This window comes from Methylophaga sp. F-2 (assembly GCF_056859315.1).
Window position 1 is genome coordinate 689,791 of the sequence record NZ_JBSXOF010000019.1, and the last position, 57,671, is coordinate 747,461.

General features: G+C 42.9%; 45 protein-coding genes, 3 tRNA genes and 2 riboswitches (2 of these 50 only partly in view). Of the genes, 12 read left to right on the forward strand and 36 right to left on the reverse strand.

Annotation, left to right across the window (positions count from 1 at the left end; genetic code table 11):
• From AC13DA_RS12615 to AC13DA_RS12635, 5 genes are all read left to right on the forward strand, one after another.
• Nucleotides 1-1,197, forward strand: the 3' portion of a protein-coding gene (locus tag AC13DA_RS12615) for an aspartate kinase (RefSeq protein WP_417542721.1). It extends 27 nt beyond the left edge of the window; the window shows 1,197 of its 1,224 coding nt (coding positions 28-1,224); the start codon falls outside the window, past its left edge; the stop codon is at nt 1,195-1,197.
• Nucleotides 1,198-1,436: 239 nt separating this feature from the next.
• Nucleotides 1,437-1,622, forward strand: a complete 186-nt coding sequence (csrA, locus tag AC13DA_RS12620) for a carbon storage regulator CsrA (RefSeq protein WP_007145409.1) — start codon at nt 1,437-1,439, stop codon at nt 1,620-1,622.
• Between the two features lie 56 nt (nt 1,623-1,678).
• A tRNA-Ser gene (locus AC13DA_RS12625) sits at nt 1,679-1,768 on the forward strand.
• Nucleotides 1,769-1,817: 49 nt separating this feature from the next.
• A tRNA-Arg gene (locus AC13DA_RS12630) sits at nt 1,818-1,894 on the forward strand.
• 76 nt (nt 1,895-1,970) lie between these two features.
• Nucleotides 1,971-2,047: transfer RNA gene (locus AC13DA_RS12635), tRNA-Arg, on the forward strand.
• A gap of 281 nt (nt 2,048-2,328) precedes the next feature.
• Here AC13DA_RS12635 and AC13DA_RS12640 read toward each other — a convergent pair.
• Nucleotides 2,329-2,904, reverse strand: coding sequence for a DUF2726 domain-containing protein (locus AC13DA_RS12640; protein WP_482945956.1), 576 nt, complete (start codon nt 2,902-2,904; stop codon nt 2,329-2,331).
• A 216-nt stretch (nt 2,905-3,120) separates the two neighbouring features.
• Entirely contained in the window at nt 3,121-4,821 is a 1,701-nt protein-coding gene (locus AC13DA_RS12645) for a methyl-accepting chemotaxis protein (RefSeq protein ID WP_273181737.1), read from the reverse strand.
• Between the two features lie 265 nt (nt 4,822-5,086).
• Here AC13DA_RS12645 and AC13DA_RS12650 point away from each other — a divergent pair, with 265 nt between their 5' ends.
• On the forward strand, nt 5,087-7,126 hold the full coding sequence (locus AC13DA_RS12650; protein WP_482945957.1) for an LTA synthase family protein: 2,040 nt from the start codon (nt 5,087-5,089) through the stop codon (nt 7,124-7,126).
• Nucleotides 7,127-7,191: 65 nt separating this feature from the next.
• Entirely contained in the window at nt 7,192-7,491 is a 300-nt protein-coding gene (locus AC13DA_RS12655; protein ID WP_007145415.1) for a YMGG-like glycine zipper-containing protein, read from the forward strand.
• A gap of 44 nt (nt 7,492-7,535) precedes the next feature.
• Here the strand turns inward: AC13DA_RS12655 and atzF are convergent, their stop codons facing one another.
• From atzF to AC13DA_RS12695, 8 genes are all read right to left on the reverse strand, one after another.
• Nucleotides 7,536-9,335 (reverse strand): allophanate hydrolase, encoded by a 1,800-nt coding sequence (gene atzF / locus AC13DA_RS12660; protein WP_473797347.1) that lies wholly within the window; start codon nt 9,333-9,335, stop codon nt 7,536-7,538.
• Nucleotides 9,335-12,925 carry an urea carboxylase gene (gene uca, locus AC13DA_RS12665; protein WP_284722461.1) on the reverse strand — a complete coding sequence of 1,197 codons (3,591 nt, stop codon included), beginning with the start codon at nt 12,923-12,925 and terminating at the stop codon, nt 9,335-9,337. Before uca ends, atzF begins: the two co-directional genes overlap by 1 nt.
• 72 nt (nt 12,926-12,997) lie before the next feature.
• Complete coding sequence (locus AC13DA_RS12670) at nt 12,998-13,636, reverse strand: urea amidolyase associated protein UAAP2 (protein ID WP_007145418.1); 639 nt, start codon at nt 13,634-13,636, stop codon at nt 12,998-13,000.
• A gap of 18 nt (nt 13,637-13,654) precedes the next feature.
• The gene (locus tag AC13DA_RS12675) at nt 13,655-14,392 is read right to left on the reverse strand and encodes an urea amidolyase associated protein UAAP1 (RefSeq protein WP_007145419.1); all 738 of its coding nucleotides are present in this window, start codon (nt 14,390-14,392) and stop codon (nt 13,655-13,657) included.
• Nucleotides 14,389-15,168, reverse strand: coding sequence for an ABC transporter ATP-binding protein (locus tag AC13DA_RS12680; RefSeq protein ID WP_482945958.1), 780 nt, complete (start codon nt 15,166-15,168; stop codon nt 14,389-14,391). The genes AC13DA_RS12675 and AC13DA_RS12680 overlap by 4 nt, the downstream gene beginning before the upstream one ends.
• Entirely contained in the window at nt 15,165-15,989 is an 825-nt protein-coding gene (locus tag AC13DA_RS12685; RefSeq protein WP_007145421.1) for an ABC transporter permease, read from the reverse strand. The genes AC13DA_RS12680 and AC13DA_RS12685 overlap by 4 nt, the downstream gene beginning before the upstream one ends.
• Before the next feature lie 23 nt (nt 15,990-16,012).
• Nucleotides 16,013-17,080, reverse strand: coding sequence for a putative urea ABC transporter substrate-binding protein (locus tag AC13DA_RS12690; RefSeq protein WP_473797344.1), 1,068 nt, complete (start codon nt 17,078-17,080; stop codon nt 16,013-16,015).
• Between the two features lie 56 nt (nt 17,081-17,136).
• Nucleotides 17,137-17,235: riboswitch (guanidine-I (ykkC/yxkD leader) on the reverse strand.
• Nucleotides 17,236-17,440: 205 nt separating this feature from the next.
• A complete protein-coding gene (locus AC13DA_RS12695) occupies nt 17,441-19,027 on the reverse strand; it encodes a methyl-accepting chemotaxis protein (protein WP_482945959.1) in 1,587 nt (528 codons plus the stop codon).
• A 217-nt stretch (nt 19,028-19,244) separates the two neighbouring features.
• On the opposite strand from AC13DA_RS12695, the gene rimO reads away from it, so the two are divergent.
• On the forward strand, nt 19,245-20,555 hold the full coding sequence (rimO, locus tag AC13DA_RS12700) for a 30S ribosomal protein S12 methylthiotransferase RimO (RefSeq protein ID WP_473797339.1): 1,311 nt from the start codon (nt 19,245-19,247) through the stop codon (nt 20,553-20,555).
• Here rimO and AC13DA_RS12705 read toward each other — a convergent pair.
• From AC13DA_RS12705 to AC13DA_RS12735, 7 genes are all read right to left on the reverse strand, one after another.
• The gene (locus tag AC13DA_RS12705) at nt 20,552-21,316 is read right to left on the reverse strand and encodes a TIGR01458 family HAD-type hydrolase (RefSeq protein ID WP_482945960.1); all 765 of its coding nucleotides are present in this window, start codon (nt 21,314-21,316) and stop codon (nt 20,552-20,554) included. The two genes, rimO and AC13DA_RS12705, sit on opposite strands and share 4 nt — an antisense overlap.
• Before the next feature lie 90 nt (nt 21,317-21,406).
• Nucleotides 21,407-22,732, reverse strand: a complete 1,326-nt coding sequence (locus AC13DA_RS12710) for a DASH family cryptochrome (protein WP_273181761.1) — start codon at nt 22,730-22,732, stop codon at nt 21,407-21,409.
• Nucleotides 22,733-22,824: 92 nt separating this feature from the next.
• Complete coding sequence (locus tag AC13DA_RS12715) at nt 22,825-24,780, reverse strand: alpha-amylase family glycosyl hydrolase (protein WP_007145427.1); 1,956 nt, start codon at nt 24,778-24,780, stop codon at nt 22,825-22,827.
• A 33-nt stretch (nt 24,781-24,813) separates the two neighbouring features.
• The gene (locus AC13DA_RS12720) at nt 24,814-25,677 is read right to left on the reverse strand and encodes a carbohydrate kinase family protein (RefSeq protein ID WP_482945961.1); all 864 of its coding nucleotides are present in this window, start codon (nt 25,675-25,677) and stop codon (nt 24,814-24,816) included.
• Nucleotides 25,674-26,534, reverse strand: a complete 861-nt coding sequence (locus AC13DA_RS12725) for an HAD-IIB family hydrolase (RefSeq protein WP_330111157.1) — start codon at nt 26,532-26,534, stop codon at nt 25,674-25,676. The genes AC13DA_RS12720 and AC13DA_RS12725 overlap by 4 nt, the downstream gene beginning before the upstream one ends.
• Nucleotides 26,531-28,681 (reverse strand): HAD-IIB family hydrolase, encoded by a 2,151-nt coding sequence (locus AC13DA_RS12730; protein ID WP_417542733.1) that lies wholly within the window; start codon nt 28,679-28,681, stop codon nt 26,531-26,533. The genes AC13DA_RS12725 and AC13DA_RS12730 overlap by 4 nt, the downstream gene beginning before the upstream one ends.
• A gap of 156 nt (nt 28,682-28,837) precedes the next feature.
• Nucleotides 28,838-29,467: a 2OG-Fe(II) oxygenase gene (locus tag AC13DA_RS12735; protein WP_482945962.1), complete on the reverse strand. Its 630-nt coding sequence runs from the start codon at nt 29,465-29,467 to the stop codon at nt 28,838-28,840.
• Nucleotides 29,468-29,736: 269 nt separating this feature from the next.
• On the opposite strand from AC13DA_RS12735, the gene AC13DA_RS12740 reads away from it, so the two are divergent.
• A complete protein-coding gene (locus AC13DA_RS12740; RefSeq protein ID WP_482945963.1) occupies nt 29,737-31,644 on the forward strand; it encodes a cytochrome c/FTR1 family iron permease in 1,908 nt (635 codons plus the stop codon).
• Nucleotides 31,645-31,693: 49 nt separating this feature from the next.
• Here the strand turns inward: AC13DA_RS12740 and AC13DA_RS12745 are convergent, their stop codons facing one another.
• Nucleotides 31,694-33,817 carry a molybdopterin-containing oxidoreductase family protein gene (locus AC13DA_RS12745; RefSeq protein WP_482945964.1) on the reverse strand — a complete coding sequence of 708 codons (2,124 nt, stop codon included), beginning with the start codon at nt 33,815-33,817 and terminating at the stop codon, nt 31,694-31,696.
• Between the two features lie 224 nt (nt 33,818-34,041).
• A riboswitch (cyclic di-GMP riboswitch) is annotated at nt 34,042-34,120 on the forward strand.
• Nucleotides 34,121-34,154: 34 nt separating this feature from the next.
• Here AC13DA_RS12745 and AC13DA_RS12750 point away from each other — a divergent pair.
• A complete protein-coding gene (locus AC13DA_RS12750; protein ID WP_474567993.1) occupies nt 34,155-34,655 on the forward strand; it encodes a hypothetical protein in 501 nt (166 codons plus the stop codon).
• A gap of 129 nt (nt 34,656-34,784) precedes the next feature.
• Entirely contained in the window at nt 34,785-35,225 is a 441-nt protein-coding gene (locus AC13DA_RS12755) for a YqaA family protein (RefSeq protein WP_007145435.1), read from the forward strand.
• Nucleotides 35,226-35,277: 52 nt separating this feature from the next.
• Here AC13DA_RS12755 and AC13DA_RS12760 read toward each other — a convergent pair whose 3' ends face one another.
• From AC13DA_RS12760 to gspE, 13 genes are all read right to left on the reverse strand, one after another.
• The gene (locus AC13DA_RS12760) at nt 35,278-36,003 is read right to left on the reverse strand and encodes a hypothetical protein (protein ID WP_482945965.1); all 726 of its coding nucleotides are present in this window, start codon (nt 36,001-36,003) and stop codon (nt 35,278-35,280) included.
• A gap of 81 nt (nt 36,004-36,084) precedes the next feature.
• Entirely contained in the window at nt 36,085-37,701 is a 1,617-nt protein-coding gene (locus tag AC13DA_RS12765) for an alkaline phosphatase (RefSeq protein WP_482945966.1), read from the reverse strand.
• Between the two features lie 140 nt (nt 37,702-37,841).
• Entirely contained in the window at nt 37,842-39,938 is a 2,097-nt protein-coding gene (gene gspD, locus AC13DA_RS12770; RefSeq protein WP_482945967.1) for a type II secretion system secretin GspD, read from the reverse strand.
• 60 nt (nt 39,939-39,998) lie between these two features.
• Nucleotides 39,999-40,577, reverse strand: a complete 579-nt coding sequence (locus tag AC13DA_RS12775) for a hypothetical protein (protein ID WP_482945968.1) — start codon at nt 40,575-40,577, stop codon at nt 39,999-40,001.
• Nucleotides 40,574-41,143 (reverse strand): type II secretion system protein GspM, encoded by a 570-nt coding sequence (gene gspM, locus AC13DA_RS12780; protein ID WP_482945969.1) that lies wholly within the window; start codon nt 41,141-41,143, stop codon nt 40,574-40,576. Before gspM ends, AC13DA_RS12775 begins: the two co-directional genes overlap by 4 nt.
• A complete protein-coding gene (locus tag AC13DA_RS12785) occupies nt 41,133-42,173 on the reverse strand; it encodes a PilN domain-containing protein (RefSeq protein WP_482945970.1) in 1,041 nt (346 codons plus the stop codon). The genes gspM and AC13DA_RS12785 overlap by 11 nt, the downstream gene beginning before the upstream one ends.
• Nucleotides 42,173-42,991 carry a type II secretion system minor pseudopilin gene (locus tag AC13DA_RS12790; RefSeq protein WP_482945971.1) on the reverse strand — a complete coding sequence of 273 codons (819 nt, stop codon included), beginning with the start codon at nt 42,989-42,991 and terminating at the stop codon, nt 42,173-42,175. Before AC13DA_RS12790 ends, AC13DA_RS12785 begins: the two co-directional genes overlap by 1 nt.
• Nucleotides 42,988-43,614, reverse strand: a complete 627-nt coding sequence (locus AC13DA_RS12795; RefSeq protein WP_482945972.1) for a prepilin-type N-terminal cleavage/methylation domain-containing protein — start codon at nt 43,612-43,614, stop codon at nt 42,988-42,990. Before AC13DA_RS12795 ends, AC13DA_RS12790 begins: the two co-directional genes overlap by 4 nt.
• The gene (locus AC13DA_RS12800) at nt 43,611-43,982 is read right to left on the reverse strand and encodes a type IV pilus modification PilV family protein (RefSeq protein WP_482945986.1); all 372 of its coding nucleotides are present in this window, start codon (nt 43,980-43,982) and stop codon (nt 43,611-43,613) included. Before AC13DA_RS12800 ends, AC13DA_RS12795 begins: the two co-directional genes overlap by 4 nt.
• Nucleotides 43,982-44,434: a GspH/FimT family pseudopilin gene (locus AC13DA_RS12805; RefSeq protein WP_482945973.1), complete on the reverse strand. Its 453-nt coding sequence runs from the start codon at nt 44,432-44,434 to the stop codon at nt 43,982-43,984. The genes AC13DA_RS12800 and AC13DA_RS12805 overlap by 1 nt, the downstream gene beginning before the upstream one ends.
• A 5-nt stretch (nt 44,435-44,439) precedes the next feature.
• Nucleotides 44,440-44,859 (reverse strand): type II secretion system major pseudopilin GspG, encoded by a 420-nt coding sequence (gene gspG, locus AC13DA_RS12810; RefSeq protein WP_482945974.1) that lies wholly within the window; start codon nt 44,857-44,859, stop codon nt 44,440-44,442.
• Nucleotides 44,860-44,902: 43 nt separating this feature from the next.
• Complete coding sequence (locus tag AC13DA_RS12815) at nt 44,903-46,120, reverse strand: type II secretion system F family protein (RefSeq protein WP_482945975.1); 1,218 nt, start codon at nt 46,118-46,120, stop codon at nt 44,903-44,905.
• Complete coding sequence (gene gspE / locus AC13DA_RS12820) at nt 46,113-47,825, reverse strand: type II secretion system ATPase GspE (RefSeq protein ID WP_482945976.1); 1,713 nt, start codon at nt 47,823-47,825, stop codon at nt 46,113-46,115. Before gspE ends, AC13DA_RS12815 begins: the two co-directional genes overlap by 8 nt.
• 189 nt (nt 47,826-48,014) lie before the next feature.
• On the opposite strand from gspE, the gene AC13DA_RS12825 reads away from it, so the two are divergent.
• Nucleotides 48,015-48,197 carry a hypothetical protein gene (locus AC13DA_RS12825; protein WP_007145450.1) on the forward strand — a complete coding sequence of 61 codons (183 nt, stop codon included), beginning with the start codon at nt 48,015-48,017 and terminating at the stop codon, nt 48,195-48,197.
• 28 nt (nt 48,198-48,225) lie between these two features.
• On the opposite strand, the gene AC13DA_RS12830 is transcribed toward AC13DA_RS12825, so the two are convergent.
• The 5 genes from AC13DA_RS12830 to AC13DA_RS12850 form a co-directional block, all read right to left on the reverse strand.
• Entirely contained in the window at nt 48,226-48,780 is a 555-nt protein-coding gene (locus AC13DA_RS12830; RefSeq protein ID WP_482945977.1) for a hypothetical protein, read from the reverse strand.
• The gene (locus AC13DA_RS12835; protein ID WP_284452035.1) at nt 48,755-52,501 is read right to left on the reverse strand and encodes an EAL domain-containing protein; all 3,747 of its coding nucleotides are present in this window, start codon (nt 52,499-52,501) and stop codon (nt 48,755-48,757) included. Before AC13DA_RS12835 ends, AC13DA_RS12830 begins: the two co-directional genes overlap by 26 nt.
• Nucleotides 52,502-52,891: 390 nt before the next feature.
• On the reverse strand, nt 52,892-53,188 hold the full coding sequence (locus tag AC13DA_RS12840) for a hypothetical protein (protein WP_007145453.1): 297 nt from the start codon (nt 53,186-53,188) through the stop codon (nt 52,892-52,894).
• 444 nt (nt 53,189-53,632) lie between these two features.
• Entirely contained in the window at nt 53,633-57,322 is a 3,690-nt protein-coding gene (locus AC13DA_RS12845; RefSeq protein ID WP_482945978.1) for a YobI family P-loop NTPase, read from the reverse strand.
• A 192-nt stretch (nt 57,323-57,514) separates the two neighbouring features.
• Nucleotides 57,515-57,671, reverse strand: the end of a protein-coding gene (locus AC13DA_RS12850; protein ID WP_482945979.1) for an LAGLIDADG family homing endonuclease. It continues 296 nt past the right edge of the window; the window shows 157 of its 453 coding nt (coding positions 297-453); its start codon lies off the right edge, out of view; the stop codon is at nt 57,515-57,517.

Here is a 57,671-nt window from a genome sequence, read left to right on the forward strand (position 1 = left end):
GGAACATCCGTCGGCTCTGCTGATCGCATTCGCGAAGTAGCGAAAAAGATCATTGATTATCGTAATCAAGGCCATGATTTAGTGGTCGTTGTCTCAGCAATGAGTGGCGAGACTAATCGCCTAATCGATTTGGCTAAACAATTAACCGACAACCCGCGTGGTCGTGAGTTAGATGTTTTACTGTCAACGGGTGAACAAGTCACGATTGCCCTGCTCAGTATGACGCTAGCTCAAATGGGTATGTCTGCCGTTTCCTACACTGGAAGTCAGGTCCGTATATTGACGGACAATGCACATAACAAAGCCAGGATTATGGAGATTGATGACAACAAAATTCGTCATGATCTTAGCCAAGGCAAAGTTGTAGTCGTAGCTGGTTTTCAAGGCTGTGATGAGAATGGCAACATTACCACACTAGGTCGTGGTGGCAGTGATACAACGGCAGTAGCTCTGGCTGCGGCACTAAAAGCCGATGAATGCCAAATCTATACCGATGTCGACGGCGTTTATACAACCGATCCCCGTGTTGTACCTGAAGCACGTCGCTTAGATTCTATTACCTTCGAAGAAATGCTGGAAATGGCCAGCTTAGGTGCAAAAGTATTGCAAATTCGCTCTGTTGAGTTTGCAAGTAAATATAACGTCCCATTACGTGTCCTCTCCTCGTTTACAGAAGGTGGTGGCACATTAATAGCGGCTGAGGACCCATCAATGGAACAAGCTTTAATTTCAGGTATTGCGTTTAATCGTGATGAAGCCAAACTGACTATTCTCGGTGTACCTGATCACCCAGGCATTGCTTCACAAATTCTCGGACCTATAGCGGCAGAGAATATTGAAGTTGACATGATCATCCAAAACACTGGTCATGACTCAACCACAGACTTTACATTTACCGTTCATCGCAACGACTATCAAGCAGCCTTGGCGATTCTCAAGAAAACAGCAGAAGAGCTCGGTGCAAGAGAAGTTAACGGCGACGAAAAAATTGCAAAAATCTCGGTCGTCGGTGTCGGTATGCGTTCTCACGCAGGAATTGCAAGCACGATGTTTGGATCTCTGGCAAAAGAGAACATCAACATCAGTATGATTTCTACTTCTGAAATTAAAATTTCAGTGGTTATTGATGAAAAATACCTGGAGCTTGGTGTCAGAACCCTGCACAAAGCATTTAATCTGGAGCAATCCCCCTCTTAAAATCTAAATGCTTGAGCCATTTCATTTTTTTGTCATCATTTTATCGCGATCAACTTATGTTCCTGATAAAATATTCGTTGGACGAGGGATAAATATCGTTTTTTTATAGTCCATGAATAAAGGGGCAAAAAGACCCCCAAGCTGAATAGGACAAAAGGCACGAGGCCTACTCAATTGAAAGGAGTCATGATAATTCTCCTAGTAACCTCGGCCAATTTTTGAGAGTAAAGGGGAAAAAAATGTTAATACTCACACGTCGTGTAGGCGAATCACTCATCATCGGTGACGATGTTGTTGTAAACGTACTTGGTGTTAAAGGTAATCAGGTAAGAATTGGTGTCGACGCTCCTAAAGACGTCACAGTGCACCGTGAAGAAATTTATGATCGCATTCAGGCTGAAAAAGATCAGCCAAATGTGGGTTAAATTTACAATTATCACTAGCCAAATCGTTATCTTCTGATATACTAGGCGGCTTTGATGGAGAGCTGGCCGAGAGGCTGAAGGCGCGCCCCTGCTAAGGGCGTATAGGTTTACCCCTATCGAGGGTTCGAATCCCTCGCTCTCCGCCATAAATTTTATTGATGGCATCATTGGATGCTTGTATAATAAGCGGCTTTAGCGCCCGTAGCTCAGCTGGATAGAGTACCTGGCTACGAACCAGGCGGTCGCACGTTCGAATCGTGCCGGGCGCGCCATTTAAAGTACATAATCAAGCAGTCACCGAGAAATCGGGACTGCTTTTTTATTTCAATAATAGATTTCAGATAGATAGCGCCCGTAGCTCAGCTGGATAGAGTACCTGGCTACGAACCAGGCGGTCGCACGTTCGAATCGTGCCGGGCGCGCCATCTGTCTCTCCACTCCCCCTTCCCCACAATCATCAACCATAATCATTCATGATGGCTTGTTTCAGTCATCTGTTCTGAAAAACTCTCTTCTGATGAGATTCACTCTATTAATAAGCGTGAGTTAGAAATATCATTTTTTTAACTCACAGAAATAATCAACCGATAAAAATAGAGGTATTTCTGCTAACTATAGCCTAGGCACCTCTATTATTTGACTATCGAATGGTGAGCCGATCAGATGAAGCTATCGAGCTATCTTGACGCAACCTGCACGACAAGAATTATCTATCCGGATTGATCAGGATTTTTATGTCATCCATCACGACATCAGATGAAAATTGAGTAGCAAATTCAGGATGAATCGCATTTTTTATTTTCTCGGCTATCAATTGTGACTGGTAACTTTGCTCTACTGTGAAACGTATTAAAGGCACTCTGGCAACTCGCAAGACATTGTCTAGAAAATCATCACGCAGTCGTCTCGCAGGCTTTTCATGTGAACTATCGTCAAGTTCTATCGCACATAAAATATCGGCTGTTTTCGTGTCAGTCAGAACAAAATCAACGTGCTTGGACTGAATTTTATTAAAGGCTTTTTGCCACTCAGATTTAGACTTCGTTTGCTTTACGGTCACGATATCAGCCAGTCGCACTTTAGAAGAAATATCATACTGTCCATCGACGGCAAGTTTCAGGCTATGTTGGAATGAGAGTTCTGCCGGAGTGAGTAATGATGGTTGTTTACTGTAGGGATATTCTGTTGTCTTTTCTGTTTTATCCTTGTCATCCTTCATCAAGGCGAGAAGCAGAACAGCCACTAATATGACAATAAACAATCCAATAAAAACAAATGACATCTTAATATTCCAGCTGAAAAGCTGATCTTAGAATAGATGCTCATCGCTCAGCAATGAATAAAGACATTATTCTACGATTATTTAATAACCATTTGTTTTAAATAAGAATAATTAACTGATGACGTTAATATCCATATCCGGATATTAACGTCTTATTCCAAGCCGCGACAGCAATTCAATGCATGTGTATACAAAGTCGCTATCAAAAATACTCTTTTACGATACTTTAAACTGCCTGACCATACTGGTGAGCTTTTCACTTAATTGCGCAATTTCCTGGCTCGCCTGTGATACCTGCTCAGATCCTTCGGCTGTGTTTTCTGACACCTGTTGAATATTATGCACATTGCTATTAATTTCGTTGACCACATGACTTTGCTGCTCGGCTGCGGTCGCAATCAAGGTATTCATCTCAGTGATTGAGCTAACCGAATTGGTAATTTCTTTTAATGAATTGGTGGCATCTACCGCTTTTGACACAAGCCCTTCAATACTCTTCTGATTCAGTGCCATCGAGTTAACAGCATTATCTGATCCTTGCTGCAAAGTAAGGATCAGGTCTTCAATCTCTTTGGTTGAGTCTTGTGTTTTTTGTGCTAAGGAACGCACTTCATCAGCCACAACAGCAAAACCTCGTCCCTGATCGCCTGCACGAGCGGCCTCAATAGCTGCATTTAAAGCAAGTAAGTTTGTTTGTTCAGCAATGCTTTTAATTACATCAAGTACGGTACCGATGTTTTCACTATCTGATTTCAGAGTTTTAATGACAGAGGTTGAAGTATTAATTTCTGCTGCAAGGTTATTAATTGAGGCAACAATTTCCTCAACAACTTTACGACCAGACTCCGAGTCTTTATCGCCTTTAATAGCCGCTTCAGAGGCCTTTTCAGCACTAATGGCAACTTCTTGTACGGTTGCTGTCATCTCGGTGATAGCTGATGCGACGTGCACCGTTTCATTTTTTTGTTTAGCAATATTCTTATTGGTTGAAATACTCACCACTGAGGTTTCTTCCGCTGCAGTCGATAATTGCTCTGATGCTTGAGTAATACTGATGACCAAACTCTGAAGTTTTTCGACAAAACGATTAAATGTTTTCCCCATCGCACCTACTTCATCAGCGCTGTCAAAATTCATCCGTTTTGTTAAATCATTATCCTGAGCCATTGCGGTAAGAACAGCCATCACGCCTTTAATGGGTGTAACGATATTACTAATAATAATTTTTGAGATGAAAATACCAATTATTAGTGAAGCCACTGCCATTGCAATCAGGCTAAATAAACTGGAGCGCTGCACATTCTGAACATTTTTTACTGACCGGTTTGTAATATTATCGATGCTCGCTTGCATGGCTTGTAAGCTTTCAAATAATTTTGCTTCGATATCCTGTAGCTGTGCCTGCTCATCCTTTGATAGATAACCACCGCCCGACATACTTCCACCGCGTTTGATAATCTGAATCGCACTATCAACGTATTTCTGATAATTAGCCTGCTGCTCAACTACTTTAGCTGTATTTTCGTCCAGACTAAGCACATCCGCGTGTAAATCAGCATCAAGTACCTTGCCTTTCGATTTATCCAGGATAGTGACGATGTCTTGCATCGCTTGATTGGTTTGTGCAGTGATATTTTCTATGCTGGTGAAATGCTCTTTGATGATGTTTCTTCTCGCCCCTGATTTGGCATCAATCATCAACTGCTGTAATTCAGCCGCTTTTTTTAATTGAAGCTGACTCGCTTCAGACACATTTTTTTCAAGTGGCAGTGACATCTCATGAATAACAGAAAATTCCTCTGAAATATTATTCATTTTGAAGATAGCAAAAGCAGAGATGATCACTTGGGTTATGCCAAGAATAATAACCACACTGAAAATCTTTTTCCCGATAGGAAGGTTCTTAATAAACTGCATTCCAGCTCCAGCCTCAGTCAAATTTAATCGTTAATTATGTCAACCATGAATATTTCATAGTCTATGCAGAGAGTATATCGGCTGAATTTTTTGATAATTAAAATTTTTAATTGCCAACCGCTGATAAACAGGAACATAGCGGTCAATATACTGAAGGCTTCACCTTAAGTTTTTCTTAACGAAATCGATGCAAACTGGCGTTCACCGATCATTTCACTGCATCTACTAGCGATGAGTGATTCTGCTGATAACTGATGGACGCTCCATGCAAAAAAACGATAACAACAGCCTTTTTTCTGATCTTTATTTTATTTTTAGTTCAGCATTTATTTTGATGCTATTACAGACGCTATTGAGAGCAATTCTGTTGTGGCGAAACAATGATCTCAGTGCCGCCATTCCCAACCATGATCTCATTCAAGCTTTTATCACCGGGCTCCGCTTTGACTTAATCGTCACTGTTTATGTACTGCTACCCTTAATCATTGGTTTGCTATTTAAAAAAGGGTTAAACAACCGCAAAGTCTACACGCTCTGGCTTACCTTTGTGTCCAGTGTGATGATCTTTCTCGCCATTGTTGAGCTCGACTTCTATCATGAATTTCATACACGACTAAACAGCCTGGTATTTGAATATATGAAGGAAGATCCGGCAACGGTGTTAAGCATGATTTGGTATGGCTTTCCTGTTGTCACTTATCTCATCATCATTGGTTTACTTATCACAGCATTGTTTTTTATCTTTACGCTAAACAGCCGAATTAACCAAACTAAATCTACAGATAAAACTCGATATAGCTTAAGAATGACAGCATTCTTTGTGGTCTTGCTGATATCTGTTGTTGCTGCGCGTGGCACATTACGTCAGGGACCACCGCTTCGTTGGGGGGATGCCTTCCAGAGTCATTATCTTTTTGCCAATCATTTAGGTTTAAACGGCGTTTATACATTAGCTAAAGCGGTCATTGGTACTAAAAAAGGTGACAACAAATGGCTCAAGAAAATGCCAATAGCTGAAGCCGACAATACTGTGGAACAGATGGTTTTAACGCCATCGGATACACTACTAGACCCAGACTACTCGCCTGTCTTACGTACTTACCATGCCCGTACAGGTGAAAGCAAAAAGCCATTAAATGTTGTGTTCATTCTGATGGAAAGTTTTAGTGGTGAATATGTTGGTGCCTTGGGCCATGACGAAGGTATTACTCCAGAGTTCGACAAACTCGCCAAACAAGGCCTGTTATTTAATCGCTTTTTTTCTAATGGCACACATACTCACCAGGGCATGTTTGCTTCATTAGCCTGTTTTCCTAACCTGCCGCACTATGAGTATTTGATGCAACAACCTGAAGGCAGTAACCATTTTTCAGGTTTGATACAAATGACCGCCGACCGAGACTATCAAAGTATGTATGTTTATAACGGTGATTTTGCCTGGGATAACCAAAAAGGCTTTTTTGGTGCCCAGGGTATGCAACGTTTTATTGGCAGACATGACTTTGTGAATCCTGTTTTCTCCGATCCTACTTGGGGTGTATCGGATCAGGATATGTTCGATCGGGCTGCCGAAGAGTTACAAAAAATGCCTAACGATAAGCCGTTTTTTGCCTTTTTACAGACTTTATCCAATCATACGCCATATGCGTTACCTACCCCACTGCCTGTTGCAAAAGTCACTGGACATGGTGAATTGAATGAGCATCTAACAGCGATGCGTTATGCCGACTGGGCATTAGGTCAGTTTTTTAAAAAAGTGGCCAAATCAGATTATTTTGACAACACATTATTTGTTTTAGTGGGTGATCATGGCTTTAGCACCCCCAATCAAGTCACCGATATTGATATGCTCAAATTCCATGTGCCGCTATTAGTGATTGGTCCAAATGTTGTTAAAAACTATGGACACAGTAATTCAACAGTTGGTGCTCAAGTGGATATCGCACCGACTGTAGCTGGTTTACTGGGTGGAGATACTACTTATAGCTGCTGGGGCCGTGATTTACTGAATATTCATGACGCCGGATTTGCCGTGATCAAACCATCTGGTTCAGATCCGACTACAGCCATCATTGATGATAATAAAGTACTGGTTAAATCAACCGATAATTCCGCCTCGTTGTATCAATATCAGCTATTACCTATAGCATCAGCTAGTGAAATACATGACACGGCAGATACGGAAAAACTGGATCACCGTTTAGACGCCTATATTGAGTCTGCCACATCGACTTTATTACAAGGTAAAGCTGGAGTAAAAACACCAAATAAGGGCGTGGCACTGAATGACCAATCCAGCGAATAATTGCCAATTTCCTTATATTTAGTTATGTTGTGCGCTAGTTATTTGCAAAAAGGCTCAATCATAATATGAACATAAGATTCCTGATTATCCCATTGTTGGTGACAACATTTGCAGCTCATGCTGATAGTTCTACATTAGATGCAGCGGTAGGTGGCGGTATTGGTGGCGCTGTAGGCGCTGCCGTTGGCAATGAAGTCGGTGGACGTGAAGGAGCAATGATAGGTGGTGCCATTGGTGCAGCCACGGGTGTAGCCGTCAATACTGATGAATCAGCAGGTCACGGTGAACATCATGAAAAACATTATCATGATGATCATAAAGGTCATTTCTGTCCTCCTGGTCAGGCCAAAAAAGGCAACTGTTAGCTCCCTCAAAAAAGCCGTCATTTCTGACGGCTTTTTTATATGCCTTATTTATTTAGCAAATACTCACGCCATGACCCGAAAGCGGTAATATCCGTCGCATCATCTAAACCATAAGATTCACAAATAAAGCCTGTAACCCAACGGCCGTCTGTCACTTCCAACTTACCTAAGCCCAAAGGCGCGGCAATACCTGCCAGAAATGAGCCCAGCGTTGCCGTTGGTATCGACCAGAGCTCAATCTCAATAGCTGTTCCCTGTTTATCTCTTACTAAGCCAGGCCGCATTGGCGGGCCGCCAGCTAGGGCATAAAGCTTATAGGCATTGGCCGTCACCGTTTTCTCTAGAAAGACGCCGCCACGTTCTGTTAATTGATAATTCAGCGGCTGGCCTTGTAAATGCGCACCACACACCGCCAGCGTAATACGATCACCAGTGCCAGCTATTGATGCAGAAGAATCTGGGCATTCAAGCTCTATTGCGCCCAGTGGTAATCGCAGTGATTGCTGCATCAAATTGGCAAAGGTTAATAATCTGGCATCACTGAACGCACGGGAAAACAAGGTCACACCAAAGGGTAAGCCCGAAGTAATGAACCCGGTCGGAACCGCTATCGCACTGCAATCAAGCAAGTTCATAAAGTTGGTGTAATGACCCAGATTACTATTGAGTTTTATGGGATCAGCCTGAACTTGTTCAATGGTATAGGTTGTTCCGGCAGTAGGCGTGAGAATAAAGTCGTAACACGCAAGCACATCCCTCACCTGCTGTCGGCAAGCTTGTAACTTATATTCGGCTTTAAACAGATCATCTGCACGTGCCTCTTCCTGCGTCGCCAGGATATCCTGAATCACCTGCAACATAGCGTGTCTGTCGACACCTTCTGTTGCCACACGCCGTTCAGCTACCCAAGGGCCTTCATAAAGCAGTCTGGCTGCCGTGAAGAATGGTTCGAAATCGATAATATGTTTCTTACCACCCAAGTTTTCCAGGTGTTTGACCGCTTTCTCAAACTGCTCGGCGTATTCAGCATTACCAAAAAAGTTAAGTTGCTCTGCCTGTGGGACCGCAAAATTAAAGGTGATATTGTCTAACTTGCCGTAATTGCCTTTATTGGTATCGACGTTAGGTCTAGCAAACGCATCATTTTGATCAAATTTCGCAGCCACATTAAACACCGTATTGGCATCATCAGTAGTCAGGCTAAAAATAGACACACAATCCAGGCTGCGACAGGCGGGTACAACACCATCAGTACTCAATAAGCCTTTGGTCGGTTTTAACCCGATCAAATTATTAAATGCGGCTGGTACCCGACCTGAACCAGCGGTATCAGTACCTAATGAGAAACTGACTAAACCTAATGCCACTGCTACTGCGGAACCCGAGCTGGAGCCACCTGAAATATAGTCTTTATCAAAACTGTTATGGCAAGGCCCCCACTTTTCAGGTGAACGCACGCCGACTAAGCCAGTGGCAAATTGATCCAGATTGGTTTTACCCAGTGGAATGGCACCGGCATCAATTAATTGCTGAACAACAAAGGCAGATTTGTCCGGTGTATACGCATACGCCTCGCAACCTGCCGTCACAGGAAATCCCGCTAATTCGATATTATCTTTGATGGCAAAAGGAATCCCATATAACGGCTTATCTACCATATTGCTGTCATCTAAGGCATCCAGATAAGGCTGAAGCTGTTCGAGACTAAATAATTCAATCCAGATATTGTGATCAAGGTATTGCTCACAACGCTCCAGAGCATCTTTAATCACTTGTTTGGGTGTCAGCGTGCCGTCTTTATAAGCTTGTTGTAGCGCGGCAATCGTCATATTTTGTTCTGACATTATTCAACCTCCAGTACTAATAAACGATCGCCCATCCCTACCTGTGAGCCGGGTTTTCTGGAGAGAGAACTGACTTTGCCGGCTTGTGGTGCGGTCACCAGGATTTCCATTTTCATCGCTTCTAAAATCATTAAGGTGTCGCCTTCTTTCACGTCTTGCCCCTCTTCCACTTCAATCTTCCAGATACTGCAATTTAATGGACTATCCACCGAAATAGCATTGTCAGCCAATGGCAATAAGGCTTCATCGACCTCCGCTTGCTGATCACCGCTATCAAAATGTAATAAACCATCACGCTTCCAGCGTTCTAATTCTTCGTTGAACGCCTGCTGGCGTGTCGCGGTAAAGGCATCAATTTCAGCCTGATGTTTTTCGATAAACGCGTTGTAGTCTTTTAAATTGAAACGGGTTTCTTCAATCTTTAATTCATAGTTACCATGAATAAAATCACGACGAATCTGCATTAACTCATCATGGCTGACTTCATAAAAGCGAATTTGGTCAAAAAAGCGTAATAACCAGGGCTGCGTGAACTCTTTGGTTTTCTCGTAACGATTCCACATTTGCAGAGTCCGTCCGATAAACTGATAGCCCCCGGGTCCTTCCATGCCATACACACACAAATAGGAGCCACCGATACCGACCGAGTTTTCTGCTGTCCAGGTTCTGGCCGGGTTATATTTCGTCGTCACCAGACGGTGTCTTGGATCCATCGGCGTCGCTACGGGGGCCCCCAGATAGACATCGCCCAACCCCATCACCAGATAACTGGCATCAAACACGATTTTTTTGACGTCATCAACGGAATCAAGCCCATTGATTCTGCGGATAAACTCAATATTGTCAGGACACCAAGGCGCATTTTGTCTGACCGACTGCATATACTTTTCACTGGCCAGACGACAAGCTTCGTCATCCCAGGAGATCGGAATATGCACAATCCGGGTAGGCAAATCTAAGTCATCCACATGCTGGATATCTTTTTCTGCTTGCTTTAACACGGCCATCAGCTCATCCAGTGATAACACCATGCTGTCATAGTGAACCTGTAGCGAACGGATACCTGGCGTCAGTTCTAAAATGCCCGTCACCGCCTGTTCCTGTAACCACAGCATTAAGGCATGCACTTTAAACCGAAGATTGATATCTAAAGTTTGCTCACCAAACTCCACCAATAGATAATGATCGCCTGCCAGTCGATAAGTGATATCCATACCGGTTGACGCATCTTTGCTGATAGCATGCACAGGTGTATCGATAACCGCAGTATCTACTGACACAACTTGTTGACTGAGGCCATCAATCGCCTGGTTTTGTGCACGTTCTAAGGCGTTCGCTGTTTCAATCGATACCGGCACAAAGCGCACCGTATCACCGGCTTTTAACTGCCCTACCTTCCATAAATCTGCCGTGATAACAGTTGCCGGACAGACAAAACCACCCAGCGAGGGGCCATCTGGGCCCAGAATAATCGGCATATCCCCAGTAAAATCAATAGACCCGACCGCGTAAGCGTTATCGTGAATATTAGAAGGATGTAAGCCAGCTTCACCGCCATCGGTTCTCGCCCACTCCGGTCTTGGGCCAATCAAACGCACACCGGTACGACTGGAGTTGTAGTGTATTTTCCAGTCCGTATTAAAGAACATCTCAATATCACTATCAGTGAAAAAATCCGGTGCGCCATGCGGCCCATACACCACATGAATGTCCCAGTGATGTTGAATTTCAGGCTGACAATCCTGGGCTAGTGTGGCTGTATCAGAAACCGGTTGTTCAGGCAGGATATGTAATACATCACCCGTTTTCAGCGTCCGCCCTACATGACCACCAAATTGGCCTAAAGTGAACGTAGAACGTGAACCTAAATATTCCGGACATTGAATACCACCAGCCACTAATAGATAGGCTCTGGCGCCAGCACCTTTGACCTGTCCTAATTTCAGCTTGTCACCGGCTTTTACTGAAATAACTTGCCATGCGGATTGTGGTTCACCATTTAACTCAATGCTCAGTTCGGCACCCGTCACCACAATGCTGGTTGCGACATTAAAACTCAGCTCAGGACCAGACAAGGTGATCTCCAGCCCCGCGCAGGATTCATCATTAGCTAATAAACGATTGCCAAGACGGAAAGACAAACTGTCGAATGGACCTGATGGTGGAACACCGATATCCCAGTAGCCGACACGTGCAGGGTAATCCTGAATGGTTGTCATCGTGCCTGGAGACAAGATATTGATAGTCGAAGGCTGGTAAACAAAACTATCCAGATAACGTGTAGTGACCGCAGCGTTTAAAAACGCCTCATCTTGTAAAATCTGACCGACATAATCAGCATTGGTCTCAATGCCATAGACCTGCAGTTCATCTAAGGCAGCCAATAATTTCTGATGGGCCAGTTCACGGCTATCAGCATGGCTGATAATTTTCGCCAGCATCGGATCATAAAATGGTGAAACTTCAATACCGGCTTTCACCCAGTAATCGACACGAATCGCGTCACTCTTAGGCCAAATGACTTCTGTCAGTAAGCCCGAAGATGGTTGGAACTGTTTATGCGGATCTTCAGCATAGAGTCTGACCTGAATCGCATGGCCTTTTGGCTCAGGCGCAGTGGCAGGTAACTGCGATTCTTTAGCACCGACTTCCACCATCCAGCGAACCAGATCCACACCATAGACTTCTTCCGTAACCCCATGCTCAACCTGCAAACGGGTATTCACTTCCAGGAAGTAAAACTGTTGATTATCGGCATCATAGACAAACTCCACCGTGCCGGCACTGCGATAGTGAATCGCTGACATTAATCTGACCGCCACTTCCTGCATATCAGCACGGACATCGTCAGGAATATTCGGTGCTGGTGCTTCTTCAATCACTTTCTGATTACGACGCTGGCTGGAACAGTCCCGATCCCCCAGAGCAAGTACATGGCCTTCACCATCACCCATTACCTGTACTTCGATATGACGAGCACGGGTGATAAATTTCTCCAGAAATACCCCATCATTGGAAAAGTTATTGGCACTCAGATTTTTTACAGAGTTAAACGCCTGACGCAGTGAAGCTTCATCATCACAGCGGTTCATACCGATACCGCCGCCGCCAGCCGTTGATTTCAGCATCACCGGATAGCCAACTTGGCTGGCTTGCTCAACGGCTTCATCAAGTGAGCTTAATAAGCCCGTGCCTGGTAATAACGGTACGTCGTTTTCTTCTGCCAATGCCCGAGCGCTGTGTTTTAAACCAAATGACTCCATCTGCTCTGCTGTGGGGCCAAGGAAGACAATATTATTCTGCTCACATAAACGAGCAAAGCCCGGATTTTCACTCAGAAAACCATAACCAGGATGAATCGCTTCAGCCCCTGTCTGTTTCGCTATATCAATGATAAGTTGTTGATTAAGATAAGTCTCACTGGCACGGCCTTCGCCCAGTGAGTAGCTTTCATCTGCAGCACTGACATGCAATGAGTCACGATCGGCTTCGGCATATATAGCCACTGCCTTAACATTCATCTCATGCAAGGTGCGAGTAATCCGTGTGGCGATGGCGCCCCGGTTAGCAATTAAAACTTTCTTAAACATGATGGGTATTCCTATCTGGGTCGTCCCAGCTAATAAAGCGCTGTTTCAGGTCGTCCCGAAACATAATCCGTATTACCCCCAGATCACCACTTCAACCGGTGTCGGGTTATAAGCATTACATGGGTTATTTAATTGCGGACAGTTAGAGATCAACACAATCACATCCATTTTTGCTGTCATTTCCACATATTTACCCGCTTCAGAAATACCATCTGCAAAGGTCAAATGGCCGTCTTCAGTCACAGGCACATTCATAAAAAAGTTAATGTTATGAGTGATATCACGCTTACTTACACCAAAGTGCTCGTTTTCGGCTACCGCTAGCATCCAGCTATCACGGCATGCGTGCATGGTTTTTTTCTCCAGCGAATAACGCACGGTGTTGGATTCTGTTGCACAGGCACCGCCCAGCGTATCGTGGCGTCCACAAGTATCAGCAGTGATCTCTAACATGGGTCTGCCAAGATTCGACAACAATGTTGTGCCAGCAGTAAGGTAGACATTACCTTGCTCACGAAGGGTATCAATCGCACTATAGCGCTCACTGGGATCCGCTAAACTGTAAAACAAAGTATCAGCGGCCTGATTACCATATAAATCGACAATACGCAGTGTTTGACCCGCTTTCAGTTCATGCATCCAGTAATCACCTGCTAACACTTCTTCACGGTAGCTGGCTTGTTCAGGGTTTAGGTTACTTTCTTTAATCACAACGTTATCCTTTGCTCATTAATGGTGATGACCGCATTGATGGTATAGACGGTTATTGTCAAAACCACGCTGGTTTTCAGCGCAGTGATTCAAACACTCGTCATCTTCCGTCACCGGAGCAGATTTTCTTAATTGATAGGTGACAGCATGTTTAGGATAGGCATCGGCTGTATTCATCGGGTGTGGACAGGTGTGGAATAACACCAAGGTATCCATTTCAAAGCGTAAATCGATGAAGTCACCCGCTTTGCTGTTGTTTTCAACAAACTGCATATTGCCTTCAGCGTCGGTTTTGACCTGGCTGAATAAGTTGAGATTGGCTGCCATATCACGACGGTTTAAGCCATATTTAGCCAGCTCAACCAAAAAAGCATGCTCGCCGCTTAAGGTCCAGTCATTACCGGCTTCCTGATAACTTCTGTCACCCCAGCGTTTTTTCATATTGTCCGTGGTGAGATTGCCGCCAACGGTATCGTGCCAGCCAACGGTGTCATCGATAATGGAACAAAACACATGCCCCATATCTGAGTACAAACAATGGCCTTTGGTCAGCTTAAAGGTATGCTGACATTTCAAGGTATCCGGCGCGTTATAACGCTCCAGTTTATTCATCGGGTTATAAAACAACATACCGACATTAGCGCCACCTTCGTTATCAATCAGCCGCAGTGTCGTCCCTTTTCTTACTAACATTGACCAATGCGTGCCACCAGGCAATGTATCCTCATATATCAGATCGTTTTGTTTATCACTCATGGTGTTTCCTGCTTTTGTTTCATCGTGTTTGAAATGTCTTCTAAAGTGGATTTGCGTGTATCACCCACCGGAATATCAAAGGTAATAGAGGCCCCATAACGGTTTGGGTTATCTGGGTCTTGACGGTGTTTATCAAACACTAATAAGCGTGTTCCCAGATAAAAGCCTTCGGGTAAGTCATGGGTAATCATGAAAATGGTGATGCCGGTTTTTTGCCAGATATCTAAAATCAAGGCATGCATATCAGAACGAATGCCTGGATCAAGCGCACCAAACGGCTCATCCAGCAATAATACTTTCGGTTGTTTAATTAAGGCCTGCGCAATGGCCAGCCGTTGCTGCATACCGCCAGATAGTGATGTCGGATATTGATTCGCCACATGCCCCAACCCAACCAATTCAAGCATTTCCTGGGCTTGCTCACGAACCTGTCGTCGCTTGCTGCCAAAACATCTGCCCAATAATCTGGACTGACCAAACTCCACACCCAACATGACATTTTCAATCACATTAAGATGAGGGAAAACAGAGTAACGCTGGAAGACAATACCCCGGTCAGCATCGGGCTCATCACGGATGGGATCACCATCCAGTAATAATTCACCTCGAGAGGGTTTCTCGGTTCCCAGCAGCATTTTCAGAAATGTGGTTTTACCACAGCCTGATGCGCCCACCAGAGTTATAAACTCGCCTGCTCTCACCGTCAGATTGATATTCTCAAGAACGACATTATCGCCGTACTCTTTCCATAATTTTTTCAGCTCGATATTGTTCATTTAGCCCCTCCCTCAGTCTGCTGCCACGGGAAGGCATATAAGGACAAACGACGTAATAGATAATCAGTCAGAAAGGCCAATAAGGTAATCCACAATACATAGGGCAAAATCACATCCATCGCCAGATAACGTCTGACCAGAAAGATACGATAACCAAGCCCTTCTGTTGCCGAGATGGCTTCTGCGGCAATTAAAAATAACCAGGCCGCCCCCAGACTTAAACGCACTGCATCAATCAGTTTTGGTAATACCTGAGGTAAGACTACTCGTACAATCAATTGCCAGGTTGAGGCGCCTAATGTTTGTGCTTTGATGATCAATTCTTCAGGTAACGCCATGACACGTAATTGCACATCACGAATCAAAAATGGGGTGATACCCAGCACAATAAGCGTAATTTTGGCGACTTCACCTAAACCAAAAATGATAAACAAGATAGGTAAAATCGCTAATGGTGGTACCAGAGATATAACGGTGACCACTGGTGCAAAACTGGCACGCAGTAGAGGAATAATCCCAATCAGAATTCCAACGATAAGACTGATAAGCGCACTGATACCAACGCCAATCCCCAGCCGTTGCAAACTGGCCAGCGTATCGGCCCATAACAGGTATTCACCAGTACGTTTACTGGGTTCAAATGCCATCATATGAATGGCATGACCAAAGGCTTCGAAGGAAGGCATCAGCTTATCATTAGGATTCACCGCTAAGCGCTCATTCGATGCCACCAGATAAGCCAGTAAAATCAGGATAAAAGGTAAAGCACCTAATAACCATTTCCCAGCGTTACTCGGCTGTTGATTGATAAGTCGTTTCATAATAATTCTCTGGCAAATGACGGTTACAGAGAACCGTCAGCCGCCATAGACATGAAAGACGAATCAAAACGCAGCTTAACGTTCGCTGAGTTACCGACTACAGTGCCATCTGGATAAGCAATACCAATAAAGCCAGCATCCATCGCACCTTCACCTAATAAACCATGCTCGAATGAAAACTCACTCACATACTTCATGGTTTCAGGCAGTTGTTTGCTTTGAGCAAAGGCCACGGCATCTTTTGCTACATAGAACATATTGGTCGCAGCCAATTGTGCTTCATAACCCGGCAAATCAGTGCCTGAGGCTTTAGCCATAAAGGTCAGCGCATCGGTATCTTTAGCCGCCATACGCGCCATGATTTCATACCAGGCACCGGTTAAGGCTTTACCAAAATCAGGGTTATCTTTCAGGGTGTCAGTGTTGACCACTAACATATCGATGATTTCGCCAGGAATTTGAGAAGAATCGAATACTTTTGAGGTATTAGGCATGGCAGCCACTTCAGATAACAGTGGATTCCAAGTGACGGTAGAAGTCACGTCGTCTGCGTTAAACACGGCTACCAAATCGGCATCTGAAGTATTCACGACTCTGACATCACGCTCACTCAAACCAATGGTATCTAGAGCACGAGCTAATAAATAATGAGAAACAGACAGCTCAACCAGATTAACGTTTTGGCCCTCAATGTCTTTCAGGGTTTTACCTTCGCCCTTCAGGACAATGCCATCGTTCCCATTAGAAAAATCACCAAGAATTAATGCGGTAGAGTCGACACCACCCGCAGCAGGAATAGTGAGCGCATCCATATTCGTCATGGTGCAACCATCAAACTGCCCAGCCGTATATTGGTTGATGGATTCAACGTAGTCATTGATTTGAACTACGTCAATTTCGATACCGTATTTGTCCGCCCACTTTTTTACAATGCCCGCATTCGCCGCATAGTCCCACGGCATCCAGCCTGCATAAATAGTCCAGGCAATACTGAATTTATCTTTTTGTTCAGCATTCGCTGAGAAGGGAACGATAAGGAGAGAGAAAGAAAGCAGCAAGAAGCTGAAAAAACGAAGAATGGAGAACTTCATGAAGTTACCTCACAGTTAGTTAGAAACACGGTGCAAGAGATGTTTTACAAAAAACAATCTCCCGGGCTTTTATCCCTCCGTGTAACCTTCACTGTGAAGGTCGGTTACTCTCGGTCCAGACATCATCGTTGATCGGAACCCTAGAAACCTTATTTTAGTCGACAGTAGTTGGTAAACCACCTCAGCACTTAGAACTTGTAACGCAGATACCGTGCCAGTTTAACTACAATCAGAATAATTAATGTTTGATCATAAACTTAGCAGTTCAAGCTAAGTTTATATCTACCTAACAAGCCGCACCATAATGGCACAACCCTATTCTCAGGCTCACCGTAATGGTGCATAACAGACTCACCTGACCTATAAGCGAGATGAAAAACGGGTAATCATATTCAGTAGATTTTGTGATTCCTGCGCCAGATTTTCAGCGTGTACATTTACCTTATTAGCATTGCTCACCACCATTTCGGCATCAGAGCTAATTCTGACTACATTCTTATTAATGTCTTCACTCACTGCACTCTGCTCTTCAACGGCAGTCGCAATCAAGGTGTTAAGCTCATTCAGTTTCTCCACACTCTCTTTAATAGAGCTCACAGAGTCAATAGACCCTTGAATATCCTGACGGCTTGAGGAGGCAGTATCTTTTGTCGTTTCCATACCTTTCACCACTTTGACGACAGAGCTATCCAGTTTTGAAATAAGGTTTGAAATTTCTTGGGTTGATTCCTGGGTTCGTGTCGCCAATGAACGCACCTCATCAGCGACAACAGCAAATCCCCTACCATGGTCACCTGCTCTTGCAGCCTCAATCGCCGCATTTAACGCCAGTAGATTGGTTTGCTCTGCAATGTTACTAATCACATCTACGATAGGATTAATCGCACTGGAGTCCGATTCCAGCGTTTTAATATAGTCACTGATAGTATCAAAAGCCCTATCTAAACTGGTTAAGCCTTTCACGGCGGTTTCAGATTTAGTCATGCTTTGTTGGGTTAAGTCATCAACCTGATTCGCTGACTGAGAGGCCAGACTGGCGTTACGTGCCAGCTCCTGAATTGTGGAAGACATTTCCGTCATGGCTGTCGCCACTTGCTCAGTTTGTGATGCCTGAGAATTAATCGATTCCATAATTGATTGTTGAGACTGATAGGTATCGCCGGCCGACTTATCAATGCTGCCAGCAGAATCTTTCATTCTGACCAAAATAGTATTCAGTCTGGCCTGCAGCAGTTTATTCACTAACACCAGTTGAGCAACTTCATCATCAGCACCGGTATACACCATACCCATCAGGGGATTATTGACCTCATCATTAGCTTCTTTTATGGCTCTATCCAGTGATGCAAAGACCCAATTTTTGAGTAACAGAAACGATGCCAGGCCACCTAATACCGCAATAACCACTGGCAGATAAAAGGGCAATTGTTGAATGGTACTGATTTGATTTACAACGCTGGCCACAATACTACTGAGCACCACTGATAATGTGGTTTTATTTTTTAGAGACAGTCGTGTGAAGACGTTACCGAGTTTAGGCTTCTTACCCTCGTTAATTTGTTTATAAAGCTGTTGTGCACGCTTAATCTCTTGTTTTTTGGGTTTACTACGAACAGACTCATAGCCAATTACTTTATCGCCATCAAAAATTGGCGTGACATACGCATCTACCCAGTAAAAATCGCCAGTCTTTGTTCGATTTTTGACCATCCCCATCCAGTGTTTACCCGATTTTACGGTAGACCAGAGATCAGCAAATGCAGCCGGTGGCATATCTGGATGACGAATGACATTGTGATTCACGTTCATCAATTCATCAGCAGAAAAACCACTAACGTACTCAAACTCTCTGTTAAAGCTCGTTATGATGCCTTTGAGGTCAGTTGTTGAAATCAGCGGATTATCGAAGGTAATTTCTTTATCTGTGACTGGCAGATTTTTTTTCATTGTGCTTCACCCTGATAAAAATGAGTGGTAAATACATATTGCGTATACCTATATCGGCAGCTCATCAAAGTAACTTAAGTGTTCACAATAATTTAATGCGTAACATTCTGAGTTATTAAGTATTTTTATTTTTATTCTTTAAAATTAGTTGAAGTGATACAAGCTATATCAATAAAGTTTATTTAAAATACCCTCTTTCTGATAATTGGTAACTCACATGAAAGCACCTCAAGTTGGATTCGTTAGCCTCGGATGTCCAAAAGCCCTAGTTGATAGCGAACGAATCATCACTAAGCTCCGTTCAGAGGGGTATAGCATTACGCCAACATATGATGATGCTGACTTAGTTGTCGTGAATACCTGTGGCTTTATTGATTCTGCTGTTGAAGAATCTCTGGGTAGTATTGGTGAAGCCATCGCTAAAAATGGCAAAGTCATTGTAACGGGTTGCCTTGGCAGCCGTGACAACACCATTCGCGAAAAACATCCTCAGGTTTTAGAAATTACCGGCGCCCATGCCTTAGAAGAAGTCGTCAGCGCAGTTCATAAACACTTGCCTCCCCAACATGATCCTTTCGTCAGTCTGGTTCCACCTGAAGGAATCAAGTTAACTCCGCGTCACTACGCTTACCTGAAAATTTCTGAAGGTTGTAATCATCGCTGTACTTTCTGCATTATCCCTTCTATGCGTGGCGATCTGGTCAGCCGCCCGATTCATCATGTCATGATTGAGGCAAAACGCCTTGCTGACGCTGGCGTCAAAGAGCTTTTAGTGATCTCTCAAGACACCAGTGCCTATGGTGTAGATGTGAAATATGAGACTCATGAGTGGAATGGTCGTGAGCGTGCAACGCGTTTTTATGACCTTGCCGAAGCCCTGGGGGAACTGGGAGTTTGGGTAAGAATGCATTACGTATATCCCTACCCACATGTTGATGATGTGGTGCCATTAATGGCTGAAGGTAAAATTCTTCCTTATCTGGATATTCCTTTTCAGCATGCCAGCCCACGCATACTGAAATTGATGAAACGACCTGCATCATCACAAAATAATCTGGAACGTATTCGTGCCTGGCGTGCGATTTGTCCTGATATCACCTTGCGAAGTACTTTTATCGTCGGTTTCCCAGGTGAGACAGAAGAAGAATTCCAGGAATTACTCGACTTTCTGACTGAAGCACAGCTTGATCGTGTCGGCGCTTTTGCTTACTCGCCCGTTGATGGTGCCACAGCAAACGAGTTACCGGATCAAATTCCTGAAGAAGTAAAACAGGAACGTCTTGACCGCTTTATGGCACATCAGGCTGGAATCAGTGCTGCCAGACTTCAGTTAAAAGTGGGACGTAGAGGCCGGGTTATCATTGATGAAGTGGTAGAAGAAGGTGCTGTCGGACGCAGTGAAGCAGATGCACCAGAAATTGATGGCCAAGTATTTATCGATGGTGCCACCCACTTAAAAGTCGGTGATATCGTTGATGTCGAATTCGAAGAAGCTGATGAATACGATCTCTGGGCAAAACTCGTCTAAAAATCTAAATCAAATGCCTGATTGACCGCCTCAACTACTGAGTCGGCAATCGTGGCATTGGATGCTTTTGCCTCGGCTTCATCCTGAGGTAAGAACTTACCTGTCCGAACTAAACAAGCTTGCAGACCTGCATCAATAGCACCAATAACATCTGCAGCCACATCATCGCCAATCATTAAAACTTCATCAGGTCTGACGTTAAGCGATGATACCGCCTCATGGAAAAAACGGGTATCGGGTTTGCCAATGATCTGAGCTTTCACATCTGCCGCATATTCCAGTGCCTGAATAAACGGCCCTGCATCCAGCTGTAAACGACCAGCACTTTTAAAATATCGGTTACGTCCAATCCCAAGAAGCACAGCGCCATCCATCAATAATGAGAAAGCATGATTTAATTGTTCATAATTAAATAAATCTGCGGCATCGGTGACAATCACGGCATTCGGTCGGCTTTGATCTAAGTCACTAAACTCGGGCATTAAATCAGGATGGATAAGACAAAACGGGCGATACCCCTTCGCCTGGCACAGGCTTTTCATAGCCACCGGAGCCGTGAATACTTCCTCTGGCTTTATATCAAAACCCATCCGAATAAGTTCATCAAACACAGACTGGCTGGTTGAACGTGAAATATTCGTTACAAAGCGCATCGGGACCGAGTGCTGCCTCAGCATCATAATCATTTCTACCGCACCGGATATAGGCTGACCATCAATATACAAAACACCACTGATATCAAACAAAATTGCTTTAGTCATCACAATGGCCTCCACTGTATGCGAGCAGTGATTTGAGTATGCAATGCTTCTTAAACGAACTCAATACGCAGTCAGACTGAATAAGGTTATTTATTCATCCTTGTTTGGCATGATCGGCCAGTCCGCCGCATCAACTGAATCAAGCGGGTATGGATTCGCTTCGCCTTTCCATTGTCGAATAAAGTGACCTTCTGCATCATAAGTAGCTGTTTGCTTGTCCAGATTGAAATGACGGCCACCACGGGGGTCAGCCCCTACTCCAGCAATATACTGCCAGTTGCCCCAGTTAGAGGCGACATCGTAATCAATTAATTGCTGTTCGAAGTAGGCAGCACCAAAGCGCCAGTCTAATTGCAGTTCATTGACAAAACAGCTGGCGACAATCTGACGACCACGATTAGACATATAGCCCGTTTGATTAAGTTGTTTCATACAGGCATTCACGATTGGGTATGGCGTATTGCCATTACACCATTTCTGATAACGCTCAGGATAAAAACAACAAGATATTTTTTGTTTATTTATCCCTTCTGCTTTGAATAACTTATGTTGATAACGCTGGGCATACCACTGAAAATATTCACGCCACAGCAACTCATAATAAATCCAATACGTGGATTCATTCGCCGTTTTCTCAGTCTCATAGCGTTTCAATCGCGCTACCAGCTTACGTGGCGATAATGCACCACAGGCTAACCATGCCGACATTTTTGTTGAGTTTTCCCAACCATCCAGTTCATTTCTTACCGTTTTATAATTTGCTGGTAAATCAGATGAAAAGTATTGCTCAAGATGATCGAGTGCCGTTTTTTCACCACCAAAGCCCTTTATTAACTCGCCATAATCTGTTTCAGTTTGATGCGATAAGCCAGTCAACGCTTTTACAGGAGGAGCTAACCATTGTGGCATAGCTAAGGGTTTATCAATGGCAATAGCTTCGCAGCATTCTTTAAAATCCGTAAATGTTGCTGGTAAATCATTTATCGAAAAGGGTAATTGTTCGGGACGAAATAAAGTATGTGTCCAAACAGAATGAAATAGCGTACGAGGAAAATCGACTTTAAGGTGATGCCACTGCCGGGTTTCAAAAACCCCTACATGATGACTGCGGTAAACTGCATCAATATCATGATTTTTTATCAGAACAGAAATCGCCGAAACGGGATCCGCTGTCATTACAATCAATCGTTGCCCGCGACTCTTTAATTCTTTTCCTAAATCATGCAGGGTTTTATTGAGAAATTGACGACGCACAACGCCCATGGATCTTGCATTCAAACGACTTTGTCTGAACCAGGCAGGATCAAAACAATACAAACAAATCAGCTGTTCACAATTTAAACTTGCTTCAAGAAGCGCTGCATTATCATGAATACGGAGATCATGTTGAAGCCAGTACAAGCCGGTTTTATACATTTCTGTTCCTAAGCAACAATACCCTAGCTCTGAAACTAGACTGTTTATTGTCGATATTTTGTGAAGCTAATAAAATGAATGAATGTATAAACTTAACTCTCTTGTAGCCAATAAAAACTAAAGGCGGGTATGACTAGTGCATTTTTAAACAAATCCGGGCGCTGGCCACTAAACAAATCATAAAGCTGCCCATTTTGAGGATTGCCCCAGCTACCTAGTTCATCTAAGTTCAGATGTTGGGGTTTACCATTGAAATTCGCCACTACCAGAACCCGTTGATGCTGTTGTTGAATGCAATAGCGTTCGAAGACAAAAAGATGCTCATTACCTACATCAATCAATTCCCGATTATTAAAATCAGCAAACACATCAATTTCTTTACGAACAGCAATCATGCGCTTTAAGGCGGTAAATATTTCATATTGTGGGTGACCGGGCTGATTTCGCAGATCGGCTTTATCCCAATTAATAACAGGACGATGCACCCAACGTGAGTCGCCTTTCTTGTAGGGATCATCAAGGTAGGAAATATCGTTCGTCGTACCCACTTCATCCCCATAATATAGAAGTGGTATGCCACCAAAAGACATAATTAAACTATGCAATAACAAGATAATATTGATCGAGTCTTCAATGGCTTGTGGATCACCCTGCTCCAAGGCATATTCCAGTCCAACCAGTGAGGCTAATGAACCTGAAATACGTGCATCCCCGGTTTTCTCATTTTCACCAAATGGTAAGCCTCTGGCATGTGAATGGTCAAAACGGCCCATGTAATAATCAATCAAAAACTTACGATGTTGTGCCGGTTGGTAACCAACCAGTTCAATATCACGATCATCAAAACCTAAACCGATATCATCGTGGCAACGGATATAATTCAACCAAGTTGCTCTTTCCAGTTTCACTGGCAAGCTTTTAATGCCCTGATTAAGTAATTTAGTATTTTTTGTGGCGACGGCATCCCACATTAACGCCATATAGGTCGCGTTGTAGGCAATCTCACACTCTTTAGCAATCACCGCATCTTCACCAAAGTATTTGGTGACTTCAACCGGTGCCACAATGGCTTCAGCAATATATAAAACACCGGGAGCAACCACCTGGCAACAGTCTTTGAGCAGTTGCAAAATCAAGTGAGCTTCACGTTCATTCTGGCAGGTACTACCGATTTTTTTCCAAAGAAAGGCAACCGCATCTAAACGCAGAATATCAGCGCCTTGATTGGCCCAGAACAAAATGACGTCGAGCATTTCAATAAACACAGAGGGATTGGAATAATTCAGATCCCATTGATAACTATTAAACACCGTCATCACCCAACGTTGCATTTCCTCATCCCAGGTAAAATTACCCGGTGATGTTTCTGGAAACACTTCAGGCATGCTTTGCTCAAACATATCAGGCACATTGCGGTTTTCGAACGTGTAGTAATAATCCTGATACTTGGTTTCACCTTGTCGTGCTTTTTGCGCCCACTCATGTTCATCGGAGGTGTGATTAAGTACCACATCCATCGTCAGTAAGATATCGCGTTCATGCATGCTGCGTGCGAGTTCGTTTAAGTCTTTAAGACTGCCGGCACGCTCATCGATCTTGCGGAAATCGCTTACTGCATAACCACCGTCACTGCTGCCTTTCGGACATTGCATAATGGGCATGATATGCACCAGGTTAACGCCCAGCTCCTGGAAATAATTCAGATGAGTTTTCATGCCCTGCAAATTACCGGCAAAGCCATGACTGTAGAGAGCCATGCCCACCCATTTTTGACTCAGAAACCAGTTATGGTCGGCTTCACGCTCAATATCTTTCTGACGTAAATCTTCCGGACGGCGAATATACTGCCATGCCATGGCTTCAACTAATTTCTGCGACTGGGCTTTGAAGTCATCACGATGCCCATACAAACGCTCAAATAACGAATGTATGGCGTAAAAATTCGCCCCCAAACGCGTATAGAAATAGCGTAAATCCTGCTTTGAAATACCGGCCTCAATTTCATTGAGGATATCGTTCAACAATGTGTGGGCTTGCTGCTCGTACATGCTTAACCTTGTTTGAATTATTCTGAATAAGCGTTATTTATAGAAATCAGGATCTTTACTGATGGCACCACGCTGTGTGACGACACGACATGCAAAAGCTTGGGCTTTTTCCAATGTTTCTTCAATATCCCAACCAGCCAGTAAACCATGAATATACATCGCAGTAAAAGCATCGCCAGCACCCACGGTATCCACCACTTGTTCATGATATGAAGGTGCAACTTGATGAAAAACACCGTCAGTGTCGCGAACTATCGCGCCTTTTTCACCTCTAGTCACGATCAACTGGTCAAGATGAAAATGCGTATGCATTCGGGTCATATCCTGATGCAAATCAGCAGAGTGAAATCCGAGTTCGTATAGCTCGCTTTCATTCAGTTTTACCCACCTTGCTTGTTCGAGCCAGTGATATACCGCTTCTTTTTGCCACCAGGGTGAACGTAAATTCACATCAACAAAAATATCCAGTGAAGGATTTTCTGTCAGTTTTTCCAGTGTTCTATTGGCAATATCACGGCGAGCAACCAAGGTACCATGATAGAAGAAACCGGATATGTCCTGTGCAGGGATTTCGGATAAGTCAATAAAATCCCAGGCATTATCTTCAGCAAAGGTATAAATCGGTTCATCATTCTCAATACGAATATCCACTCGCCCCGTCTGATGTTCACTATCCTGCTGGATCGCTTTGGTCGTCATTCCCCAACTGGTCATTTCTGACAAAATGATGTCACCTAACTCATCCTTGCCGACCCGACTGATAAACAGGGGGGAATCGCCTAATGCCTGAAGGTGCCAAGCGACATTAAACGGCGCGCCCCCTAATACGTTTTCCCCCGTCGGGAAACAATCAAATAAGGCTTCACCAAAAATAGTTAGCTTGCTTGATGATTTCATGATGATGTTTCTTTATTGGTTGGCGTAAAAAAATCCGGTGCAAAGTGCGCTACTCCCTGCAACACACCTGCCGAGTAATTACCATTGTTATCGCTGTGGCTACTGCTTGCCAGAAACAAGGCCTCAGCATTGCCATTGTGTTTTGATAACTCCAGCGCAGCTTGTTTGATTTCTGCACTGGCATTGTCGACCAAAACTGACGGTATATGACTGGTCAGTACGGGTAAGTCATTGCCACTATCGCCAGCAAAAATAACTTCGTCCAGTTTATAGCCCAGTTTTTGTTGTAAAAATTCAATGGCGTGCAGTTTGGTTGCATGTTCCGGTAACACGTCTAATAAGCCGATATTTTTGGGTTCGTCGACACTCCAGAGAATACTGGCCGCCACATTAGCATCTTTCAAAAACGCTTCGATACGAGCAATGATCGTGTCTTTGTCCATATACAGCGGCAAGTAATAACTTAACTTATGTGTGTTTTGTTTGGTACTTTCCTGTAAGCGTAGCTCTTTGATGGGCCGTAAAATCTGTTTTAGTTGTGCATGCGTTTTGCCGTTCCAGTCTTTATCAATTTCGGCTTCCCAATCCGCCATCTGCTGCCAGCTGCCCTTACCTATCTGATAGATTTTGGTGCCAACATCAGTAATCGCAAAATCAGGTACAGGTAAAGCATAGTTTTTAATCGCACGTTTAACTAAAGAAACATGACGTCCGGTCACATAGGCTAACTTCACATCCTCACGTTCACAAAAGTTTGAAAAGCGTTTACGGGCATCAGCAGGTTCCGGCTGAAAACCATTGGGAATAATGGTTCTGTCCATATCCGTACACAGTAAAACTTTAGCGGGTGTCATCATGATGTTTTCTTTGTTTTTGCCTGATGAAAGAACTGGTAGTGCTCAAGCGATTCCAAAATGCCAGCGGCAAATGGTTTATCAGCAAAATAAATCCGGTCAGTATCAATCAATTGTGATAACTCCTCATTATGTCTGTTAGCCACAACAGCGGCGAGCGTATTGCCGCGCATCATATCTTCGTCGGCGCCAGAACCGCCCGCCACAAAAATATGCTCAAGTGGTATTTGCCAATGATCGGCAACATAGCGTAGAGCCATCCCCTTTGATGCTCTAATGGGTAAAATGTCTAAATATTGCCCAAATGCCAACTGTACATGCACGGATTGTTCTTCCTGATGTAACAGTCGCTTTATCTCTTCTATATCCGCTTGCTCAGGATCAATGTAATAACTTAATTTAAATCGACTCTGTTCTGCTTTTGGCTGTTTCTCCAGACCAGGATAATCATCAAGTAATTGGCGAACCTTATGCGGTGTCCAGTGATAATCGATATGTTGGGCCCACGAGGTATCTGGCGTTAACTTCGGCGCGTAATAAATTTCAGTCCCCGAACTGGTAATCAGAATATCAGGCTCCGGAATCTGATGTTTTTTCATCATTCTTAATGCCACATCCAATCGTCGACCTGTAGCAATAGCAAATTTCGTGGTCTTCCGGTTCTCACGAATCAGATTAATGAGTTTATGTAACGACACATCATCACCGATAAGGTTCAAATCCAGATCAGTGAAAATTGCCTGTTCTGCATAAACATGGCTGGTTCTTTCAAGCGGTTGACGTTGTAATAATTCAGCCCGTTGAGCCAGTGGTGTAACCAACTCAATATAACGCTTGGCGTGAGCTTGCCATGAATAACATTTGGCCACGCCTTCCAACCCGTTACTCGAATAGTTATTCCAAAGCGCATTATCGGTGAGCAGCTTCAGTAAAGCGTCAGTAATCGTTGATGTTTCTAACGGGTCAATCAAAATGCCATTATGACAGTTACCAATAATATCCCGTGGACCACCATCTTCGGTCGCAATAATCGGCACACCAGAAGCGGCGGCTTCAATCAAGGTTAAACCAAAAGGTTCTGTTAATGCCGGGTTCACAAACACACCACCTGATGCGGCAGCAATGCGATACATTAAAGGGACTTGTTCACGCTTGTGATGCTTAGGCATAGCCACTTTGCCATACAGATCATAACGATCAATCGCCACAAGAAGCTCATGGAAGACTTCCTGTGCACCGGCTTCCAGGTCATCGATATCATCACGGTTACCCGCAATAATCACCAGATTAGCCAGTTGTTGCAATCTTTCCGACTCACCATAAGCTTCAATAAGTACCGTAATATTTTTGCGTTTATCTGGTCTTGATAAGGCCAGAATAACTGGTTTATTGGGTTCAACAAGTTGGTGGGTTAATTTACCGAATAACTCCGTTTCTAACTCATTACCTTCTGGTGGCTTAAATTGTTTGATATTGGTGCCTGGCGGGATAACACGCATCTGATCAGGCTGATAATGATCATAAATTTCGTATTGCTCTTCAATTTCCTGATGGGTACTGGTAATGACTCGCTCAGCGGTAGCTAAAGTAATTTCTTCTGCCTCAATGCGTCGTGTCATATTATAGAGCGACTCAATTTGCTCGGTCGTCAGGCCACTCGCCAATAAGCGTCTTCGTTTCACTCGACCAAGTGAATGACCAGTATGGACCAGAGGAATCCCCAACAGATTGGCAACGTGAGATCCAACAAGACCGGCATCGGCATAATGGCTGTGTATCAAGTCAGGAATATGATCTTGCTTTCTGAAAAAATCAGCGAGGTTATCAGCAAACCCATCCAGATGTTCCCAAAGCTGTTCCTTATAAATATATTCTTCAGGACCAGCATCAATCCGGACAATCCTGAACTTCTCATTCACCACTTCAATGGGGTCAGCATAATCAGCATCAACATGACTATCGATAATGCGGCGGGTAACAAGATCCACCTGAGAGACATTGGGTAATTCAGAAAGAGCCTGAGCCAGCTCCAGCACATAGAGGGTTTGTCCTCCAGTATCAGCATCTCTGCCGAGTTCCAGATTATCAGCTCGTATGAGCCCATGCACACTGATCAGTGCGATATACATCTGCTCAACCGTGTCCCCCATAAAACCTGCTTCTCCCTTTATTACGTGTATGCGTTCAGATATCGTCCCACTCCTTGATACTATAGCATCACACTATCTTGATAAAGATTAGCTTAGGTTAATTTTTGCGGTGTGTATGTGTATGTGTATATGAAAACCGTTGAGTAATAAATAAATTCAGTTTCTGCGTGAAATTAAACGTTTCAACTTTGCACTCAAACGGTGGAAAAATCGATGTTTATTTCCCGCTGCCGCACTGGTCAGGAAATTGATTTGTATAGACTGGCGTTTGCCTTCAAAGGCCGGATAGCCATGCCAGCAGTTGTCAGTCACTTTGAAAGCGAGCAACGCGCCTGGTCCTGGGCTGATTTCATCGACATAATCATTCATATCATGCCCATTTCTCAGGATCCGAAGTTTGCCTGTATCAGCTTCCCATTTATCATTCAGGTAAATCAGAATAGTAGCTACTTTGGTTTTGGAGTCAGTATGAATCCGACCATCTTTTTGTCTGGAATAACCTCTGAGTGTGATCATCATCGGCAAATCCATTACCTGCACATCAAATTTCTCACAAATAATGCGACGAAACTCAGGACTATCGATTGACTCAATGAGTGATTTGAATGGCTCATTTAACTCAACATCATCCACATTGTAGCTGCCGCCATCTGCAATATCAGGAAAGCTGTTAATGATGCCCTTTATATCGTCAGGGTAAATTGACTCTTCTACTTTAAAATAAGGGAAAGGCAGCGTCTGCAAAGGCGCATTATTGAGCGAATCCAGCTTAATCACATTCTTCATTATCTTGTCATCAAATTGTCATAAACCTTCACATTATCACTTTCTGTACCTCAGATACACAAGCGAAAGCCTCTCATAACAAGTTATAACAGCGCTGTTGATATATTACTTTTCGCTCTACTCATCATTGAGAACTTCTTTACGTCAGTCTTATCTAAGAAATCATTGACTCGTAATAGTCAGTAACGTTTATAATGAGTATGATTCTCATTTAGAACTTGACTAAGTAATACATCGACTTAACAACCAAAGCTGGAGCGGTTAAAAACGTGTTTAAACTCGACCTTCGTAAAACCTCAGGTCTCATTATCAGTCTGATAATGTTCTTCTCATTTATATATGCGGCTCATGCGAACGATGCTCAGAGTGATACACGTCAACTGATGCAGATGGCTGAATATATCGGCGCTGACTATAGTGCTGCTGTAGCTAATGGGGAAGTCATCAATGAGGCTGAATACAGTGAGATGACAGAATTTTCTGCACTTGCTGTAGAAAAAACGCGTCAACTGGAAAATGGTCAGGACGCTGTAGAAGCTGCCCTAAAATTACAAAAGGCTGTTGCTGACAAACAGAACCCGGATGTGATTCATCCTATTACGGTTGAACTGCGTAATATTCTGATCAAACTGTCACCGGCCGTTTCATTACCCAGCGAATTATTACCTCTACAGCAGGTTCAAGCCCTTTATCAGCAAAATTGTAGTGCCTGTCACGGTGCTAAGGGTCAGGGTAATGGTGAACTTGCCGCTACGCTTGATCCAACCCCAACTGATTTTACCGACAAAGAACGTGCGATGAACCGGTCTTTAATCGGTTTGTACGATGCCATTACTAATGGTATCGACGGCACAGCAATGGTCGCACTGAGCCACCTGAACGAAAAACAACGTTGGTCTCTGGCTTTTTATGCTGGCAGCATAGCGTTTCAGGATAATAAAGGTCTCGCCACTGTTCCTGCAGGTATGAGCATTCAAGACTTTGTCAGTAACAGCCCGAATACCTTATTAAACAAATATCCTACATTGGATAACCAAACCGTCGCAGAACTTCGCTCAAACCCTCAGCCACTTTTCGCTTCTAACGACCCTCTCGCCATGGCTAAACAGCAGCTTAATGCTTCTCATAAAAGCTATATGGCAGGCGAATATAAAACCGCTCAAGGCTTAGCTGTTAGTGCCTATCTTGATGGGTTTGAACTCGCTGAAAACGCGCTGGATGCATACGATCCAAAATTAAGAAAAGATATTGAAAAATCCATGATGGCGTTCAGGCAGTTAACAAGCCAGTCTGATAAACAGGATGAACTCACTGCATTACTGGAAAAAACCAACAGTCAGTTAGGCCAGGCGCAAGATATGCTATCTGCCGATACCCTATCTGACTCTACCCTTTTCACCGCCAGCTTAGTCATTTTGCTGCGTGAAGGCTTAGAGGCAATGCTGGTTGTGCTGGCACTGGTGACCGTACTCGTAAAAACTGAACGCCGCGATGCAGTGAAATATGTTCACGCCGGATGGGTTATTGCCTTAATCGCTGGTATAGCGACCTGGTGGGCAGCTCAAAACCTCATCAGTATTAGTGGTGCCAGCCGTGAAATTATGGAAGGTGTCGGTGCATTGATGGCTGCCGTCATTCTATTCTATGTCGGTTTCTGGATGCATAGTAAAACCAACGCCGCAGCGTGGCAGGCATACATCAATCAGCATATTCACCGCCACTTAAGCACAGGTACATTGTGGGTCTTAGCTGGGCTGTCCTTCATTGCAGTGTATCGTGAAGTGTTTGAAACAGTCCTGTTTTATCAGGCTCTTATGACTCAGTCAGCGTCGTCTCAGTCAATGTCTATCGCTACCGGCTTTGTAACGGCGACGGTGATATTAGCTGTATTATTCTGGGTCATAATTAAATACTCTTTACGTTTACCTATCAGAAAATTCTTCACCTTCAGCACATACCTGATGCTGGCTCTATCCTTTGTACTGATTGGTAAAGCGGTGGCAGCATTACAAGAAGCCGACTTGATCAGCATATCGTCTTTCCCAATTGACTTTACCTTATCGTGGATTGGTGTTTATTCCACATGGGAAGGATTGGCAGCGCAATCGGCTATTCTGATTCTATCCGTATTGATATTGATAGGCATCAGGCCTTTCGGCAACAGACAAACAGCCTAACATTCAACACAAAAAAGCCCGCTAATGCGGGCTTTTTTCCATGTAAAAGTTAAGCATTTAAAGCCACTTGAACCAGGTTATCTGTAAACGTCGGCGCATGCCCCATATCAACAAACTCTGCCGAACTCACACAGTTAACTGTACCTTTATTTAACTGTCGCCAATAGCCTAATGTGGCCACCACAATACCTGGGCTGACATCATCGGTAATTTGTGCCAATGCCTCAAATTTACCTCTATCGTTAAAGACAGACACCACATCACCACTCTGGATATTTCTCATATCTGCATCCACAGGACTTATCATCACAAACTGTTCGCCCTGGCCTTTTATCTTGTTCTCCATATTGGCGTAACAAGAGTTCAGAAAGCCATGACTTTTAGGTGAAATGATATTTAAAGGATACTTTTCAGCCAACGCAGGATTGCTCTCATGCGTCTCTCTTGATGGGACATAATCAGGTAAGCTGTCTAAAGGTTCGCCTGGCTGGAAACCGTCATACATTTGCCTGAAAGGTCCAGCAACAAAATTTGTGGCTCCTTTTATTTCCAGCTCGCATTTACCACTGGGCGTGGGGAAATTTCCATTGCGGTGAGGAGCACGATCATCTTTGGTACCTACCTTTAATTTGGCAAAACCATGTTCGCGTAAATAAGCTAAATCGATACCATCACAAGCCGGTGATTCCCAGTCAACATAGTTCTCCAGACACTCGCTATCTGACCAGCTAAAGTTTTCTTCTTGGTAGCCCATTCTGGCTGCCAGACGTCTGAATATCTCATTATTGGGAATAGCTTCGCCCGGCGAATCAACACATTTTTCGTTATAGGTCAGATATAAGTGCCCCCATGACAGCACCATATCTTCCATCTCAGCCCCCATAGAAGCAGGCAGCACGATATCAGCATAAGAAGCCGTATCAGAAAGGAAATGTTCAGCCGACACCAGAAACAGATCTTCCCGCATCAAACCTTGAACAATCTTGTCAGTTTCTGCTGCTTGCGTGACAGGATTCGCATTCCAGCACATCATAGATTTAATCGGTGTATCAAGCCCCAACTCACCCGTTAGTGCTCGACCAAGTTGTATTGCATTCACCACTGGCGTGCCTTCCGGAATCAGATCTGGACGCGAGATGACATCAAATTTATAAGGATGCTCCCATACCGGGAACTGCAAAGCACCACCGCCAACATGCCGCCATGCACCGGTTAAAGCTGGCAAACAAGTAATAGCACGGATGGCCTGACCACCACCGTAGTTACGTTCAACTGCTACCCCAAGGCGAATTGCCGCAGGTTGGCTAGTGGCAAACTCACGGGCAAATTGACGGATATCATCCGCAGCTATGCCTGTGATAGTGGCAGCCCATTCGGGTGTTCTGGTCTTGGCTCTATCTGCCAAGGCATCAAAGCCAACGGTGTAGTTGTCGATGTAGTCCTGATCCTGTAAACCTTCTTCAATGATGACATGCATCATCGCCATCGCTAATGCACCATCGGTACCGGGTTTTGGTGCGATATGCCAGTCAGCCTCTTTAGCTGTTTTGGATTTATACGGATCAATCACCACCACTTTGGCACCATTTTTCTGTGCATCTTTCACGATATGCCAATGGTGAATATTGGTGCTAACCGAGTTACAGCCCCAGATAACGATGTATTTAGAATGAATAAAACTCTCGGGATCGACACCTGCCGTCGGCCCTACGGTCAATAACCAAGCGGTACAAGAACCTTCGCCACAAAACGTACGCTCACAGACGGTCGCCCCCATTTTGTTAAAGAAAGCATCGCCCCCGTTTAAGCCATGAACTAAGCCCTGATTCCCTAAATAGCTATAAGGCAAAATGGCATGCGGACCTTGCTCTGCAATAATCGCTTTCCAGCGGCTAGTGATTTCATCTAAAGCCTCATCCCAGCTAATTCGCTCAAACTGTCCACTGCCCTTAGGTCCTGTTCGTCGCATCGGATACAACAGACGATCCGGATGGTAGTGACGCTTTTCATAGTCTTTGAGTTTGACGCATAAGCCGCCACGCGTCATCGGATGTTCTTTATTGCCTTTGACTGAAGTTAATTGACCGTTTTCCACCTCATAGACCATCGAACAGGTATCCGGACAATCATGTGGACAGCCTCCATGATGCGTCGTTTTTAGTACGCTTGCCATATTGCTCTCTCCTCTCTGATATGTATTTTTTTATTATTATTTTCAGACTATACACCAGTTTAAAACGGGAAATATGCCCGTTAATTTACTCAAGATAATTGATAGAAATTTTATTTAAATCAATTACTCACTCTGACATTTTCTTGTAATAGAGCCTCTATACACTTAGCCGCGGATGAATAATTAACCACTTGAGCAATTGAGTGGTTTATCACTTTCATCCTTTTAATCAAAGCCAAACTCGTCGTGAGGCGGGGTCGGAAAGCTACAGGTCTTCCAAGTGAAGATGGCTGGGTTGCATTGCTTGTTTTTTCACTCTAAACATAAGGGAATTTTTATGAAAAAAGCGATGCTATTTGTCATAGCACTATTTTTCTCTGTTGCGGCTAATGCAGCAACACTTAACTTAACAAAAGGTGACTCAGCTTTCACCAACAATGCTAGTCAGGAAATTGATCTTGCTAGTGGTAGTACAGTATTAGCAAGTGGGACTACAGGTAATGGCGCATGGGAATCTTCGTTCAGTTTATTTACTAATGACGCAACACCAGTAGTTATTGAATGGTCATTTAATCCAGAGTCTAATCTTGATAATGCAACTATTGCATTTGGTGTTTTAGGTGGTGCTATTCAAAATTTCAACATTACTGGTGATTTCAGTTTCACAGCGATATTAACTGCAGGTCTGACATATGTGTTGGATATCTATGACGCAACGGGTAAAGCTTTAAATTACAGCCTATCAGTTTCAGCAGTACCTGTTCCTGCAGCACTTTTCTTATTCGCACCAGTTTTATTAGGTTTCTTAGGCTTTCGTAAAAAAGCGATTGCAGCCTAAACCCATCTTTAGAAAATCACCGTTCAATATTGGGGAGCTTCGGCTCCCTTTTTTTATGTATGATTCAATATTTCCTAGGAGAGTATCAGTTTGACTTCTCCACCATCACGCCATCGAGTAACCGCCTGAATGGATTATTTTGTTAGCTTGGGTTATCCCGGTCTCTTTATCTCAGCCTTTTTATCTGCAACACTACTGCCACTTAGCTCTGAATTGGTTCTGAGCACACTATTAATCAAAGGACTATCACCGAGTTTGCTCATCACCACAGCCACCGTGGCAAATGTGCTTGGCTCAATGCTGAATTATGCTTTAGGTTATTGGGCCAGTTCTGCAGTCATAAAAAAATGGTTACGGATATCAGAAAGCGATATTAGAAAAGCGGAAAACCGGTTTAAGAAATATGGCCTTATTTCCCTGTGTTTTGCCTGGTTGCCCATCATTGGTGATCCATTAACTGTTATGGCAGGTCTCATAAAAATACATCTAGGCTGGTTTGTCGTGTTAGTCACAGCAGGTAAGTTGATTCGCTATATTGTCATCAGTCAGGTAGCACTGTCACTAAATTAAAAAACCCCGTTTCAGAGACTGAAACAGGGTTTTAACTGGGTTACACTTTTATTCAATGATGATGTGGATGACCGATATCCTCACCTTCACTATTATAAAAACCGGATGGACCATGGTCGATATACCCCTGGTTAATCATCTTCGCAATAAATGGATCGGATTCACTATCACCAATATCGGCATAATCTGTTGTCTGATAATCATCACGCATTTTAAAGCTGGCATTAACAGCGCTTTCATCTTTAATCAGTTTCGTTAACTGCCATGTTTGAATGTGACTGTCAGCGGTATTTTTCCAGCTTTTCACTAATGATAAAGCAGGTAACCATTCAAGTTGGAGATGGCTATCACCTTCTGTTAACTGATAAGTTTCGACTTTGTCACAGGCTTCCCCCGAAGTTGATACCAGTGTCATATTATTTTTCAACTTGTCTGTAATCAACTCATGCACTTGTTGCCATTGACTATCAGCATTAGCGTACTTCACCTCGCCCGGCTGATACTCGATAGCATGTTGCTCCTTATCAAAAAAACGTACCATTCTTAACTGGCCATTATGGGTGTATTCCCACATATCGGTAACACCCGTCTGGGTAAACTGATTACTAACACGGCCATGTTGACGCCACAACATCATCGTTGCCGTTTTATTAGAGTCACTGTCAGTCATTTCGTACGTTGCCCCTAATAACTCAGGATCGATTGAACAACTCTCGCTCGCCTGAACTAGTAATGGAGAAGTGACTAACACCAGACTCGCTAATAAATGATATTTCATCTGTATAACCTTCATCGTGTTGATTTTATCCAAACGAAAAAGGGGTGGACTCACGCCCACCCCTCTCTTTTTCGTGTGATGTTACTTAATCGCTTTTTCTGCTTTGATTTCCAAACGTGCCGCTTGATTCATGATGTGATAAATCAAGTTTTGTTCATTCACTCCTGTTACCGCACTTGCACCAGGACCTGTCGCAAAAATGGCTACATCTTCACCTGCATGTGTTTCAGAATCTAATGGAATCAATGCTTCTTGATGGTATCCAGATAATTCAGTATCCACAGCAGTTAAATCTTTACGACCCGCATCCGGACCTGCGTTATAGCTGGCATCAGCATCCGTTTCATTGCCCAAGTCACGGAAACCAAGACCGTTTGTATAACCTAAAGTTGTATATGGCTTACCATCAGCAGCTAATGCAGGCTCATCTGAACCAACGCTGACCACTTTACCCAGAATAGGATTACCACGTTTTGGATAACCTGCCATAGTGAATACATGGCTGTGATCCGCTGTCACGATAATCAATGTTTCTTCAGGGTTAGTGTTTTCTAATGCTGTTTTAACCGCATGAGCAAACTCAATAGTTTCATTTAAAGCACCATGAGCATTACCCGCATGATGAGCATGGTCAATACGACCTGATTCCACCATTAAGAAGAAACCACTATCGTTCTTGTTCAATACTTTAATCGCTTTTTCTGTCATTTCAGATAATGAAGGTTCACCGGCAATGTCATTGCCACGATCAGCTTCATATTGCATATGTGATTCATTAAACAGAGCAAAGATTTTATCGGTTTTCGCTGGGTCAATCGCATCAAATCCTGCTTTATCATAAACATACTTACCTGTTGGGTAAGTTGTTTGCCATTCAGCAACTAAGTTACGACCATCTGTTCTGTCACCTTCAACTGAGCTGACTGCATCAGGGCTATTAAAGGCAGGATTTTTTGGTAAGAAGTGACGACGACCACCACCCATAGCGACTTCGATACCGTTAATACGTTTTGCTGTTGGATAACGATTTTTCAGGTTGCTTTCAAATTCCACCAATTGTTTAGCAATATCTTTACAGGGTAAGCCACGGCGGGTAACTGAAGCAGGCATATCTGAAACGTCTTCCCAGTCACGATCCACTGATTTTGCATAAGTCGCTGCAGGTGTTGCATGAGTGATACGTGCTGTTGTGACGATACCTGTTGATTTACCAGCGATTTCAGCCAACTCAAGCGCTGTCACCAGTTCATGACCGTTCATTGTTGAACATACGCCACGTTGAACATCTTCACCAATACCAATGATACCGGCATCTGTCTTAACACCACTCATCATAGCTGTCATCGTACCAGCAGAGTCAGGTGTTTGAGCATCAACGTTGTATGTTTTTGCCAGGCCTGTGAACGGAAAGGTTTCAAAGATCAGGCGGTTTTCTTCACCTGGTTTGCCATTTAACTGGCCTTCTAAAATACGGGCAGCTGTAATAGTAGAAATGCCCATACCGTCACCGACAAATAAAATCACATTTTTTGCTTTGTGTGCATTTTTATACGCTGGTTTGTTATCCATTTTTTCAACAGCGTCTGTATACCAGTCACTGTTAACTTGATAATCAGTTAGAACAGGTTGTTTAGCATAAGCTGTTACGCTCAATGCTAAAGTTGCTGCACCCAATAATAAAGGTAGCTTGTTTGACATGTGTCTCTCCCATAAGACAATTAAAGTGTTTGGTTGGCTAACGGATAAAGCGTAATTGTTATTGATGACATCCAAGTTAAGCATTGATGACAATTTTGTGAACTGAGTCACATCAATGGCTGGCGTGACATTTAAGTCGTTTATATCTTTCCTGAGACTGATGCAGGGATTTCTTCTATTGTCAGCATTTTGTTTCTTAACTCTTCGGTTACCGCCTGTGCTGATGTGCGGTCTCGAATCACTCTTGGTGTGATTAACACCAATAATTCTGTTCTTCTCACCGCATCCGAGGTTTGTCCGAATAAATGCCCTAAAACCGGTAATTTATGTAGTCCTGGTATGCCGCTGTCATTATTGGTTTTACTGTCCTGAATTAAGCCGCCAAGCACGATGGTTTCGCCTGAATTGATAGCAACCACACTTTCAATTTCGCGTTGTTGAATGGTGGGCGCGTCAATCGTCGATGTGGTCGTTTGCACGGCATTACTGACTTCCTGACGTATTTCCATGGTGACAAGACCACTATTATTGACGCGTGGTAATACGGTTAATGACACACCGGTTTTACGAAAATCAATTTCATTAACTGTCGGTGCAGTGGCATCGGTATTACTCACTGATTGTCGGGTGGGAATAGGAATCTCATCACCGACATTGATTTTGGCAGGTTGGTTATCCAGCACCATTAAAGACGGCGACGATAAAACATTGAGTTTTGATTGCGCAGCCAATGTATTCAACGCAAAGCGGACATTGCTTAAGCTATCCACCACGGTAAATGAAAACCCAGGTGTTTTTGCATTAATGCCAGCATTACCTAAATCCAGTTGACTGTTACCCTGCTTACTGCCTACACCATTTTTGAAAAACCATTCAACACCAAAATTCAGTTCATCAGATAAGGTCACTTCAATAATGCTGGCTTCAATTAATACCTGCATCGGCACGGTATCAAGCTGTTTAATCGTACGCTCAATCATGTCGTAATCTTTGGCTGTGGCCATAATTACCAGCGCATTACGCACATCATCGGCAATAATATCGACCTCATCATTTAAGAAACGCGCTTTATTCGCTTGAGATGCAGATAAGATCTGGTCTGGATTATTTAATGTTGTCTGTGTTGAGCCCAAATGGACTTGGGTTTCACCTGGGGCCAGTGTTTGTTTTTCTGTCTTAGAATCTGCCAGCTGTTGGATATTGGCACCAAACACCTGAGCCAGAACATCCGCCAGCTGCTTGGCCTTGGCATTCTGGACTTTATACACATAGAGCTGTTGCTTACCCAGATTCGAAGCCATATCTAAGCGCTCAACCCAACGTTCCACATTTAACAGCGATGATCGGTTTGCACTGATCGCTAAAATACTATTAAGACGATTAATCGCCATTAAGCGCACGGGACCATTAGCTGACGGCTCATTATTGTCTGCCGCTGCTGTCAGCAGAATATTTTCCAATTCACGCTGAATATCGTTCACAGAAGCATTTTTTATTGGATAAATACCGACAGACATCCCCGCCAGCCAGTCGACATCAAACACAGAAATCGTCTGCGTCAGTGTTTGCACATCCTGTTGATTACCGCGTAATAAAACCAGATTACGTTTTTGATCGACTTGAATATCCGTATCCTTCCCAGCATAAGGCATAAGAATTTTGGCCATTTCAGCAGCACTGATATAACGCAGTGGAATGACATGCACCCCATAACCTGACTGAGTATTACCCGATGTTCGGGATAATGCCTGATCGGATGCCACCACCTGATAAAAGTCATGGTTCACCATTAAACGAGCATTATTCATTGCCAATACACTTTCCAGCATCGGCAATACTGCTTCTTTTGCGATGGGACTTGGTGTTTGAATAGTGACTTGCCCTGTTAGGTTTTTATCCATCGAGTAATTCACTGCCAAAATTTCGCCTAATACAACACGTACAAAATCAGCCAGCGCGACGGCTTCAAAATTGAGCGTAATATCGTTGTGTTCAGCATTGCTAGAAAACTGCTGGCGAGGAATTTTCGATGTGGGATTGTCTCCATAAACCACCGTTTTCTGGAGCGGTTTCGTATCATCTGAAGATGTAATATGTTGACTGATAGGCGTAGCAGAAACGGGGTTATTGACACTATTGCCTGCCAGTTTGGCTGGCTGTTGTACTTTGGTGCCAGTCAGATGCTGACACCCCGCCAGCACTATTAACGATACGACTATTGCTGCTAGCCTAATCATGTGTTTGTATCACTCGCTTATTGAATTCATAACCGACAAGCATATGAAATGAATGTGACATTATTGATACGGATCGTCATCCAAGGTAGTGCCGGATACAAAAGTGGGCGAACTTTCCTGCTCTGTGGTGATGACATCTGTAGAAATCGTAGTTGCTAATGACGGTGTTTGCGGATTAAACAACATCACACGACGTCGCTGATCGGCTTTACTGAATACGGCTGCTATCGATGAAATATCCTCTAATGTCCAGCCATCCAGTTCATCGTTTAGCTGTAAATGTTTCACCTTGTTGGTTTTATCATCTGTCATTAATACCGTTGACGAGTTTTCACTTATGGCCACCGCAGAGAGACGATAATGATTTAAAAATATGGTGTGTTCAGTCGGCTCCGCGGTTTGCTCTATCGCAGGCTCGACAGAACGGTTTGGTGAGAAAATCGCCTGGGTTAGCAAAGCATCAGTAGCAGACGGTGACGGTAAATTAATAACGGTGCTCTGCTTATCAGCCAAAGTCTGCTGACGGTTAACCGAAGCATCAGTAACAACAGGTTCAGCATGCATATGTCTGTACTCGATTGCCACACTCGCCATTGATAAAACGATTAACAGCCATGAGCTAATAACAACCCAGCTCATGATGCACTCTCTGTTTTCTCTGCTTGATAAAAGCCGGTCATCATGGTTTGCACTTCAAGCTGAGAGGGTGATGACTGAGTGTTATCATCATTCATCACAATGGATAGCTCATCAATAAGCAGTAACGGTTGCTGAGATTCAATACGGGATAAAAATGCCACTAAACCTTTCAAATCCGTCTGGAACTGAAGACGTAACTGAATCTGGTCAAAGCCTTTGTCCTGCTCGACAAGCGTCGTCTCGGCACTCATTTTAGTCAGGCCCAAGTCATCCAGATGTTTAGCTACCAATGACTGCATTTGTGCAGCCATCAAGGCTTTTGATTCACCATGAAATAAAAAGCGATCGGCCAACTGCCTCGTTTCATCCTCAGTCAGCAATACTGATGGTTGTTCTAACTGACGAGATAATTTTTGCTGCATAAATCGAGTCTCTTCCTGCGCACTGGTGTAGTGCTGCCGAACAGACAAGGCCGGATTGATAATCACCAGCCAGAAAAATGCAATGACCAGAATGAGTACTGACCAAGCTAGTGCCGGATAAAAACGTGACAGTTCAGCTCGCATCAGTGGCTCGCTTCATTGTGATAAAAAATCGTTCTTTGCCCAGTTGCTTATCAAAGGTCACGGGCGCCTTGAAAGTCACGTCGGTAAATTGTTTTGTCTTAGCTAATAAAGAAAGCAGTGTGGTCGCTGAAGCTGACACGCCCTGAATCTCAATGGTATTGTCTCTGACCTGAAAGCGTCTTACCCAGGTGTCTTTTGGCAACACCTCACTCAGGGTATTAAGCACAGCTAGCCACTGCTGCTGACGTTGTTGCTCTGCTAACTCACGAAATTGTGCCAGCGTATATTCACCATGTTGTTGCTGCTTCACATCATGCATTGCCTTTGTGCGAAAAGCCGTCAGACTTTTTTGTTGCTGTTGCAGCTGGGTCTCATAAAAAGACAAGGGCAGATAAAGCGCACAAAGTAGGCATACCAAGGCCGAAGCAGGCAAGACATACGCTGACCATGCGTTTTTTGAAGACAGTGAACCTAATAAATTCACCCGATCACGATATAAACTGTCTTGAACAGACACCCTGTCGATACTAATGCCTAAGGGTTTCAGGCGATGTTGATGCTGTTCGATATCTTCACGCAGCATGACAAACAAGCGAAGCTGAATCAGCTCCGGATCGTCTTGTTCTTCCAGCTCAACCCAGTCAAAGATCACCTGCTCAGCCTGAAATGGTGTGTACTTATCCATTTCAAAGCACAATAGCTCGGGGATATTGTGTTTTGCAGAACGTGGAATAGTTAGTAGACGAGACAATACTTGTTGTTCATCAAGCAATAAGACACTCTTGTTCGGACTCGGTTTTTTAGGCAGGGTGAGCTTATCAGCACGCTTTGTTGTGGCTTGCCAACGAATGTCATCTCCAGCCTTAGACCATAGCGTTAACTGATAACTATCCTCATGGAAGCTGATACATAATCGTCGACGGCGAATATCAGTTTGATATTGCCAGCGTTTAGGCAGCCCAGCATTAAGCTGTGATAACCACCATTTCCAGGCAGACGCAATGCCTTGTCTGAGTTGTTGCCAGAACATCAGGACTCAACTCCTGTGATAGCCTGCCAGGACAAAATTGCATAATCCTTGGTTTGATCCGGATTCAGCAATACCGCCACTTTCAGACTCGCTACACTTTTTTTAACCTCGGCGCGACTGATGATGACAAAACAACGACCAGCGGGAAGTCGTTGTAATTGATCATTAGGCAGTTCACTAAGACGTTTCCGCTCATTTTCACTGTAGATACTTACTGGTAGTACAGATAAGTTAAGACCCGATTGTTGAGAATATACCGTCATCAACGGGGCTATCTTTTGATAATTCTGCTCGTCCATCGACAACAGCAAACGCAGCTCTTCAAGACTATTAAAAGCGGCATTTTTGGGTGAGTCATTACGCCCAGCAGATCGGTAATGTAAACGTTCAGCTCCGGCGGGGAGACGTTCACTATCACGGTCACGCCAATCAACAATTTGATCGGCATATTGTTCAGCCGCATGTGAAGACCAGCCTTTTATTTTTAATACGGAAGTGATTAATTCAGCCGGGGCGTAATTAACATCAAGTAATCCATTTTGATCTTGAATCTGGAGAAATAAGGTGCCTTTATCCGTCATCATCTTGTATCGGCTGCCATTGGTAAGTCTGTCACTACGCTCATCAACTAATGCTTGGATCACCTGCCACACGCCATCCATTGCCAGATATTTACTTGCCAACGCCTCCTGCTGCTGTTTGATTTGTTGCGTTTCAATACGCATGGTTTGGCTAAAACTCACGGCTAAAATCATCAAAAGCGCGATCATCCAGAGCACGATCAATAACGCTGCACCTTGCTGTTTGACTGAGCTCATGAGTCACTACGCTGCACACTGAGATGATCCCGCATCCGCGTCACCTGGACAGGCAAAGACACCACGATTGGATATTTTTCTGCCTGGTTTTTCTGAGCCACAGTGACTGAAATCATTGGTGGTAGTTGCTGACTTTTTCGCCAGGCTGAATGCCATTTTGGTGTGATGTTGTTATGAAGTTCTGCATAGGAAAAATCCAATGATGCCATGCCATTTAACAGCGTAATCTGCTGAATATTCTTATGATTTTTAAGCAGACTCAGTAATGGCTGATAATTCATCACCAATTGGTTTTCTTTAAGCATCAACTCAACCCAATACAGGCTGTTACCACCGGCATGAGCAGGTAAAGTAGAAACAAATCCAAGCTGATGTTTTGCACCTGAAAATAACACCGGATGTGAGTTGCCCTGATTCATCACAATCGGTGAGGTCTGACTGATAAGTCGTCTGACAAATTGAGTCACCAGTCGTATATCATCATTCATCTGCACCTGCTCAATGCCGGACTGAGTCTGTCCGCTGAGCGTACGTGAGGCACTGAATAACAAACCCAGCATAATCGTCATTAAACTGATGGCAATCAACATTTCCAATAAGGTAAAACCTGATTGCTTGTTCATGGTGTGGCCTTATTAACAGGTACCAATGTAGAAAGATGTATCTGATACGGTTTACCCGAGCGCTGCCATGACACATCGGCACTGACTTCTTGTAGAGGCAGCTTTGACGATGCACTGACATTTATCGGCTGAATAGTTAGCTGCCACTGAAATTGCTTCTCAGTAGTGCCGGATTGTTGAGTGCCACTGGCTTGATATGTCGCTTGAGCAATCAAGGATTCTGCAATGCTGGTCGCCACGTTAAAATCCTGGCCCAGACGAATAACTTGCTGACCTTTTGCATACAACTGAAACAGTATGACTAAAGACACACTCATCAAACTGAAAGCCACCAGTAACTCAAGTAAACTAAAGCCTTGCTGTTTCATCACATTGGCAACTGTTTACTTAACTGAATTTGCCCAGTCACCCAGTTCACATCAATGGCAAAGGCATAATGATTATCTGCCAATAACAATCGGCCGCCGCTACTACTGCCATCGGCATAAAATACGATACTTCCCTGGTTCTTTGCATTTGTCCGGTCTGCTACATAGGCATCCAGCTTTGTGCTCGTCGCCAGTTGCATACGCTGATTGTTGTGAGCGATTTGTTGGTTGGTGACATTCAGTTCAACGTATTGCGTTTGTTGACTCAGCATCGCTTCATTGCGGGCTTGCCGCATTAATAACACTAAGCGCTGAGATTCCGCATACAGACTATGGTGTTCCATCACCGGACGAAATAACGGGGGTAATAAAGTCATCAGCATGACCATCAGCGTCATCACGACTAATAGCTCAATTAAGGTAAAGCCTTTTGCTATTGCCGAGCGTGACAATATCGTTACTCCCAGCTATTGATATCTTGATCATCACCACTACCACCCTGCTGATTATCGGCACCTAATGAATACAAGTCATAGTCACCATGTTTGCCGGGTGAAACATAATGATAGGCATGCCCCCAGGGATCGACTGGGACTTTTTTCTTTTTGAGATAAGGGCCATTCCAGCCAGAGAGATCAACCGGCTTTTCAATCAGTGCATTTAAACCTTGAGCAGAAGTCGGATACACACCCATATCCAAATAATAAATATCAAGTGAGGCTTGCAGATCAGCAATCTGTAAAACAGCGGTATCGGCTTTCGCCCCACCTAACTGTTTCATTACTCTGGGACCGACCAGACCAACCAATAATGCCAAAATTGCCAGTACCACCAGCAATTCGATAAGACTAAAACCACGATTATTTCTTTTCATCATCAGCGGAATATAACCACTAAAAATGAAACTTTAATGACAGTGACTAACGAACCAGATCGTTTAAGCCCAACATCGCTAACATGATAGAAATAATAATGACGCCAATAATGCCGCCCAAGCCAATAATTAATATCGGTTCAACCAAATTTAATAATTGTTTGGTTTTGTCTTCCACTTGCTGCTGATAGGCTTTTGCCACTTTGCCGAACATAGGTTCCAATTGTCCCGTTTGTTCACCAATTTCGACCAGCTCGATTAACAGGCTCGGAAAACAGGAAAAAGACGTTAATGCTTTGGCAAGTGAACTGCCGTTAGAGACCTGCTTTGCCACCTCAGTTAGCGCCTGTTTGATTTTGCCATTATTGATTGAACCAGACGCCATATTGACCGATTCAATTAACCCCACACCATGGGTCAGCATTGACGCCATACTTTGAGAAAAACGGCCAATATTAACGGCGGTCACCAGTGAACCAATGACAGGCAACTTGAGTACTTTGCCATCCAGCCAGACTTTGCCTGCTTTTTGTTTTTGTAGCGTATCAATCGCCAGTGCCAGCACAATAAATATAACCAAAGGCAGCCACCAGCTCTGTTCAAAAAAATCGGCAACGGCAAACACCTGTTGTGTCAGCCAGGGAATGGTTTGCTCGGCACCATCAAATAATGGCACGAACTTAGGGATAACATAGGTCATCATCATCACAATCGATAATATCGACATGACCAGCAAGATCAGCGGATAGGTTAAGGCAGATATTAATTGTCGGCGTAATAAAGCCATGGTTTCCTGATAATGTGCTAATTCATTCATTACCTGAGGTAAATGCCCGCCAGTCTCGCCCGCCAGCACCATATTGATATGTAAATCGGTAAATCGCTGACCTTGTCCTGCCATCGCTTTTGCCAGACTCTCACCACCAGCCACACCTTGATGCAGTGCAGCCAGCGTGTCTTTTAATACCGTTGAACTGGCGAGTCGTTCCATACGCTTTAATGATTGGTCGACTGTAAGTCCAGCATCCAGTAATGTCGCTAACTCACTAAAAAAAGTTAGCAAATGTGTGGGCGATAACGGCGCTTGCTGCTTTTCACGGCGTAGATTAAATATCCCTTTCAGCCATGATTGTTTGGTCACCGACACTGGCACATAACCAGAATGACGAAGAAACTGCACCACGGCCGTTTGATCTGCTTCCTCTTTACTACCGGAGATCATCTCGCCTTTAGCGGTTAACGCCTTATAAACAAACTTAGTCATGAGCATGGTGCGACTGTGTTAAGCGAAGCACCTCATCAATGCTGGTCATACCAGCCAGCACCAAACGCAGGCCATCTTGTTTGAGTGTCTGCATGCCCTGCTCCATGGCTTTTTGCTCAATGGTCTTGGCATCGGCTTTTTGTAATATCAGCTGACGGATAGCATCGCTCACCATCAATAATTCACTGATCATCGTGCGTCCCTGATAACCACTTTGCTGGCAATGATCACAGCCAACAGCGCGGTAAATCGTCGCCTGATCATCAAATGCAATCGTATCAGGCATCAAAGACTTCCAGCTCTCTGCTGTCATGGCCATTGGTTGACGACATGACACACACAAACGGCGAACCAAACGCTGTGCCATCACCGCATTCAGGGATACGGCAAGTAAATAATGCTCCAAGCCCATATCCAGACAGCGTGTCACCGCACTACTGGCATCGTTAGTATGCAATGTTGAAAATACTAAATGGCCGGTTAATGCTGATTGAATGGCTATTGAAGCAGTTTCTTTATCACGCATTTCACCAATCATCAGCACATCCGGATCTTGCCTGACCAGAGCGCGGAGCGCTTCAGCAAAACCGAGACCAATACGCGGTTTGACCTGGATCTGGTTAATGCCCGTCAGTTGATATTCAATCGGATCTTCGACGGTTAATATTTTTTTCTCTTCGGTATTTAATTGCTGCAAAGCAGAATATAAGGTCGTGGTTTTACCACTGCCAGTGGGCCCCGTCACCAAAATAATGCCATGAGGCTGTTTGATTTGTTTCATCAGCCCGTTTAATGATTGTGGTGACAAACCCAGTTGGTGAATATCCAGTGTCACTTTTTGTTTATCAAGCAAACGAATGACAATGCTCTCACCGTGCAGGGTCGGCGTGGTGGAGACACGGCAATCTATCAAACGACCATCAGCATGAATTTGCAGACGACCATCCTGTGGCAGTCGTCGTTCAGCGATATTCAGCTCTGCCATTATTTTGATACGGGATATCACGGCAGCACTGGATTTAACAGGTGGAGAATCGAGCTGTTTTAATACACCATCCATGCGATAGCGAACCGCCAAATGATGCTCAAAAGGTTCAATGTGAATATCAGACGCATTCAGCTCAACCGCCTTATTGAGCAATGAGTTAACCAGCTTCACCACCGGCTCTTGCGATGCCATATCTTTCAGGCGATTCACCAGCGATGAATCATCATCGGTATCTGCAAAGATCCCATCAGCATGCACCCTATCCTTGTCCTGCCGAGCAGCATGCCATTTTTCATATAACTGTTTAAATTCACTCTGGGTAATCACCAGCCTTTTTACCCGTTTCTTAGTTAGCTGGGCTATCGACCGACAAGCAAAGCTATCTTCCGGATTCACCATGGCAAGCGTGAGTTCTGCCTCGTCGATAAACACGGGCAAACATTCTGCCTCTTGTAAAAATCGACTGGCTATCTGATGTTCGGGAGCTTCAGCGGGTAAGGATTTGATGTCACATTTTTCAATATCATGAGCTTTCACATAAGCGGAAGCCATCTGTTGCTCGGAAATCAGCCCCAAACTCACCAGCAAAGAAGGATTCTGTGATAACTGCTGCTTATGAAACGACTCGGCTGTAGTCAACGAAAAGCTATCAACCAAATGATGATCGAGTAAATAAGGAATCACCTTGGATGAACGTGTCACACTTGCTGCTGTCATGAGTTATACATGGATGAATGATAATCTTGAAAGTCAATCACACAGTCATGTCAAAACGATGACAAAGAATCAAAAAGCATTTGATTCTAAAGTGTTAGAGCAATAGGCCGATATAAGAATTATGTGAACTATTTATCGTAGAAGATAACTAAGGTCATGTAAGATGGCACAAAAAGTAGGAGGTAGGACATGAGTATTTCAGCAACACAAGGCAGCCCGAAAATCAGTATCGATGATTATCTGATGGTCAAAAGTGCTCAAATGAGTAATAACAAAGCCAAGTTAGATGGTGCCAATGCGTTAAAACTGATTGAATCTGCTGTCCCTGCACCTACTGCCACACAAGGCAATAATCTAAACGTAAAAGTCTGAGTTTCTCAGACTTTTTTTTGCCTGCTGTTCAGCCAGGCAACTCAATCTCACTGTAAAAATCCTGATACACAATCTCCACCCGAAGTCTGTCCCCCTCTGCTAGTAGAGCCTGCGGTTGGCTTACTGCTGTCATCCACTGCTGCGCCTGTTCTTGTTTGACCAGATTACAAATATCACCGATAGGCCAGTGGAAATACACTTCATGTTGTTTTTTAATGGCCAACACATCTTTGTCTATGGATTCAGGAATCGGTAAATAAGAACTGAATATTTCCAGACCACCTTGCTGTTCCGGATCATGAGCAAAATACTCGACACTAATATCCCAGCCCCGAATCAGCCCCTTCTCGTCATCACCGCGTTCCACACTAAAGCCATACATGGCTAAGGTGCCATCGTTTATTTTGGGCAGCTTATTTAATACCTGCTGAATAGATTGCACGGCTTTTTTATCATCTTCTGATAGGGAAGTCTGAGCTGATAACCAATTACCGAATTCAATCGCTGATTGAATGAGTTTTTTATGTGATTCATCAAGCAGAATATTGGCCATAAACTTAGTTCTTCCTGTGCGCATTTTCATAGTGTTTTACCCACTCAAGCACTTCGTCTGCTGGCATGGGCTTAGCAATAGCGTAACCTTGCGCAATATCACAGCCCATATCCATCAGCGGTTTAAAATGCGCTTCAGTTTCAACACCTTCGGCGATGATATTGCGTTTAAAGACTTGAGCTAGCTCAATCACCCCTTTCACAATCGCCATGTCTTCTTCATTACCCAGCATATCCCGGATAAAGCTCTGGTCAATTTTTAAGGTTCTGACTGGTAGTTTTCTCAGATACGACAACGAAGAATAACCGGTGCCAAAATCATCCAGAGCAAACGGCACTCCCAAATAACTACTTGCGGCCGCCACAACCTGCGCTGTCTGAACCGTTTCCAGTGCCGAGGTTTCCAGAATCTCCAGCTCGATATCATCAGCCGCTATAGTCTTGTATTGCTTCAATAATGATTCGAGTTTGTTTAAGAAGGCATCATGCTGAATTTGTCTGGCCGATACATTGATACTGACTTGAATGTGCAAATTGTTTTCATGCCATGTTTGTAATTGGTTGAACGCCGTTTTTAATACCCAGTCGCCTAACTCAATACTGAACTCATGATCTTCAATAATAGGCAAAAATTCCATGGCACCCAATAAACCTCTTTCAGGGTGTTGCCAACGGATAAGGGCTTCTACACCTACAACACGGTTATGGCGAAGGTCCACTTTTGGCTGATAATAAAGCCTGAACTCTTCACCAATCAACGCCAGATGTAATCGCTCCAGTTGGGAATGGTATTCATGCATCTGCTGATCCAGCTTAGCATCAAAGATATGATAGCCATCCCTCCCCGCCTGTTTGGCTTCATACATGGCCAAATCCGCATGACGAATCAAGGTATCACCGTCCACATTATCTAAGGGATAAATAGCCACGCCGATACTAGCTGTGACGTGATGTTTACGATGGTTAATCTTAATCGGCTCAGCAATCTTCTGGCTGAGTCTTGTAAGAATGGGGTCCAGCTCATCGATATTGTTTATGTTACTGATAAGTACAACAAACTCATCCCCCCCCATTCTGGCGGCTGTATCCCCGGAGCGAGTAACTTGGGCTAGTCTTTCAGCCACGGCAATCAACAGTTTATCGCCAATTTCGTGACCGAATTCATCATTGACGGGTTTGAATCCATCCAGATCCAGAAAACATACCGCCAGCAATTTCTCACTTCGTTTAGCAATGGCGATAGCTTGTTCGAGCCTATCTGAAAGTAGTGTTCGATTGGCGAGCTGTGTCAGGGCATCATAGTGGGCCATATTGACTAACAGATGCTCTGTTTTTTTAATCTCCGTAATATCAACAAACAGCCCAAGATAATTGGTAATCTCGCCCTGATCATTTTCTATTGCGCTTACGGTCAAAATTTCAGCAAAAAACTCCCCATTTTTCTTCCGGTTCCATATTTCACCACGCCAACGCCCTTCAGTATGAATGCATTCCCACATTTCTTCATAAAACTCTGCGCCCTGTCGACCTGAAGCAAGAATTTTAGGATCTTCACCGATTAATTCTTCCTGTGTGTATCCAGTGATCTCACTAAATGCGCGGTTCACGCTAATAATACGGTTATCTTTGTCAGTAATCAGAATGCCTTCCCAGGCATCATCAAATACGCTGGCATGTAAACGCAGTGCTTCCTCGTTTTTTAGACGATCAGTAATATCGTAGAACCAACCGATATTGCATTCCTCACCACCATATTTAATTGGCAAGTAGGAAGCGAGTGTCCATTTTGTTCCTTCTCCGTAGATATTAAGCTCTGTCAGTTGGTTATAGATGGTTTTACCTTCAGCGATATGATTTAAATAGGTTTTCACCACTGTAGGATCAACGTAAAAGGCAAAGGGATTGAGATCGTTTAATTTGTCTTTATCCTGATTAACCAGCTCCGCATAACGTTTATTCGCAAAGACAATTTTTTTGGTGGTATTGGTAACAATTCGAACAGCAATCGGGCTATATTCTAGTAATTCTCTGAGTTTGGCTGTATTAGTGCGTAACTCATCCTGAATTTTCTTGAAGTAGGAAATATCAGTACTGGTACCAATCATACGTAAAGGTTGTAAGTCTTTATCACGCTTGATGATCATGCCGCGCGCCATAATCCACTTCCATGAGCCATCGCCACACAGCATTCGGAATTCATCTTGGTAATTGGCATACTCGCCTGAAATATATCCTCTGAAACGCAGTCTGGCCTGCTCTCTATCCTCTGGGTGTATGTATTCGGAAGTCTCGTCTAGCGTGTCTGGGAAACTGTCATCCATATAGCCCAGCATTTTCTTCCAACGCTCGGAATAACTTGCTGTGCCAGCGTCAAGATCGACGTCCCAAACACCGTCACCGGTAGACTCAAGGGCCAGCTTCCAGCGGCTTTCACTTTCAGCTAATGACTTTTTGCTTTCCGCAATACGCGTTAAATATGAATCGATACGTTCAGCCATAGAGTCGAACGCTCTGGCTGCAGTGGTAATTTCATCATTCCCTTTTAGCTCAGCTGTCAACGCCACTTTTTGACCAGACTCAAAACGTGTCATTTCTCTGGTCAAGCGTGTGATACGTGAAATCACATTCTTATTGACTGCAACGGTAATCAACCAACCAGAGAAAATAGTGACCGCAAATAATACGGCTATCAGAATCGCTAATAAACGATTAACGGGTTCGATCAAATCATCTATCGGAATGAGTTTAAAGTAGCGCCAATCAACCGGAACCACCGACATAGAGATGACAATATACTTTTCTCCATTTACGATAATATCTTTTGACGCAATCTGTGGACTATCTTTAACAGGCTGTTTTAACATGACTTTAAGCGCATTCTCTTTATCGAGAAAATCCGTCACCTGTTTTTCATCACCTGACTCAAGCTGCTTTTGCCATTGACCGGCAAGAATGAAATTCCCTTGCTTATCCAACAGGAAATGCTGTGTATCTGGGTAAAGTTGTTGCTCATTGAAAGTAAAGCCCAGCACATTGCTTAATTGCATATCCTCACCAAGCGACCCCACCCACTTTCCACTGACATAAAGCGGGTATAAGGCACTTACCATCCAAACCTGATTAACAGGATCAAATAAAGGCGGTGTAAAGGTATATTGCTTGTCGGGATTATCAGAAGGAGAAGTTAAGCTTACCCAAGGCGTTTGCGTGTAATCATTGTCAGCCTGCTGAGTAAATATAAATTGAGGATAATGAGAATCAAAAATAACTTCACTGCGTAAATCAGGTGACAGATACCACACATTTTCAAATACACGATTAGCAGATGAGCCAAAAACATCCATCACCTGCTTGATGCGTAAATGCATCACTTTCTGCTTATCTGTTAAATCAGCTGAGTCAGGAATGAAAATCCCGGCATTGACCTGACCATCAAACTGGTCTTTCTTATTACGCCAAACCCCGTCACTATTCAGCTCTATTGTTTGATAGAACTTGTCTATTTCTTCCTTTGTAACCGGTTTATCTAATTCACTTTGTAGTAAACGGGCTAAGCCTTTTAATTTAGGTTCTGCATAACTGAGCTTCTGAGAAGTGATATCGACCTGATTCTGAGTCACAGCCAGTAGATTATTCACCTCTCGGTTAAGAAGCTTTTCTTTTGAATAAGCACTTACCCAAATAGCGGCGGGTATGGAAGTCAATAGAATACTGACGATGACGATTAAACTGAGTTTTTCTCTAATCTGCATTGAGCATTGTCTTTTTGAGTCCCCTTGTATGCACGCGTTGGGGTGTGAATCTTTTGTAAAGCCAGTCTACACAACCTTATTAAAGATGTTTAGTTTTGCCCGATAAAAGATGACATTGATAATCAAATAAAAAAGTACAGAACAAAGACCATAACTTCTGCACAACTATTTAGACTTACAAATAATACGTCTTCTCTAGTAAAAACTATTTATAAGCAAATGAAAATAAAAAAGTATTTATTTGCCTATTTATCGCCTGCGTGCATGGCTGAAAACAAATGTCAGCAAGCAAAATAGAACATTAAGCTCGATAAACATTAACCGTTGTAACTCAATAGTAAGAACTTAAAACTATTTGCTGCGCGGTAAATCCAGCCTGATGCGACCTTTTTACTGAGCGTTTTTCAAACACTCATCTTCAATTAGTTCAGCAAAATGATCGATAACAGCTTGCTTTTCACCCTCATTTTCAGCAACCGGTTCATTATAAGCACGCAACATCAAACCCCGTGAAAAATTGCCTACCGTCATCTTCATCGCCTCATGGATAGGCACATTGTTTTGCCGAACCTCCATAAACTGCTCGGCTTTATTTGCCCAGCCCTCACAGGTTTCTTCTTTTGTCAGCTCGTCGGCATGAGCAAAAACACTAACGAACATTAGCCAAGCTAGCGCTAATTTTTTCATGGTTATCACCTCAAACGATATTGATATAACCAGACTATAAACACTTCAACTAAATCCCTCAGCAAAAAGTTGAGCTAAACAGATATTCCTGGAGAGATACAAGGTTGGGTTGAAGCATCAAACCTAACAAAACAATATCACTCATAATTTCAAATGTTGGGGTTCGCTATAGCTCTACCCAACCTACTTTCCAGATCGTTAGGCACAAAAAAACCACCCGAGGGTGGTCATTTATGTGGCGGCGTCAATCGAATTCCCGCGCCAATCACCTGTAAAATATAAACTTAATGAATCATTATTTATTAAGTTGCCCCCATAGTATCCCCCAAAAAGAAAAACCATGTGTACATCGTCTTAGTCTTACTAATAATGTAAAGAACCAGTTACGTTAAGACATCACTACCACACTAAAGTGTATTGGATTGGTCTAAGTTTAAAAAACTTTTAAAACGGCTTCTTATAGGTATAAACCTCGATCACACCTTTTCGAACTTTTTTTGATGAAATAATGTTGTTTTTTTCGAGCTCCTGAATTAAGTGGAGGTTCTCTTTATTTTTATCTAATTTAGGCTGTTTGCCAAATGATGCTATATCCTTATATGGTTCTGGCAACACTTTCAGAATATCTATTACTTCACTTTTATCGAACCGAAGAATATTTTTGGAAAGAAGCAATATTGCTTTTTTAATGTGCTCAGTGTTGGTTATCACAGACTTCAAAAGTTCATTGCTATATTTTTCATGATTTGCAGCAGGCAGTGACAATAGATCAACACTTATATTAGCTAGCTGATGATTTCCCTCTAACGTCGTAGGTTGAATATCAGAAAATAATTTAAGCTTAAAGATTTTTCCAAATTCGTCCATTTTGAGAATATTTTCAATTACTGCATCGCTAATTTCATAGAATTTTCTGTTTGCTATGAAGTATGGTTTATTTTTTGCAATTAACATTGAAAGTAAACTTTTATCATTTTTAGAGTATTCAAACGTAACTGAATTTAATGAAATTTTATCGTGCTTGGCCAAAAGAAAAGCTTTGTCGGCAGAAATTTCATTTGGGAAGTTACGATAACGGTAAGGTAAACACTGGATGAGATTTTCGTAATCTACTTTCAGAAGTGCATCATTATTTACAATAAACCTAGACAGTTTTTTTGATATACCATCACCAAGCTCAGTACTGTCTATTGGTGTATCTTTAAGTTCATCAGCAAGCTTCGTCCTTAAAAATAATGCCGTAATAAACTCTGAGGCCGCTTCAATTTCCTGCTTGTTATCAGAATAAAAAAGGTAGGTGGAAATATTCTTCCAGGTAATATCAACCTGTCCCTCGGTAAGCGCGAAATCCCAAAGGTTTTGGGGGATATCCTCCAAGCTATTGAATTTATACTCTTGTTTTTTTAATACTTTCTTCTTAGTCTCTAGACTGATGGTTTCGTTATCTACCAAAAAGTTAATTGTTTTTTGTTTTTCTAAAGTGTTGTCTGGCTCTAGAAGAAATACAGTGTCTATATAAGTTTGCAAATTCTGCTTCACATATGACTTGAGACTTTCCGTCCCTAGCTCCAGAACTGTTGATAAATTAGCAGTGCTGATATCAACTTCCTTCGCGTGACAAAACACTCCCAGGACAACGCGAAGATTATTAGAATTTATTTGGTATAAATTTTCATTATGAATGTACTCTAATAACAAGATATTTTCTTTTAACGAGTTTAAGTTTTGAAACTTTATTTTGAGCTGTTTTAGAATTGAATAGTCACCATTAAAATTAATTTCTGAATTAAAGATTAATCCGCCATTCATGCTAATGTACTCAGATAATTTTCCAGCCCTATCCAACACGTTAACAATTTGTTTTTCATCAACAAAAGACAGGATATTTGCTATGTGTGTTGGGGCATCACTAAATTTTAATGATTCGATCGCATATGAAGGCCAATAGCTAGCCATCTTCTGAGTAATTAACTCGATATTCTTACCATACTCAAAATAAGTGATGAGAAAATCTCTAGCTGTTTCAAAGTTTCTTGAAATAAAATCAAGCACCGCATCCAGTTTTAATTGATTCGTTACTGATGTTGAGTTTTGAAGCAAGTAGTCCATTAAAACAACGTTTAAAATATAATGCTGGCTAAAATCAGTTGTACGTAAACTGACACAAACTTCCTCTGGATTATCGATAATCTGTAACGGATCTGTCTCTCTATAACTTCTTATAGCGAGCACGAAACTCCTATCACGCATTGATATCCGTCCCTCGTGAAAGGTCGAAATATATAGTGGGTAATTTTCATTTAAGTATCCCTCAGTAACTAAATACCTAAATAAATCCGGCGCAGGTAAGTTATATTCAGAAAGTATCTCATCAACTGAGATATCTGTTTTTTTTATGAGTTCATGAAGAGGCATTACAGCGATTTTATTTTTTTCTGATTCCAAAGCACGAATTTCTGCTCGAAGTTCTTTTTGTGAATCATCTTTGAGATTATCTATGCGAAGCTTTCTCTCTAAAAACGAAACCTCGGTATTGATTTCATTCTCAATATCTTTAAATGATTTTCCTGATGCCCTAGGTATTAGATGATTTCTATTTTGCGGATGAGGTACAGCAAAAGTAATATCACTCTCGGCGATTAGTTGCTCGAAGATTTCCCAATTTAATAGTTCGGAAAACTCAACTGACTCAGAATTTATGAAAACCCCAATACTACCCTTTAAATTTGTCTGGTCTGATGTGGACAAGAATAGCTGTCCTAGAAATAATTTAATCAGTTCTTCGATATGTAGAAAAGATTGTTCTCTTGCATGTTTTAGTGCCAGTTGAAGTGAGTCAATATCATTCGAAATTTTATTTTTCAATTGCTCAATAATTGTATTCTTCGATTCACTTATTCGAAACAAAGCTCCGTCAGAATTATGCAATTTTTCAAAGTCATCGGGATACAAATTCTTATAAATCATCATTGCCAATAGCTGTGTTTTATTCAACTCAACACTAATTTGTGCGGCATAAATTATAAACTCGTTAAAGATATTTTTGAGTAACCTCATATCATTAATGAAAAAAGAGACATCTCTCAAAAATTCAGTTTTTATTACACTCAACAAGCCCATATATTCGAGCCGATTATGCATAATATCTAGTGAATTTGAATTATCAATTATGGGAACTACGGGAATAATAAATTCAAAAAACTTTGCTCTATCCTCGTTTGCAAACATATCGTCTTTGAGAGCATAGATAAACTTTATCTTGTTATCCGTTTTGTCATTTTTATTAATTAGATTATTAATTTCTCTGAGTTTGACAAATATCTCCGGGGATCCGAACCGATCTAAATCTTCAAAAATCACAGCATGATAGTTAGTTACTTGAAAAAAATAGATAATTTCATCTAAATGACGATTTAAAATGGAATCCTCAGAAAGACTGTTTATCTCAAACTCAGCGTTTTTTAATGATAGCTTTTTGAATGAAATACCAAAGAATGACTCATATACAAGAGCACCAAGAATGATCGGCACAACAATCACGAACGTGATGAGACACGTAGCAACCATATGAGAAAAACTAAACGTATCGATTTTTTCAAAAAAAGAGGTATCAGTAAATAAAAAAATAATTGTCAAAAGCCACATACAAATAATAAATGATCTAGCTAATGCAGCTTTTGGTATTAATATCCTCTTAAAACGAGAGTAACGGAGTTTATCTGCATCAACACCATAAAGCATTTGCTGCAGAATACTCCTTTCAATCAATCTATTTTCAGTAGTCGTTGCTACGGCAGTTGTAAATGGAGTTCTGGATGAGTTAGTTCGTTCGTCAAATGAAGCTAGAGATATTTTTAAGAAGTTGAGTTCAGAATTTTTCTGTTCGAAGGTATTGATAATACTACTCTTACCAGATCCATAAGGACCTGTAATAGCAATATTTTTAATTTTATCTTTCTTAAGAGCATGAGCCAGTGCTTTAGCATAAAACTGATAATTTTTTTCTTTATCAGCATCGTCAACTGGTGCTAAGTCATCAAAATAATCACTCTTTGTCTCGCTTGAGGATATTTCGGCCTCTTTATCTCGTAATCTCTCCCTCCACCGATTCAATCGCTCCTTGAAATGAAACATAGATATCCCCATTCATATATCATTTACAAATCTAAATTAATTTAAACATACTTTTGACTCATTCTGACATTTAAGATTCTAATGAAATTTATATAGCGCAGAATCAAGGGGTCAGGAAACTTGATTTTTGTCCTGCTTTTAAATCCTAAGAATATCAAACTCATACTCACTATCAATAATCACTTACATGATTTATTTAGTTAATTGTTTCTCTGGAAGTATATTCAACACTTTTATCTCAAATTGTTTGCGAGCATCCAGCAATTCTTTGCTGTATTTGCCATTACGTGGAGTGACATTTAGATAATGTTGCAAAATATACTCTGCACGATGTCTCTTATAAGTTCGA

Bases quoted from the DNA above. Each gene is read 5' to 3' on its own strand.
- AC13DA_RS12720 (WP_482945961.1), bottom strand. From the start codon at position 25,677: ATGAAATCATCAAGCAAGCTAACTATTTTTGGTGAAGCCTTATTTGAT.
- AC13DA_RS12695 (WP_482945959.1), bottom strand. From the start codon at position 19,027: ATGAAAAAAAATCTGCCAGTCACAGATAAAGAAATTACCTTCGATAAT.
- AC13DA_RS12705 (WP_482945960.1), bottom strand. From the start codon at position 21,316: ATGACTAAAGCAATTTTGTTTGATATCAGTGGTGTTTTGTATATTGAT.
- AC13DA_RS12640 (WP_482945956.1), bottom strand. From the start codon at position 2,904: ATGTCATTTGTTTTTATTGGATTGTTTATTGTCATATTAGTGGCTGTT.
- AC13DA_RS12775 (WP_482945968.1), bottom strand. From the start codon at position 40,577: ATGAGCTGGGTTGTTATTAGCTCATGGCTGTTAATCGTTTTATCAATG.
- AC13DA_RS12800 (WP_482945986.1), bottom strand. From the start codon at position 43,982: ATGAAACAGCAAGGCTTTAGTTTACTTGAGTTACTGGTGGCTTTCAGT.
- AC13DA_RS12765 (WP_482945966.1), bottom strand. From the start codon at position 37,701: ATGTCAAACAAGCTACCTTTATTATTGGGTGCAGCAACTTTAGCATTG.
- csrA (WP_007145409.1), top strand. From the start codon at position 1,437: ATGTTAATACTCACACGTCGTGTAGGCGAATCACTCATCATCGGTGAC.
- AC13DA_RS12750 (WP_474567993.1), top strand. From the start codon at position 34,155: ATGAAAAAAGCGATGCTATTTGTCATAGCACTATTTTTCTCTGTTGCG.
- AC13DA_RS12690 (WP_473797344.1), bottom strand. From the start codon at position 17,080: ATGAAGTTCTCCATTCTTCGTTTTTTCAGCTTCTTGCTGCTTTCTTTC.
- AC13DA_RS12710 (WP_273181761.1), bottom strand. From the start codon at position 22,732: ATGTATAAAACCGGCTTGTACTGGCTTCAACATGATCTCCGTATTCAT.
- AC13DA_RS12785 (WP_482945970.1), bottom strand. From the start codon at position 42,173: ATGTTCTGGCAACAACTCAGACAAGGCATTGCGTCTGCCTGGAAATGG.
- AC13DA_RS12845 (WP_482945978.1), bottom strand. From the start codon at position 57,322: ATGTTTCATTTCAAGGAGCGATTGAATCGGTGGAGGGAGAGATTACGA.
- atzF (WP_473797347.1), bottom strand. From the start codon at position 9,335: ATGTCAGAACAAAATATGACGATTGCCGCGCTACAACAAGCTTATAAA.
- AC13DA_RS12745 (WP_482945964.1), bottom strand. From the start codon at position 33,817: ATGGCAAGCGTACTAAAAACGACGCATCATGGAGGCTGTCCACATGAT.
- AC13DA_RS12795 (WP_482945972.1), bottom strand. From the start codon at position 43,614: ATGAACAAGCAATCAGGTTTTACCTTATTGGAAATGTTGATTGCCATC.
- AC13DA_RS12715 (WP_007145427.1), bottom strand. From the start codon at position 24,780: ATGTACGAGCAGCAAGCCCACACATTGTTGAACGATATCCTCAATGAA.
- AC13DA_RS12645 (WP_273181737.1), bottom strand. From the start codon at position 4,821: ATGCAGTTTATTAAGAACCTTCCTATCGGGAAAAAGATTTTCAGTGTG.
- AC13DA_RS12735 (WP_482945962.1), bottom strand. From the start codon at position 29,467: ATGAAGAATGTGATTAAGCTGGATTCGCTCAATAATGCGCCTTTGCAG.
- gspE (WP_482945976.1), bottom strand. From the start codon at position 47,825: ATGACAGCAGCAAGTGTGACACGTTCATCCAAGGTGATTCCTTATTTA.
- AC13DA_RS12835 (WP_284452035.1), bottom strand. From the start codon at position 52,501: ATGCAGATTAGAGAAAAACTCAGTTTAATCGTCATCGTCAGTATTCTA.
- AC13DA_RS12790 (WP_482945971.1), bottom strand. From the start codon at position 42,991: ATGAGCTCAGTCAAACAGCAAGGTGCAGCGTTATTGATCGTGCTCTGG.
- AC13DA_RS12725 (WP_330111157.1), bottom strand. From the start codon at position 26,534: ATGATGACACCCGCTAAAGTTTTACTGTGTACGGATATGGACAGAACC.
- AC13DA_RS12730 (WP_417542733.1), bottom strand. From the start codon at position 28,681: ATGGGGGACACGGTTGAGCAGATGTATATCGCACTGATCAGTGTGCAT.
- AC13DA_RS12840 (WP_007145453.1), bottom strand. From the start codon at position 53,188: ATGAAAAAATTAGCGCTAGCTTGGCTAATGTTCGTTAGTGTTTTTGCT.
- AC13DA_RS12760 (WP_482945965.1), bottom strand. From the start codon at position 36,003: ATGAAATATCATTTATTAGCGAGTCTGGTGTTAGTCACTTCTCCATTA.
- AC13DA_RS12655 (WP_007145415.1), top strand. From the start codon at position 7,192: ATGAACATAAGATTCCTGATTATCCCATTGTTGGTGACAACATTTGCA.
- gspD (WP_482945967.1), bottom strand. From the start codon at position 39,938: ATGATTAGGCTAGCAGCAATAGTCGTATCGTTAATAGTGCTGGCGGGG.
- AC13DA_RS12755 (WP_007145435.1), top strand. From the start codon at position 34,785: ATGGATTATTTTGTTAGCTTGGGTTATCCCGGTCTCTTTATCTCAGCC.
- gspM (WP_482945969.1), bottom strand. From the start codon at position 41,143: ATGCGAGCTGAACTGTCACGTTTTTATCCGGCACTAGCTTGGTCAGTA.
- AC13DA_RS12815 (WP_482945975.1), bottom strand. From the start codon at position 46,120: ATGACTAAGTTTGTTTATAAGGCGTTAACCGCTAAAGGCGAGATGATC.
- AC13DA_RS12830 (WP_482945977.1), bottom strand. From the start codon at position 48,780: ATGAAAATGCGCACAGGAAGAACTAAGTTTATGGCCAATATTCTGCTT.
- rimO (WP_473797339.1), top strand. From the start codon at position 19,245: ATGAAAGCACCTCAAGTTGGATTCGTTAGCCTCGGATGTCCAAAAGCC.
- gspG (WP_482945974.1), bottom strand. From the start codon at position 44,859: ATGATGAAAAGAAATAATCGTGGTTTTAGTCTTATCGAATTGCTGGTG.
- uca (WP_284722461.1), bottom strand. From the start codon at position 12,925: ATGTTTAAGAAAGTTTTAATTGCTAACCGGGGCGCCATCGCCACACGG.
- AC13DA_RS12650 (WP_482945957.1), top strand. From the start codon at position 5,087: ATGCAAAAAAACGATAACAACAGCCTTTTTTCTGATCTTTATTTTATT.
- AC13DA_RS12675 (WP_007145419.1), bottom strand. From the start codon at position 14,392: ATGAGTGATAAACAAAACGATCTGATATATGAGGATACATTGCCTGGT.
- AC13DA_RS12685 (WP_007145421.1), bottom strand. From the start codon at position 15,989: ATGAAACGACTTATCAATCAACAGCCGAGTAACGCTGGGAAATGGTTA.
- AC13DA_RS12680 (WP_482945958.1), bottom strand. From the start codon at position 15,168: ATGAACAATATCGAGCTGAAAAAATTATGGAAAGAGTACGGCGATAAT.
- AC13DA_RS12825 (WP_007145450.1), top strand. From the start codon at position 48,015: ATGAGTATTTCAGCAACACAAGGCAGCCCGAAAATCAGTATCGATGAT.